General features: G+C 59.4%; 52 protein-coding genes (2 of these 52 running past the window's edge). 37 read left to right on the plus strand and 15 right to left on the minus strand.

Annotation, left to right across the window (positions count from 1 at the left end; all coding sequences use genetic code 11):
- Positions 1-15, minus strand: the start of a protein-coding gene (gene plsB / locus LAB08_RS05345) for a glycerol-3-phosphate 1-O-acyltransferase PlsB (RefSeq protein WP_096513182.1). 2,481 nt of this gene lie to the left of the window's left edge; 15 of the gene's 2,496 nt are visible here — the first part of the coding sequence; the start codon lies at positions 13-15; its stop codon lies off the left edge, out of view.
- A gap of 237 nt (positions 16-252) precedes the next feature.
- Between plsB and LAB08_RS05350 the strand changes: the two genes are divergently transcribed.
- Complete coding sequence (locus LAB08_RS05350; protein WP_096513181.1) at positions 253-462, plus strand: cold-shock protein; 210 nt, start codon at positions 253-255, stop codon at positions 460-462.
- A 135-nt stretch (positions 463-597) separates the two neighbouring features.
- Here the strand turns inward: LAB08_RS05350 and LAB08_RS05355 are convergent, their stop codons facing one another.
- The 4 genes from LAB08_RS05355 to LAB08_RS05370 form a co-directional block, all read right to left on the minus strand.
- Positions 598-975, minus strand: coding sequence for a hypothetical protein (locus LAB08_RS05355; RefSeq protein ID WP_096513180.1), 378 nt, complete (start codon positions 973-975; stop codon positions 598-600).
- An 81-nt stretch (positions 976-1,056) separates the two neighbouring features.
- Positions 1,057-1,866 carry a putative RNA methyltransferase gene (locus LAB08_RS05360; RefSeq protein WP_096513179.1) on the minus strand — a complete coding sequence of 270 codons (810 nt, stop codon included), beginning with the start codon at positions 1,864-1,866 and terminating at the stop codon, positions 1,057-1,059.
- A complete protein-coding gene (gene dapE, locus LAB08_RS05365; protein WP_096513178.1) occupies positions 1,866-3,017 on the minus strand; it encodes a succinyl-diaminopimelate desuccinylase in 1,152 nt (383 codons plus the stop codon). Before dapE ends, LAB08_RS05360 begins: the two co-directional genes overlap by 1 nt.
- 229 nt (positions 3,018-3,246) lie before the next feature.
- A complete protein-coding gene (locus LAB08_RS05370; RefSeq protein ID WP_096513177.1) occupies positions 3,247-5,838 on the minus strand; it encodes a glycosyltransferase in 2,592 nt (863 codons plus the stop codon).
- A 218-nt stretch (positions 5,839-6,056) separates the two neighbouring features.
- Between LAB08_RS05370 and tcdA the strand changes: the two genes are divergently transcribed.
- Entirely contained in the window at positions 6,057-6,869 is an 813-nt protein-coding gene (gene tcdA, locus LAB08_RS05375; RefSeq protein WP_436799343.1) for a tRNA cyclic N6-threonylcarbamoyladenosine(37) synthase TcdA, read from the plus strand.
- A gap of 85 nt (positions 6,870-6,954) precedes the next feature.
- Here the strand turns inward: tcdA and LAB08_RS05380 are convergent, their stop codons facing one another.
- The 4 genes from LAB08_RS05380 to LAB08_RS05395 form a co-directional block, all read right to left on the minus strand.
- A complete protein-coding gene (locus LAB08_RS05380) occupies positions 6,955-7,359 on the minus strand; it encodes a SufE family protein (protein ID WP_096513176.1) in 405 nt (134 codons plus the stop codon).
- Positions 7,356-8,561 carry an aminotransferase class V-fold PLP-dependent enzyme gene (locus LAB08_RS05385; protein ID WP_096513175.1) on the minus strand — a complete coding sequence of 402 codons (1,206 nt, stop codon included), beginning with the start codon at positions 8,559-8,561 and terminating at the stop codon, positions 7,356-7,358. Before LAB08_RS05385 ends, LAB08_RS05380 begins: the two co-directional genes overlap by 4 nt.
- 138 nt (positions 8,562-8,699) lie before the next feature.
- Complete coding sequence (gene dapD / locus LAB08_RS05390; protein ID WP_096513174.1) at positions 8,700-9,734, minus strand: 2,3,4,5-tetrahydropyridine-2,6-dicarboxylate N-succinyltransferase; 1,035 nt, start codon at positions 9,732-9,734, stop codon at positions 8,700-8,702.
- Between the two features lie 32 nt (positions 9,735-9,766).
- Positions 9,767-10,129: an ArsC family reductase gene (locus LAB08_RS05395; protein ID WP_096513173.1), complete on the minus strand. Its 363-nt coding sequence runs from the start codon at positions 10,127-10,129 to the stop codon at positions 9,767-9,769.
- Between the two features lie 281 nt (positions 10,130-10,410).
- On the opposite strand from LAB08_RS05395, the gene LAB08_RS05400 reads away from it, so the two are divergent.
- Positions 10,411-12,042, plus strand: a complete 1,632-nt coding sequence (locus LAB08_RS05400; protein WP_096513172.1) for a Na+/H+ antiporter — start codon at positions 10,411-10,413, stop codon at positions 12,040-12,042.
- Between the two features lie 96 nt (positions 12,043-12,138).
- Here the strand turns inward: LAB08_RS05400 and dapC are convergent, their stop codons facing one another.
- The 3 genes from dapC to map form a co-directional block, all read right to left on the minus strand.
- Positions 12,139-13,338 carry a succinyldiaminopimelate transaminase gene (gene dapC, locus LAB08_RS05405; RefSeq protein ID WP_096513171.1) on the minus strand — a complete coding sequence of 400 codons (1,200 nt, stop codon included), beginning with the start codon at positions 13,336-13,338 and terminating at the stop codon, positions 12,139-12,141.
- Positions 13,339-13,460: 122 nt separating this feature from the next.
- Positions 13,461-16,163: a [protein-PII] uridylyltransferase gene (locus LAB08_RS05410; protein WP_096513170.1), complete on the minus strand. Its 2,703-nt coding sequence runs from the start codon at positions 16,161-16,163 to the stop codon at positions 13,461-13,463.
- Between the two features lie 42 nt (positions 16,164-16,205).
- Positions 16,206-16,988 (minus strand): type I methionyl aminopeptidase, encoded by a 783-nt coding sequence (map, locus tag LAB08_RS05415; protein WP_096513169.1) that lies wholly within the window; start codon positions 16,986-16,988, stop codon positions 16,206-16,208.
- A 371-nt stretch (positions 16,989-17,359) separates the two neighbouring features.
- Here map and rpsB point away from each other — a divergent pair, with 371 nt between their 5' ends.
- From rpsB to ispD, 23 genes are all read left to right on the plus strand, one after another.
- A complete protein-coding gene (gene rpsB / locus LAB08_RS05420) occupies positions 17,360-18,097 on the plus strand; it encodes a 30S ribosomal protein S2 (RefSeq protein WP_003222119.1) in 738 nt (245 codons plus the stop codon).
- Positions 18,098-18,287: 190 nt separating this feature from the next.
- Positions 18,288-19,151 (plus strand): translation elongation factor Ts, encoded by an 864-nt coding sequence (gene tsf / locus LAB08_RS05425; protein WP_008019553.1) that lies wholly within the window; start codon positions 18,288-18,290, stop codon positions 19,149-19,151.
- Between the two features lie 209 nt (positions 19,152-19,360).
- Positions 19,361-20,104, plus strand: a complete 744-nt coding sequence (gene pyrH / locus LAB08_RS05430; RefSeq protein WP_003222124.1) for a UMP kinase — start codon at positions 19,361-19,363, stop codon at positions 20,102-20,104.
- Positions 20,101-20,658, plus strand: a complete 558-nt coding sequence (gene frr / locus LAB08_RS05435) for a ribosome recycling factor (protein WP_096513168.1) — start codon at positions 20,101-20,103, stop codon at positions 20,656-20,658. Before pyrH ends, frr begins: the two co-directional genes overlap by 4 nt.
- 13 nt (positions 20,659-20,671) lie before the next feature.
- A complete protein-coding gene (gene uppS, locus LAB08_RS05440) occupies positions 20,672-21,427 on the plus strand; it encodes a polyprenyl diphosphate synthase (protein ID WP_096513167.1) in 756 nt (251 codons plus the stop codon).
- Entirely contained in the window at positions 21,427-22,233 is an 807-nt protein-coding gene (locus LAB08_RS05445; RefSeq protein WP_096513166.1) for a phosphatidate cytidylyltransferase, read from the plus strand. Before uppS ends, LAB08_RS05445 begins: the two co-directional genes overlap by 1 nt.
- On the plus strand, positions 22,230-23,420 hold the full coding sequence (gene ispC / locus LAB08_RS05450) for a 1-deoxy-D-xylulose-5-phosphate reductoisomerase (protein ID WP_096513165.1): 1,191 nt from the start codon (positions 22,230-22,232) through the stop codon (positions 23,418-23,420). Before LAB08_RS05445 ends, ispC begins: the two co-directional genes overlap by 4 nt.
- Before the next feature lie 53 nt (positions 23,421-23,473).
- Positions 23,474-24,826: an RIP metalloprotease RseP gene (gene rseP / locus LAB08_RS05455; RefSeq protein WP_096513164.1), complete on the plus strand. Its 1,353-nt coding sequence runs from the start codon at positions 23,474-23,476 to the stop codon at positions 24,824-24,826.
- A 72-nt stretch (positions 24,827-24,898) separates the two neighbouring features.
- On the plus strand, positions 24,899-27,277 hold the full coding sequence (gene bamA, locus LAB08_RS05460) for an outer membrane protein assembly factor BamA (RefSeq protein ID WP_096513163.1): 2,379 nt from the start codon (positions 24,899-24,901) through the stop codon (positions 27,275-27,277).
- Between the two features lie 45 nt (positions 27,278-27,322).
- The gene (locus LAB08_RS05465; protein WP_096513162.1) at positions 27,323-27,826 is read left to right on the plus strand and encodes an OmpH/Skp family outer membrane protein; all 504 of its coding nucleotides are present in this window, start codon (positions 27,323-27,325) and stop codon (positions 27,824-27,826) included.
- 3 nt (positions 27,827-27,829) lie between these two features.
- Positions 27,830-28,885 (plus strand): UDP-3-O-(3-hydroxymyristoyl)glucosamine N-acyltransferase, encoded by a 1,056-nt coding sequence (gene lpxD, locus LAB08_RS05470; protein WP_096513161.1) that lies wholly within the window; start codon positions 27,830-27,832, stop codon positions 28,883-28,885.
- Between the two features lie 108 nt (positions 28,886-28,993).
- A complete protein-coding gene (gene fabZ, locus LAB08_RS05475; RefSeq protein WP_007940511.1) occupies positions 28,994-29,434 on the plus strand; it encodes a 3-hydroxyacyl-ACP dehydratase FabZ in 441 nt (146 codons plus the stop codon).
- Positions 29,431-30,207, plus strand: coding sequence for an acyl-ACP--UDP-N-acetylglucosamine O-acyltransferase (lpxA, locus tag LAB08_RS05480; protein ID WP_096513160.1), 777 nt, complete (start codon positions 29,431-29,433; stop codon positions 30,205-30,207). Before fabZ ends, lpxA begins: the two co-directional genes overlap by 4 nt.
- Before the next feature lie 2 nt (positions 30,208-30,209).
- Positions 30,210-31,340, plus strand: coding sequence for a lipid-A-disaccharide synthase (lpxB, locus tag LAB08_RS05485; RefSeq protein ID WP_096513159.1), 1,131 nt, complete (start codon positions 30,210-30,212; stop codon positions 31,338-31,340).
- Positions 31,341-31,351: 11 nt separating this feature from the next.
- Positions 31,352-31,978, plus strand: a complete 627-nt coding sequence (rnhB, locus tag LAB08_RS05490; RefSeq protein ID WP_096513158.1) for a ribonuclease HII — start codon at positions 31,352-31,354, stop codon at positions 31,976-31,978.
- A gap of 77 nt (positions 31,979-32,055) precedes the next feature.
- A complete protein-coding gene (dnaE, locus tag LAB08_RS05495; RefSeq protein WP_096513157.1) occupies positions 32,056-35,577 on the plus strand; it encodes a DNA polymerase III subunit alpha in 3,522 nt (1,173 codons plus the stop codon).
- Positions 35,578-35,717: 140 nt separating this feature from the next.
- On the plus strand, positions 35,718-36,665 hold the full coding sequence (locus tag LAB08_RS05500; RefSeq protein WP_095197080.1) for an acetyl-CoA carboxylase carboxyltransferase subunit alpha: 948 nt from the start codon (positions 35,718-35,720) through the stop codon (positions 36,663-36,665).
- Between the two features lie 118 nt (positions 36,666-36,783).
- Positions 36,784-38,097 carry a tRNA lysidine(34) synthetase TilS gene (gene tilS / locus LAB08_RS05505; RefSeq protein ID WP_096513156.1) on the plus strand — a complete coding sequence of 438 codons (1,314 nt, stop codon included), beginning with the start codon at positions 36,784-36,786 and terminating at the stop codon, positions 38,095-38,097.
- Between the two features lie 274 nt (positions 38,098-38,371).
- Complete coding sequence (pyrG, locus tag LAB08_RS05510; protein WP_096513155.1) at positions 38,372-40,003, plus strand: CTP synthase; 1,632 nt, start codon at positions 38,372-38,374, stop codon at positions 40,001-40,003.
- Positions 40,004-40,008: 5 nt separating this feature from the next.
- The gene (kdsA, locus tag LAB08_RS05515) at positions 40,009-40,854 is read left to right on the plus strand and encodes a 3-deoxy-8-phosphooctulonate synthase (RefSeq protein WP_008019782.1); all 846 of its coding nucleotides are present in this window, start codon (positions 40,009-40,011) and stop codon (positions 40,852-40,854) included.
- Between the two features lie 157 nt (positions 40,855-41,011).
- Positions 41,012-42,301, plus strand: coding sequence for a phosphopyruvate hydratase (eno, locus tag LAB08_RS05520; RefSeq protein WP_096513154.1), 1,290 nt, complete (start codon positions 41,012-41,014; stop codon positions 42,299-42,301).
- A 171-nt stretch (positions 42,302-42,472) separates the two neighbouring features.
- Complete coding sequence (gene ftsB / locus LAB08_RS05525) at positions 42,473-42,751, plus strand: cell division protein FtsB (protein ID WP_007996937.1); 279 nt, start codon at positions 42,473-42,475, stop codon at positions 42,749-42,751.
- A complete protein-coding gene (ispD, locus tag LAB08_RS05530; protein ID WP_096513153.1) occupies positions 42,748-43,455 on the plus strand; it encodes a 2-C-methyl-D-erythritol 4-phosphate cytidylyltransferase in 708 nt (235 codons plus the stop codon). Before ftsB ends, ispD begins: the two co-directional genes overlap by 4 nt.
- A gap of 136 nt (positions 43,456-43,591) precedes the next feature.
- Here ispD and LAB08_RS05535 read toward each other — a convergent pair whose 3' ends face one another.
- Positions 43,592-44,488 carry a LysR substrate-binding domain-containing protein gene (locus tag LAB08_RS05535; protein WP_096513152.1) on the minus strand — a complete coding sequence of 299 codons (897 nt, stop codon included), beginning with the start codon at positions 44,486-44,488 and terminating at the stop codon, positions 43,592-43,594.
- A gap of 106 nt (positions 44,489-44,594) precedes the next feature.
- On the opposite strand from LAB08_RS05535, the gene LAB08_RS05540 reads away from it, so the two are divergent.
- The 8 genes from LAB08_RS05540 to rpoS all read left to right on the plus strand — a co-directional run bounded on the left by LAB08_RS05540 (position 44,595) and on the right by rpoS (position 51,738).
- The gene (locus tag LAB08_RS05540; RefSeq protein WP_096513151.1) at positions 44,595-45,707 is read left to right on the plus strand and encodes an S-(hydroxymethyl)glutathione dehydrogenase/class III alcohol dehydrogenase; all 1,113 of its coding nucleotides are present in this window, start codon (positions 44,595-44,597) and stop codon (positions 45,705-45,707) included.
- A gap of 8 nt (positions 45,708-45,715) precedes the next feature.
- Positions 45,716-46,561, plus strand: coding sequence for an S-formylglutathione hydrolase (gene fghA / locus LAB08_RS05545; RefSeq protein ID WP_096513150.1), 846 nt, complete (start codon positions 45,716-45,718; stop codon positions 46,559-46,561).
- A gap of 53 nt (positions 46,562-46,614) precedes the next feature.
- Positions 46,615-47,088: a 2-C-methyl-D-erythritol 2,4-cyclodiphosphate synthase gene (ispF, locus tag LAB08_RS05550; RefSeq protein ID WP_096513149.1), complete on the plus strand. Its 474-nt coding sequence runs from the start codon at positions 46,615-46,617 to the stop codon at positions 47,086-47,088.
- Complete coding sequence (gene truD / locus LAB08_RS05555) at positions 47,085-48,143, plus strand: tRNA pseudouridine(13) synthase TruD (protein ID WP_096513148.1); 1,059 nt, start codon at positions 47,085-47,087, stop codon at positions 48,141-48,143. Before ispF ends, truD begins: the two co-directional genes overlap by 4 nt.
- Entirely contained in the window at positions 48,131-48,880 is a 750-nt protein-coding gene (gene surE / locus LAB08_RS05560) for a 5'/3'-nucleotidase SurE (RefSeq protein ID WP_096513147.1), read from the plus strand. Before truD ends, surE begins: the two co-directional genes overlap by 13 nt.
- 41 nt (positions 48,881-48,921) lie before the next feature.
- Positions 48,922-49,557, plus strand: a complete 636-nt coding sequence (locus LAB08_RS05565) for a protein-L-isoaspartate(D-aspartate) O-methyltransferase (protein ID WP_172901687.1) — start codon at positions 48,922-48,924, stop codon at positions 49,555-49,557.
- Between the two features lie 211 nt (positions 49,558-49,768).
- Positions 49,769-50,626 carry a peptidoglycan DD-metalloendopeptidase family protein gene (locus tag LAB08_RS05570; RefSeq protein WP_096513145.1) on the plus strand — a complete coding sequence of 286 codons (858 nt, stop codon included), beginning with the start codon at positions 49,769-49,771 and terminating at the stop codon, positions 50,624-50,626.
- A gap of 104 nt (positions 50,627-50,730) precedes the next feature.
- Positions 50,731-51,738 (plus strand): RNA polymerase sigma factor RpoS, encoded by a 1,008-nt coding sequence (gene rpoS, locus LAB08_RS05575; protein WP_096513144.1) that lies wholly within the window; start codon positions 50,731-50,733, stop codon positions 51,736-51,738.
- Positions 51,739-52,223: 485 nt separating this feature from the next.
- On the opposite strand, the gene fdxA is transcribed toward rpoS, so the two are convergent.
- Positions 52,224-52,547, minus strand: a complete 324-nt coding sequence (fdxA, locus tag LAB08_RS05580) for a ferredoxin FdxA (RefSeq protein ID WP_095197066.1) — start codon at positions 52,545-52,547, stop codon at positions 52,224-52,226.
- A 142-nt stretch (positions 52,548-52,689) separates the two neighbouring features.
- Positions 52,690-55,269, minus strand: coding sequence for a DNA mismatch repair protein MutS (gene mutS / locus LAB08_RS05585; protein ID WP_096513143.1), 2,580 nt, complete (start codon positions 55,267-55,269; stop codon positions 52,690-52,692).
- Positions 55,270-55,479: 210 nt separating this feature from the next.
- Here mutS and LAB08_RS05590 point away from each other — a divergent pair, with 210 nt between their 5' ends.
- From LAB08_RS05590 to LAB08_RS05600, 3 genes are all read left to right on the plus strand, one after another.
- The gene (locus tag LAB08_RS05590) at positions 55,480-56,214 is read left to right on the plus strand and encodes a LexA family transcriptional regulator (RefSeq protein ID WP_096515549.1); all 735 of its coding nucleotides are present in this window, start codon (positions 55,480-55,482) and stop codon (positions 56,212-56,214) included.
- A 473-nt stretch (positions 56,215-56,687) separates the two neighbouring features.
- On the plus strand, positions 56,688-56,873 hold the full coding sequence (locus tag LAB08_RS05595; RefSeq protein WP_096513142.1) for a Com family DNA-binding transcriptional regulator: 186 nt from the start codon (positions 56,688-56,690) through the stop codon (positions 56,871-56,873).
- 9 nt (positions 56,874-56,882) lie between these two features.
- On the plus strand, positions 56,883-57,671 hold the 5' portion of the coding sequence (locus LAB08_RS05600) for a putidacin L1 family lectin-like bacteriocin (protein ID WP_096513141.1). It continues 42 nt past the right edge of the window; the window shows 789 of its 831 coding nt (coding positions 1-789); its start codon is at positions 56,883-56,885; its stop codon lies beyond the right edge, outside the window.

Here is a 57,671-nt window from a genome sequence, read left to right on the forward strand (position 1 = left end):
CGGGGAACGGGTCATACGGCATCTGCATGAGTGAATAAAAAACCGAGCGTTTGCTCGGGAGCTGGATAGTGTGCCGGATTCGCCGAAAATCGGCAAAAAAGCGGCAATCAAAGTGCTATTGAGAGATTAAATGTCTGACATATACTCGGCGCTCTGTCGCCGCAGCCCTTTATGGGACGGCATGTGCAGGCTGACGTTCCCGAGGCTTTCCTGCGAAAAGCCCGATCAATAATAAAAAAGGAGTATGAACAGATGGCAACACGTGAAACCGGCAACGTGAAGTGGTTCAACGACGCCAAGGGCTACGGCTTCATTCAGCGCGAAGACGGGGTGGATGTGTTCGTGCACTACCGCGCGATTCGCGGTGAGGGCCACCGCTCGCTGACCGAAGGCCAACAGGTCGAGTACGGGGTGGTGGAAGGGCAGAAGGGGTTGCAGGCTGAGGATGTTGTAGGGCTTTAAACCAGTCTACAAATCATACAAAACCCTGTGGGAGCAAGGCTTGCCCGCGATGGCAGTGTGTCAGTAAACATTATGTCGATTGACACACCGCCATCGCGGGCAAGCCTTGCTCCCACGGGATTGCGGTGCCGTGGGTTAAGCCGTTTTCCAGGTGATCTCTTCTTCACCGTCGGCGCTGATGCGAATCCAGCGATCCGCCGTCTCCTCACCTTCTTCCTCGACCCAACTGCCCGGCGCGCAACGCACTTCGACGTTCAGCGCGGCAAACGCAGCGCGGGCGCAGGCGATGTCGTCATCCCATGGGGTCTGGTCACTTTCCAGGTACAGGCTGTTCCATTTGCCCACGGCTTTGGGCAACCAGGTGACCGGCACATTGCCGGCCTTGCACTTGTAGGTCTGGCCTTTCTGGACCCAGTCGGTGCATGGGCCCAATGCCGCACTGAGCCAGGCGGAAACCGCCTTATGGTCGACGTCGGCGTCTTTCAGGTAAATCTCGATATCGGGTTGGCGCATGGATGTCCTCACTGCGTGTCTGAAAAATCCATTCGCGGATTTAGCCGGTCCTGGGCCGTTGCCCAGGACCAAAATGAATAACTATTGAAGAATGAAATAATCGTAGCGCATCGAAACGGTGACCTCGAACGGCTCCGCCTGCTCGATGACCGCCGCCCGGCGCTCGGCACTGGCGCGCCAGCCGTGAGGCGTCATGGCCAGCAGATTCGCCCGGTCCTGACCGCTGGCAAGCGTCAGTTTGTATTCCAGGGTTTCACTGTGCGCCAGCGCCATGCCTTCCGGCACCAGGGCCAGGTGTTTGTCGTCGGTGTATTCGCGGACTTCGTCGTACAGCCGCTCGCGCAATTCCATCAGATGGCCGCTGGTCGGTCCGACTTTCATCAGGCCGCCACCGGGGCTGAGCAGACGTTTGGCCTCCTGCCAGTCCAACGGGCTGAAGACGCTGGCCAGGAACTGGCAACTGCCCGATGCCAATGGTACCCGCGCCATGCTGGCGATCAACCAGGTCAGTCGCGGATTGCGTTTGCAAGCGCGTTTGACCGCTTCCCGGGAGATGTCCAGCGCGTAGCCGTCGGCATCCGGTAGGGCGTCGGCGATTTGCGCGGTGTAGTAACCCTCGCCACAGCCGATGTCGACCCAACGCGCCGGCGCATAACCGGCCGCCAGCTCTGCCAGGCGTCTGGCCACCGGCGCATAGTGCCCGGCGTTGAGGAAGTCGCGACGGGCTTCGACCATCGCCTGGTTATCCCCTGGGTCACGGCTGTTCTTGTGCTGCACCGGCAGCAGGTTCAGGTAACCCTGGCGCGCACGGTCGAAGCGGTGCCCGGCGGGGCAGGCCACGCCGTTGTCCACCGCATTGAGCGGTTCGCTGCAGATCGGGCAAGCGAGCATCAGGCGAGCAACTTGATCAGGGTCTGGTAGTAGATCTCGGTCAGTACATCGAGGTCGGCCGCCAATACACGCTCGTTGACCTGGTGGATGGTCGCGTTGACCGGCCCCAGTTCGACCACTTGCGTGCCCATGGTCGCGATGAAACGCCCGTCGGAGGTACCGCCACTGGTGGAGGCCTTGGTTTCGCGACCGGTGATGTCCTTGATGCTCGACGACACCGCGTCGAGCAGAGCGCCCGGTTCGGTGAGGAACGGCAGGCCCGACAATGCCCAATCGATGTGCCAGTCCAGGCCATGCTTGTCGAGGATGTCGGCGACGCGCTTCTGGAGGCCTTCGACGGTGGATTCGGTGGAGAAGCGGAAGTTGAACACTGCCACCAGATCACCGGGGATGACGTTGGTCGCGCCGGTGCCGGAGTTCACATTGGAGATCTGGAAACTGGTCGGCGGGAAGAAGTCGTTGCCGTGGTCCCAGTGCTCGGCGGCCAGTTCGGCCAGGGCCGGGGCGGCGAGGTGGATCGGGTTCTTGGCCAGGTGCGGGTAGGCCACGTGACCCTGCACGCCGCGTACGGTGAGCTTGGCGCCGAGGGAGCCGCGACGCCCGTTCTTGACCACGTCACCCACCAGGGTGGTGCTCGACGGTTCGCCGACGATGCACCAATCCAGGCGCTCCTTGCGTGCCACCAGACGTTCGATCACCGCCTTGGTGCCGTGGTGCGCCGGGCCTTCTTCGTCGCTGGTGATCAGGAAGGCAACCTTGCCCTTGTGATCCGGGTAGTCGGCGACGAAACGCTCGGCCGCCACGGTCATGGACGCGAGGCTACCTTTCATGTCTGCCGCGCCACGGCCGCAGAGCATGCCGTGTTCGTCGATTACCGCGTTGAACGGGTCGATCTGCCAGGCGGTCACTGGACCTGTCGGCACCACGTCGGTGTGACCGGCGAAGCACAGCACCGGGCCGTCGTGGTTGCCGTGGGTGGCCCAGAAGTTATCCACATCTTCGATGCGCATCGGTTCCAGCATGAAACCGGCATCGCCCAGGCGCTGCATCATCTGCTTCTGGCAATCGGCGTCGACCGGCGTCACGGACGGACGGCGGATCAGGTCGATGGCGAGTTGGAGGGTCGGCGAAAGGTCGGCTTGGGCCGTCATGGAAAACTCCGAAAATCATGAATGTGGGCGCGGACTCACTGTGGGAGCGAGCCTGCTCGCGAATGCGGTATATCAGCCAACATAAACGTTGATTGTTACAACGCCTTCGCGAGCAGGCTCGCTCCCACAGGGCTCAGGTCCGGCCATTGGGCCGCAGGCCCTGCAAAATGGCGGTTATCTTAAAGCAAAACGGCGACCATTGGCCGCCGTTTAGTGCATCGGTGAAGATTTAGACCGCTGGTGCCGTTTCGGTCTCGGCGGTCGGTTTCGGCAGGGACGACAGGAACGCCATGATCAGCGCCGCCAGGTACGGCAGCGACTGCACCAGCAACATGGTCACCCAGAAGCGCATGTCATTGCTCGGCATGCCGTTGACCAGGAAGATCCCCAGCGCCGCGCCCCACAGCAACAGCATGATGAACACCTCTTCCCGCGCTTCCGAAATCGCCACCCAGAAGCCGTGGTTATCGGCGTTCTTCGGCGTGCGGAAGAACGGAATGCTGCTGGTGAAGAACCCGTACAGCACCGCTTTGGCGATGGTGTGCGACAACGCCAGCCCGGCCAGTGCCGCGCAGAACGCATCCTTGAGGTTCACGCCCACGGCGCGACGGTAAAGGAAGATGATCTTGCCGACCTTGAACACGAACAACGCCAGTGGCGGGATCGCGAAAATCAGCAGCGGCGGATCAACCCGTTGCGGCACGATGATCATCGCCGCCGACCACAACAGCGCGCCGACGGTGAAGAAGATGTTCATGCCGTCCGCCACCCACGGCAACCAGCCCGCGAGGAAGTGGTAGCGCTGGCCGCGGGTCAGCTCGGTGTCCTTGCCGCGCAGCAGGCTGCGGGTGTGACGCTTGATGATCTGAATCGCGCCATAGGCCCAGCGGAAGCGCTGTTTCTTGAAGTCGATAAAGGTATCGGGCATCAGGCCCTTGCCGTAGCTGTCGTGGTAATACGCCGCCGACAGACCTTTTTCGAACACCCGCAGGCCCAGCTCGGCGTCTTCGCAGATGCACCAGTCGGCCCAGCCCAGTTCCTCGAGCACCGAGCGACGGGTCATGGTCATGGTGCCGTGCTGGATGATCGCGTCGCGGTCGTTGCGGGTGACCATGCCGATATGGAAGAAGCCTTTGTATTCCGCGTAGCAGAGCTTCTTGAAAGTGCTTTCGTTCTGGTCGCGGTAGTCCTGCGGCGACTGCACCACGGCGATTTTCGGATCGGCGAAGTGCGGCACCATGTGCTTGAGCCAGTTGGGGTGCACGCAGTAATCGGAGTCGATCACCGCAATCACTTCGGCATCCTTGGCGGTGTGCGGAATCAGGTAGTTCAGCGCGCCGCCCTTGAAGCCGGCCAATGGCGCGACATGGAAGAACTTGAAGCGCGGGCCGAGGGTTTCGCAGTAGTCGCGCACCGGCTCCCAGACCGCCGGGTCCTTGGTGTTGTTATCGATGATCAGGACTTCGAAGTCCGGATAGTCGAGATTGGCCAGGGCATCGAGGGTCTGTTTGACCATCTCCGGCGGCTCGTTGTAGCAGGGAACGTGGATCGACACTTTCGGGCGGTAGCTGGAGTCACCCTCCACCGGCAGGAATTCCCGGCGCCGCTTGTGAATCCACACCGCTTCGGCCAGTTCGTGGGCCTCGGTCAGCAACACGATAAACACCCCGAGCGCGCCGAGGGCGAGCAGGATACCCACTGTCAGGCTGAACCAGGTGCTGTATTGCAGGCTGTAGTCATAACCGATCCACACCAGCACCGAACCGCAGAGGAACGCGATAAAGGTCAGGAAGGTTCGGCCACGCTGGCGCAGGGCCGAGCCGTCGATCATCAGCAGGGTCAGCGACAACAACGCCAGCACCACCGAGCCAACCGCCAGCACGCGCCATTGCGGGATCGCGACCACCGGGCCTTCGAAGTTGAATTTCTGCTGACGTGCGGCGTTGAACACGCCCCAATAAGCGCCTACGGAGCCTTCGTCACTGGCCTTCCAAGGTTGGTCGAAAGCTTCGATCACAAAGTAGTTGAAGCCCTGGCGGTTGAGCTTGTTGACCAGCGTACGCAGGTAAATCGCCTGGTCCGCCGGCGATGCATCGGCACCACCGCGCATGCGACCGTTGCTCGGCCAGCCGACTTCGGACAGCAGCAGCGGTTTTTTCGGGAACATCTTCTTCAGGTCGCGGGCGCGGTCCAGAACGAACTGCTGGGCCTTGTCCACCGGGATGAATTCCCAGTAGGGCAGGATGTGCGCGGCAATCAGGTCGACGTGCTTGGCCAGCTCAGGGTGCTCTTCCCAAACGTGCCACTGTTCGGACGTGGTCACCGGCACCTTCACGGCGGCCCGGACACGATCGAGCAGTACGCTGAGCTCCTGGGCGGTGATTTCCTTACGGAATAGCGCTTCGTTACCGACAACCACCCGAACCACGCTGCGCGAGGAGTTGGCGATTTCGATGGCGCGTTTGATCTCCCGTTCGTTGCGTTCCTGATCCGGACTGATCCAGATCCCCAGCGTCACCCGCAAGCCGAACTCTTCCGCCAGTTTCGGGATGTTCTCCAGCGTGCCATCAACCGAGTAGATACGGATGTTGTCCGTCAGCTTGCTCATGATCTCGAGGTCGCGACGCATCTCTTCGTCGGTCGGGTACTGTTCTTTTTGTGGGAATTGACCTTGCTGGAACGGCGAATAGGAGAAGCCAGAGATCTGTTCAGGCCAGTTGGGGGCGGTGACCGGGCGATTGATCAGCGCCCAGAAGCCGGTAAACAAGGCGGCGATGGCGAGCACCACCACCAGGTTGAGTCCAAATTTACGCGATGACATGGTTATTTCAGGTTCCAAAGGCTGTGGAACGAAGGAACGGTTGGCAGTCGCCAAGGGGCGCGCATCCTACACCGGGCCTTCCCTGACCGTACAGCAGACAGGGAATTGCCCGACATTGGGCAATCGGCTTTCACATAAGTTCTTACACTTGTAGCTTGAAACTTAAAACTTCTAGCCGGGTAGCCCTATAATGCGCGCCGGTTTTTGAGGTGTTGGTCATGAGTACAGAAGATCCGCGGTTTGCTGGCATCACCCGTTTGTATGGCATCGAAGGGCTCGAGCGTCTGCGTGCGGCCCATGTGGCGATTGTCGGTGTGGGTGGCGTCGGTTCCTGGGCGGCGGAAGCCATGGCCCGTTGCGGTGTGGGCGAGATTTCGCTGTTCGACCTGGACGATGTCTGCGTCAGCAACGCCAACCGTCAGTTGCACGCGCTGGACAGTACCGTCGGCAAGCCCAAGGTCGAGGTGATGGCCGAGCGCCTGCGCGGGATCAACCCTGACTGCACGGTGCACGCGGTGCCGGATTTTGTCACCCGCGAGACCATGGCCGAGTACATCACGCCCAACATCGACTGCGTGATCGACTGCATCGACAGCGTCAACGCCAAGGCGGCGCTGATCGCCTGGTGCAAGCGCCGCAAGATCCAGATCATCACCACCGGCGGCGCGGGCGGGCAGATCGACCCGACGCTGATCCAGGTCTGCGACCTGAACCGCACCTTCAATGACCCGTTGGCCTCCAAAGTGCGTTCCACGCTGCGCCGCGACTACGGCTTCTCTCGTACCGTGACCCGCCACTACAGCGTGCCGTGCGTGTTTTCCACCGAGCAACTGCGCTACCCGAAACCGGACGGCAGCATTTGTTTGCAGAAAAGTTTTGTCGGCGATGGCGTGAAGCTCGACTGTGCCGGCGGGTTTGGCGCGGTGATGATGGTGACGGCGACGTTCGGCATGGTCGCGGCGACCAAGGCGGTGGACAAGATTGTGGCGGGCGTGCGGCGGCCGGCGGATCGCATCAAACCTGAGGCTTGAGTGCTGCTGAGGGCCTCTTCGCGAGCAGGCTCGCTCCCACATTGGAGTGCGTGCCTTGTGGGAGCGAGCCTGCTCGCGAAAGCGATTAGCCAGCCAACTCATTCATCCGCTGAAGCACCGCATTCAAGCCATTACTACGCGACTGCGACAACTGCCGACCCAGCCCCAACTGATTGAACCAGTCCGCCAAATCCACTTGCTGCAAATCCGCCGCCGACAACCCGTTAACCCGCGCTAGCAGCAACGCCACCAGCCCGCGAATCAACCGTGCGTCGCTGTTGGCCTTGAATCGCCAGTGTCCATCCTGCAATTCGCCCACCAGCCACACCTGGCTTTCACAGCCATGTACCCGGTTGGCGTCGCACATATCCACATCGCTCAACGCAGGCAGGCGTTCGCCCCACTGCATCAGCAGACGTGCCCGTTGTTCCCAGCCAGGTGCATTCTGAAAGGCTTCCAGCGCTGTCACGGCCTCGGCAGGCAAGTTCATCGCAGTAACTCCAGCGCCTGGTCCAGCGCTTCAAAGAACCGTTCCAGATCTTCGGAATCGTTGTACAGCGCCAGCGATACCCGAATCGCCCCGGCCAGTTCATAGCTTTTGAGCAGCGGCATGGCGCAGTGATGGCCGGCGCGCACGGCGATCCCTTGTTCGGTCAGCAAATGCGCCAGGTCCGAGTTATGCACACCCTCGACGGTGAAACTGGCGAGCGCCACTTGCGGCTTGCCCAGCAGTCGGATGCCATTACGTGATTCAAGGCCCTTGAGCAGGTAGTCATGCAGCGCCGCCTCATGGGCAGATACGGCGTCCTGATCGAGTCCGGCGAGGTAATCCAGGGTTGCCCCCAGGCCTATCACGCTGGCGATCGGCGGCGTACCCGCCTCGAACCCCAGCGGTGCCGGGCGAAAGCGCGCGTCGTGGTAGTTGGCGTCCAGCACCATCTCGCCGCCGAACTGCCAGGGACGCAGCTGTTGCAGCGCTTCATTGCGCCCGAACAACACGCCCAGGCCATCGGGGCCATAGAGTTTGTGACTGGAGAACACATAGAAGTCGCAACCCAGTGCCTGCACGTCGTGGCGGCCATGGACCACGCCCTGGGCGCCGTCGATGACTGTCAGTGCGTCGTGCGCCTTGGCCATCGCCAGCAGTGCGGGCAGTGGTTGCCAGGCGCCGATCACGTTGGACAACTGGCTGACCGCCAGCAGGCGGGTGCGTGGGCCGATCAATTGGGTGGCGGCTTCAAGGTCGATCACGCCATCGGCATCCAATGGCAGGATCACCAGTTTCAGTTCATGGCGATGCGCCAGTTGCTGCCACGGCAGCAGGTTGGCGTGGTGTTCCAGGGCGCTGATGACAATTTCATCGCCCGGTTGGAATAGGTGCTCCAGGCCGTAGGCCAGGAGATTCAGCGCAGACGTCGCGCCGTGGGTGAAGATGATCTGGCCGCTGTCACCGGCATTGAGCCATTGCGCGGCTTTGCGGCGGCTGTCCTCGAACGCCTGGGTGGCGTGGGCGCCGGGCAGGTGCTGCGCCCGGTGCACGTTGGCCGCGCCGTTGGCGTAGTAATGTGCCAGGGCATCGAGCAAGGCTTGAGGTTTTTGCGTGGTGGCGGCGTTGTCCAGATAGGTCTGGTCTTGCCGTTGCAGGGCGGCGATGGCCGGGAAATCGGCGCGCCAGGGAGAGGGAATCATCATGCTTTAGGGCCCTGGTGAACATGGGCGGGTGTACACAGCACTTCTGTGGGAGCAAAGCTTGCTCGCGATGGGGCCCATGAGGCCGCCAAAAGCATCGCGGGCAAGCCATGCTCCCACAGAATGTCTATGACGCGCTGCTTAGTTGTGAGCGTGCAGCGCTTCGTTCAGTTCGATGGCCGATTTGTGGGTTTTGCACTCCACGGCACCGGTTTCCGAATTGCGGCGGAACAGCAGGTCGGTCTGACCGGCCAGCTCACGAGCCTTCACGACTTTGACCAGTTGGTTTTTCTCGTCCAGCAGCGCCACTTTGGTGCCGGCGGTGACGTACAGGCCCGACTCAACGGTGTTGCGGTCGCCCAACGGGATACCGATACCGGCGTTGGCGCCGATCAGGCAGCCTTCGCCCACCTTGATCACGATGTTGCCCCCACCCGACAGGGTGCCCATGGTCGAGCAACCGCCGCCCAGGTCCGAACCCTTGCCGACGAATACGCCCGCGGAAACACGGCCTTCGATCATGCCCGGGCCTTCGGTACCGGCGTTGAAGTTGATGAAACCTTCGTGCATCACGGTGGTGCCTTCGCCGACGTAAGCACCCAGGCGCAGACGTGCCGCATCAGCGATACGCACGCCGGCCGGTACCACGTAGTCGGTCATTTTCGGGAATTTGTCCACCGAGAACACTTCCAGCAGCTCACCGCGCAGGCGGGCTTCGAGTTGATGCTCGGCCAGTTCGGACAGATCAATGGCGCCCTGGCTGGTCCAGGCCACGTTCGGCAGCAACGGGAAGATACCGGCCAGGTTCAGGCCGTGTGGCTTGACCAGGCGATGGGACAACAGGTGCAGCTTGAGGTAAGCCTCAGGGGTCGACGACAGCTGGGCATCTTCGGCCAGCAGGGTGGCGACCAGCGGCTTGTGGCTTTCGGCCAGGCGGGTCAACAGGGCAGCCTGGGCTGCATCGACGCCCTTGACGGCTTCAGCCAGTTGCGCGGCTTGAGCGGTGGTGAAGGCGATGGCCTGGTTGCCTTCGCTGTAGCCCAGGATCGGTGCGATAGCGGCGACCAGTTCGGCCGACGGGTTGAGCAGTGGCTGTGCGTAGAACACTTCCAGCCAGGCGCCTTGACGGTTTTGAGTGCCGACACCGAAGGCCAGGCTGAACAGGGTAGTGGACATGTTGATACCTCTAAAAAATTGAAACGGGCCGCTTACTTCAGAGCTGCCGCGTAGCTATCTGGCTTGAAGCCAATCAGGGTTCGGTCACCGAGATCGAGCACCGGGCGCTTGATCATCGAAGGTTGGGCGAGCATCAGTTCGATGGCTTTCGACTGGTCGAGATCGGCTTTGCGTTCGTCGTCGAGCTTGCGAAAGGTCGTGCCTGCACGGTTCAACACCACTTCCCAACCATGCTCATTGCACCACTGGGTCAGGTGTTCACGGTCGATACCGACCGCTTTGTAATCATGAAAGTCATAGCTGACAGCGTGTTCATCGAGCCAGGTGCGCGCCTTTTTCATGGTGTCGCAGGCTTTGATGCCGAAAAGGTGCAACGTTTTGCTTGAAACGGTCAAGGAATCGCCCCCTTTACAGGTGCTGGAGAAAAAAGGTGTCGGATTATGCCATGACCGGACGGTTTCGCGGCGGCTGTGGTCGGGTTTGTCATTGTGTCATGACGCTAAACCTGTGGGAGCGAGCCTGCTCGCGAAGAGGTCAGAACATTCAACATCTTAGTTGGCAGTGGTGTCGCCATCGCGGGCAGGGACTGTGTGCGACATAGGTGCAAGGGTCACCAAGCAGTCTAAGCGGCTAATATGGCACTTCAATGCTGTCGATTGTCCGGGAACCCCGCGTTATGCAAACCGCTTACACCGTCCTGATCATGCTGATGTTGGTCGGCGTTTCGCGCCTGATCGGACGGGTGATCCCGCTCCCTTTACCCTTGGTGCAAATCGCCGCGGGTGCCTTGCTCGCCTGGCCGACACTCGGTCTGCATGTGGCCCTCGATCCCGAGTTGTTTCTGTTTCTGTTCCTGCCGCCGCTGTTGTTTTCCGATGGCTGGCGCATGCCAAAACGGGAGTTCTGGCGCTTGCGCGGGCCGATCCTGACGCTGGCGGTGGGGTTGGTGCTGTTCACCGTGGTTGGCGCCGGGTATTTCATTCACTGGTTGTTGCCAGGTATCCCGCTGCCGGTAGCGTTTGCCCTGGCAGCGGTGTTGTCACCCACGGACGCCGTGGCGGTTTCGGCGATCTCCCAGAATCGTCTGCCCACCCCGTTGATGCACATGCTGCAGGGCGAGGCGTTGATGAACGATGCCTCGGGCCTGGTGACGTTCAAATTTGCCCTGGTGGCGGCAGTGACCGGTGTGTTTTCGTTGGCCAACGCCAGTGTCACCTTCGTGTTGGTGGCGGTCGGCGGCCTGGCCACCGGCGTGGCACTGAGCTGGCTGGTCGGTCGGCTTCGGGCGTGGATGATTGCCCGGGGTTGGGATGATCCGGCCACGCACGTGGTGTTCATGCTGTTGCTGCCGTTTGCCGCTTACGTGCTGGCCGAACGGGTGGGGGTGTCGGGCATTCTGTCGGCGGTGGCGGCGGGGATGATGCAAAGCTGGCTTGATCTGCTGCCGCGTCAGACCAACACCCGCCTGCTCAATCGCAGCGTCTGGTCATTGTTGGAGTTCGCGTTCAATGGCCTGATCTTCCTGCTGTTGGGCCTGCAATTGCCCGACATCATCAAGGCCGTGGCCAGTCATGAACCTTCGTTGTGGCCGACCCTGCTTTATCGCTGCCTCGAAGTGGTAGCGATTTTTCTGGTGTTGCTGGTCTTGCGGTTTGTCTGGGTGCAAAGCACCTGGCGCCTGTCCATTGTATTGCGGCGCTGGCGCGGGAGGGATGAGATCACCCAGGTGCCGAACGCGCGTTCCTGTTGGCTGCTGACCGTTGGAGGCGTACGAGGCGCGGTCACCCTGGCGGGTGTGATGTCGGTGCCGATGCTCATGGGGGATAGCGCATTTCCCGAGCGCGACCTGCTGATCTTCATCGCCGCCGGGGTGATTCTGCTGTCGTTGATTGCCGCGTGCGTTGCCTTGCCGTTGCTGCTGCGCGGCATCGAGAAAAGTCCGGACGACAAGCGTCGAAATGAAGTGCGCGATGCCTGGCGCAAGACTGCCAAAGCGGCCATCCATGCGCTGGAAACCGAAGAGGTCAATCCCCAGGACGCCGCTCAGGCGGCGCTGGCGGTCGAACTCAAGGCGCGGATCATGTCCGAGTATCGGCATCAGCTGGAGGTGTTCAATGACTCCGCCGAAGCCCAGGCCCTGGCGTTTCAGATGGATCTGCTGGAGCGGCGGTTGCGCTTGAAGGCACTACGGGCACAGCGCCTGGAGTTGTACGCCCTCAGCCGTCAGCACCAGGTGGGCGATGACGTGTTGCGTGAGGTGTTGGGGGAGCTGGATTTGAGTGAGGCCAATCTCGGTCAGGTGAAATGACTCTCCTAACGCAGGAACCTGTGGGAGCAAGGCTTGCCCGCGATGGCGATCTCGAGGACGTCATCGCGGGCAGGCCTTGCTCCCACAGTTCCGTGTTTATTTACGGCGCTGGATGAAATCGCGAATCCGTTCGGCGGCCTCGACACACTCGGCCAACGGCGCGACCAAGGCCATGCGCACACGCCCGGCACCCGGATTGACGCCATCCACATCCCGCGACAGGTAGGAGCCCGGCACCACCGTCACGTGCTCCTGTTCGAACAGTTCGCGGCAGAAAGTTGCATCATCGCCCGCCACATTCGGCCACAGATAAAAGCTGCCATCGGGGCGTTGCACATCCAGGACCGGGCTGAGGATTTCCAGCACGGCGTCGAATTTCTCGCGATACAGCGCCCGGTTGGCGCGCACGTGCACTTCGTCGTTCCAGGCCGCCACGCTGGCCAGTTGCGTCTGGACCGGCATCGCGCAGCCGTGATAGGTGCGATAAAGCAGGAAGCCTTTGAGGATGTCCGCATCACCGGCAACGAAACCGGAGCGCAGGCCTGGCAGGTTGGAACGCTTGGACAGGCTGTGGAAGACCACGCAGCGCTTGAAGTCCTTGCGGCCCAGTTCCGCGCAGGCGCTGAGCAGGCCGGGTGGCGGGGTTTGTTCGTCGAAGTACAGTTCGCTGTAGCACTCGTCCGCGGCAATCACGAAGTCGTACTCGTCGGCCAGGGCGATCAGCTTTTTCAGGGTCTCGAGCGGGATCAGTGCACCGGTCGGGTTGCCTGGTGAGCACAGGAACAGGATCTGGCAGCGTTTCCAGATGTCCGGCGAAACCGCGTCGAAGTCAGGGTTGAAGCCGTTTTCGTCGAGGCACGGCAGGTAGTGTGGCTGGGCGCCGGCAAGAAACGCCGCGCCTTCGTAGATTTGATAGAACGGGTTCGGGCTGACGATCAGCGCGTCGTCACCACGGTTAACCACGGTCTGGGTGAACGCAAACAGCGCTTCACGGGTGCCGTTGACCGGAAGTACGTTGCGCGCCGGGTCGATCCAGCCGTGCGGAACGTTGAAACGACGTTCACACCAGGCAGCGATGGCTTCACGCAGCTCTGGAATACCGAGGGTGGTCGGGTACACCGCCATTTTTTCGAGATTGCTGGCCAGGGCTTCGGCGACGAAGGTGGGCGAACGGTGTTTCGGCTCGCCGATGGACAGCGCGATAGGGCGCTTGTCCGGATTTGGTGTGACGCTGCCGAGCAGGGCGCGGAGTTTCTCGAACGGGTAGGGCTGGAGCTGGGACAAAGCGTTGTTCATGAGGGCCTCATTCAATGTGGGAGCGAGCCTGCTCGCGAAGGCGGTGTATCAGTCGACGATGATGTTGAATGTCACACCGCTTTCGCGAGCAGGCTCGCTCCCACAGGGGGGAGTTTGTTGATTCAGATACTGATGCGCGACAGTTTGATATCGGGTTCCTGGTTGACGCTCAGCTGTTCGACGATTGCATCCTGCAAGCGGCTGCACAGCAGCGGGTCGGACAGCGGCTGGTTGTGAGCGTCGGTGATGAAGAACACGTCTTCCACGCGTTCGCCGAGGGTCGCGATCTTGGCGTTTTGCAACGACAGGTCGAACTCCAGGAAAATCGTGCCGATCCGCGCCAGCAGGCCAGGGCGGTCGGGAGCTGTCAGTTCCAGTACGGTCACCGGTCGCTGTGCGTCGTTATGGATCGTCACCTGTGGTGCAAAGGCAAAATGCTTGAGCTGGCGCGGCACCCGGCGCTGGATGATCGTCGGGTAGTCGTCCGGGTTGCGCAAGGCTTCGGTCAGGCCGTCGCGAATCTGTTTGACCCGGGCAGGGTTATCGCCGATCGAGTCGCCGTCGGTGTCGAGCACGATATAGGTGTCGAGGGTGAACTGGCTGCTGGAGGTGATGACCCGGGCGTCGTGGATGTTCAGGTTGAGCTGGTCCATCGCGGCCACGGTCACGGCGAAGAAGTCGTGCTGGTCCGGTGCGTAGATGAAGATCTGCGTGCCGCCCTCGAATTCCCGTTGCGTGGTTTCCTTGATCAGCACCAGTGGCCCGCCGTCGGCGGGTTGCTGGAGGATGGCTTCGGTGTGCCAGGCGACGTCGCCGGCAGTGTGACGCAGGAAGTAGTCATCGCCCAACTGTGCCCACAACTGCTCCACATCATCCGGATCGGTACCGCCGCGCACTAGGATGTCCAGGGCGGCGCTCTGGGTCTGGCGAATCTGCTCTTCGCGGTCCACCGGATTTTCCAGGCCACGACGCAATGCGCGTTTAGTCTCGGTGTAGAGCTGGCGCAGCAGGCTGGCACGCCAGGAGTTCCACAGCGTCGGGTTGGTGGCGTTGATATCGGCGACGGTCAGCACGTACAAATAGTCGAGGTGGACTTCGTCACCGACAATCTGCGCAAAATCGTGGATCACCTGCGGGTCGGACAAGTCCTTGCGCTGGGCAGTGGTCGACATCAGCAAATGGTTCTGCACCAGCCAGACAATCAGTCGGCAGTCCCACACGGGGAGCTGGTGGCGTTGGCCAAACGCCTCTGCGTCCACGGCACCGATTTCCGAGTGGTCGCCATGTCGGCCTTTGCCGATGTCATGGTACAGGCCGGCCAGGTAAATAAGCTCGGGTTTGGGCAGCTTGCCCATGAGCTTGCTGGCCAGCGGGAATTTTTCCGATACCTGGGTGTACTGCAATTTGCGCAGGTGCTTGATCAGGTTCAGGGTGTGCGCATCCACCGTATAGATGTGAAACAGGTCGTGTTGCATCTGTCCGACGATAAAGCCGAACTCCGGCAGATAACGTCCGAGGATGCCGTAGCGGTTCATCCGGCGCAGGTTGCGGTGGATGCCGATCTTGCACTTGAACAGCTCGATAAACAGGCTGGTGTTGCGGATGTCGTTACGGAAATCGTCGTCGATCAGGTGGCGGTTTTCGCGTAGCAGGCGAATGGTGTCGGCACGCACGCCTTTGATTTCCGGTTGCTGGGCCATTAGCACGAAGATTTCCAGCATGGCGAACGGTGTACGGCGGAACACGTTGTCGCTGCGTGCCTCGATGTAACCGTCATGCAGCTGGAATCGAGAATTGATCGGCTGCGGTGGCGCCTCGTCTTCCGGAGCCAGGATCACTTCTTCGAAGTGCTGGATGATCAGGTCGCTGAGCTGGGCAATGCTCATCACCACCCGGTAATACTGCTGCATGAAGTTTTCGACGGCCTGCTTGGCGTCGTCGCCTTCGAATCCCAGCAGCTTGGCAATGGTGCGTTGGTGGTCGAACAGCAGGCGATCTTCGGCGCGCCCGGCGAGCATGTGCAGGGCATAACGCACTTTCCACAGGAACTCCTGGGAAGAAGCCAGCAAGGCGTTTTCGCTTTCCACCAGGAAACCTTCGCCTGCCAGTGCCCGCAGGTTCAGGGTGCCGTACTCGCGACGGGCCACCCAGAGAATCGTCTGGATATCCCGCAGGCCGCCCGGCGAGCCTTTGACGTTGGGTTCCAGGTTGTATTCGGTGTCGTTGTACTTGTGGTGACGGGCCTTCTGCTCGGCGCGTTTGGCCAGGAAAAAGTCCTTGCTCGGCCACATGTGTGCGGTGCTGGTGACATCCAGCATGCGCTGGCGCAGATGCTCCGGACCGGTAATGGTGCGGCTTTCCATCAGGTTGGTCACCACCGTCAGGTCGGCGCGGGCCTCGACGGCGCACTCTTCGATCGAACGGACACTCTGACCGACCTCCAGGCCGATGTCCCACAGCAGTGTCAGGAAGCGCTCGATGGAATCGCGGAAAACTTCATGGTCGGCACTGTCCAGCAGGATCAGCAGATCGATGTCGGAGTAGGGGTGCAGCTCGCCTCGACCGTAGCCGCCGACCGCAACCAGCGCGATATCGGCGTCTTCACTCCAGTTGAACTGATCCCAGGCCTTTTGCAGGATGTTATCGACGAACCAGGCGCGATCCTCGATCAGCCGGCGAATGTCCCGGCCGCTGCGAAAGCGCCCGTCGAGCACTTCGCGGGCCTGGCGGATGGCCTTCTTGAAGGCCGCTATCGGGCTTGCCTTCAGGGCCAGTTCAGCCTGGAACTGGCCGCGGTCGAAGAGTTCGGGATCCACCTGCGGCATCGATTGGCTTTCCTATATAAGGCTGGGAGCTGTGCGGTCGGATCAGGCCGAAATGCGCGGGATGGTGTCATCGCTGCGCAAGGTGAAGATCTCGTAACCGGTCTCGGTCACCAGCAGGGTGTGTTCCCACTGCGCCGACAGCTTGCGGTCCTTGGTGATCGCGGTCCAGCCGTCGCCCAGCACCTTGGTGTCGGCGCGGCCCTGGTTGATCATTGGTTCGATGGTAAAGGTCATGCCGGCCTTCAGTTCCATGCCGGTGCCAGCGCGGCCGTAATGCAGAATCTGCGGCTCTTCGTGGAAGACTTTGCCGATACCGTGGCCACAGAACTCGCGGACCACCGAGAAACCATTCTTTTCGGCATGCTTCTGGATGATTTCACCAATGTCGCCGAGGCGGCAGCCGGGTTTGACGATTTCAATCGCCTTGTACATGCATTCCTGGGTCACCTGCGACAGGCGCTCGGCCCAGACCGGCACGGTGCCGACGTGGAACATGCGGCTGGTATCGCCGTGGTAACCGTCCTTGATGACGGTGACGTCGATGTTCAGGGTGTCGCCATCCTTCAGCGGCTTGTCGTTCGGGATGCCGTGGCAGACCACGTGGTTGATCGACGTGCAAATCGACTTCGGGTAGCCCTTGTAATTGAGCGGGGCAGGGATGGCTTTCTGCTCGTTGACGATATAGTCGTGGCAGATCTGGTTCAGTTGATCGGTGGTGACGCCCGGTTTGACATATTCGGCAATCATTTCCAGCACATCGGCGGCCAGTTTGCCGGCGATGCGCATTTTTGCGATGTCCTCGGGGGTTTTGAGGGTGACGGTCATACAGGCTCTCTCTGCGCTCGACGGCGCTTCACAAACGGAAAGGGCATTGCGCGATCGAATTTCGCAGCCCTGAAAAACGCGATTCTAGCAGACGATCAGCGCAAATCCGCGCCTCTGTACATCGCTTCTCTCTATAGAATGGTGCATTCTGGGCGGATTCCAAGGGTTGGAACGCCGCGCCCGCCCGGATTTCAGAATCCGGGTTCCGTTTTTTTCTGCCCTGTGATATAAAATGCGCCGCTTTCCGGGGATGTCCCGAAAAGCTTAAATCCACACACGTGTCGACACGATGACCTGGGTGCCTTCAGCTGATGCTGCTGGTTGGTCATTGGGATACGTGGAGGCCAAACCCGACTTATTAAGGAACTATCATGTCCCAAGTCAATATGCGCGATATGCTGAAGGCCGGTGTGCACTTCGGTCACCAGACCCGTTACTGGAACCCGAAAATGGGCAAGTACATTTTCGGCGCGCGTAACAAGATTCACATCATCAACCTTGAAAAAACCCTGCCAATGTTCAACGAAGCTCTGACTTTCGTAGAGCGTCTGGCCCAGGGCAAAAACAAGATTCTGTTCGTCGGCACCAAGCGTTCCGCTGGCAAGATCGTTGCTGAAGAAGCAGCACGTTGCGGTTCGCCGTACGTCGATCACCGCTGGTTGGGCGGCATGCTGACCAACTTCAAAACCATCCGTGCTTCCATCAAGCGTCTGCGTGACCTTGAAGTACAAGCCGAAGACGGTACTTTCGCCAAGCTGACCAAGAAAGAAGCGCTGATGCGCTCCCGTGACCTGGAAAAGCTGGATCGTTCCCTGGGTGGTATCAAGGACATGGGCGGTCTGCCAGACGCTCTGTTCGTTATCGACGTTGATCACGAGCGCATCGCGATCACCGAAGCCAACAAGCTGGGCATCCCGGTCATCGGCGTAGTCGATACCAACAGCAGCCCGGAAGGCGTTGACTACATCATCCCAGGCAACGATGACGCAATCCGCGCTATCCAGCTGTACATGGGTTCGATGGCTGACGCTGTTATCCGTGGTCGCAACAATGTTGCCGGCGGTACTGTAGAGTTCGCTGCTGAAGAAACTCAGGCTGCAGCTGAGTAATTGACGCCCTGGCGTTGACTCAGTAAGCAAAAAGGGGGCTTGGCCCCCTTTTTGCCACCTCGAAAACCATTTGTCGGCGCCCACTGCCCTATCTGTAACGTGCGGCAGCTAACAAGGGTGGTTCGGGAAGAATTGAACGCCCGTTCGATCGGGTGGAATGGTTGATAACCTATCCAAGAGGAATTTTGAAATGGCAGAGATTACTGCAGCGTTGGTCAAAGAACTGCGCGAGCGTACCGGCGAAGGCATGATGGACTGCAAAAAGGCCTTGACCAAGGCTGGCGGCGACATCGAGAAAGCCATTGATGACATGCGCGCTTCGGGCGCCATCAAGGCTGCCAAGAAAGCCGGTAACGTTGCCGCTGAAGGCGCAATCGCCATCAAGGCCGACGACAAGTCCGCCGTACTGCTGGAAGTGAACTCGCAGACCGACTTCCTGGCCCTGCAAGACGACTTCAAAAACTTCGTTGCTGCCAGCGTAGAAAAAGCCTTCGCCGAAAAACTGACCGACGCAGCTCCGCTGATCGCCGCTCAGGAATCGGCTCGTGAAGCCCTGGTGGCCAAAGTTGGCGAAAACGTCAACATCCGTCGCCTGGTTCGCGTTGAAGGCGACGTGGTGGGTACCTACCTGCACGGTAACAAGATCGGTGTTGCTGTTGTCCTGAAGGGCGGCGACGTCCAGCTGGCCAAAGAGATCGCCATGCACGTGGCGGCAAGCAACCCTGAATTCCTGCTGCCATCGCAGGTTTCCGCCGAAGCCATCGAGCGCGAGAAGGCTGTATTCCTGCAGCTGAACGAAGACAAGATGAAAGGCAAGCCAGCTGAAATCGTCGAGAAGATGATCGCTGGCCGTATCACCAAGTTCCTGGCTGAAGCCAGCCTGGTTGAGCAAGCGTTCGTCATGAACCCGGAGCTCACCGTAGGTGCCCTGGCCAAGAAAGCCGGCGCTGAAATCGTTTCCTTCACCTACTTCAAAGTCGGCGAAGGCATCGAGAAGCCAGTGGACAACTTCGCTGAAGAAGTTGCTGCACAGCTGGCTGCCGCCAAGCAATAAGACGGTTTTTTAACTGTCGCCCTGAAGAGGCTGCCCGCTCACGCGCGCAGCCTCTTTTCAGATGGGTCGCCAATTTTAATTGGTTTCCTTTTGGAACTGGCTTACAAAGCCATGTTCCGATGGCGCTGAAGCAGCGCCAAGCTAGAGTGAACGCCAGCTGTAAACAGCTCGCAAAGAATTTTTAAAATACGCCGCAGGAGAGATTCGCAATGGCTCAGCAGGGCAGTGGTTATCAGGCTCGCTATAAACGCATTCTACTCAAACTTAGCGGCGAGGCCCTGATGGGCTCGGAAGAGTTCGGGATCGATCCGAAGGTTCTGGATCGCATGGCGCTGGAAGTCGGCCAGCTGGTCGGTATCGGTGTCCAGGTCGGTCTGGTGATCGGTGGCGGCAACCTGTTCCGCGGCGAGGCGCTGAGCAAGGCCGGCATGGATCGGGTCACCGGCGACCACATGGGCATGTTGGCCACTGTGATGAACGCCCTGGCCATGCGCGATGCGCTGGAACGTGCCAATATCTCGGCCATCGTGATGTCGGCCATTTCCATGGTTGGCGTGACCGATCACTACGATCGCCGCAAGGCCATGCGCCACCTGAACTCCAAGGATGTGGTAATTTTCGCCGCCGGTACCGGCAACCCGTTCTTCACCACGGACTCGGCTGCCTGCCTGCGTGCGATCGAAATCGACGCCGATGTCGTGCTCAAGGCAACCAAGGTCGATGGTGTCTACACCGCTGACCCGTTCAAAGACCCGCATGCCGAGAAGTTCGATCATCTGACCTACGATGAAGTACTGGATCGCAAGCTGGGTGTGATGGACCTGACGGCCATTTGCCTGTGCCGCGACCACAAGATGCCGTTGCGCGTATTTAACATGAACAAGCCCGGCGCCCTGCTGAACATCGTGCATGGCGGCGCTGAAGGGACACTGATCGAGGAAGGCCAACAATGATCAACGAAATCAAGAAAGACGCTAAAGAGCGCATGCAGAAGTCTGTCGAGTCTCTGTCGCATAACTTCGGTCGCATTCGTACCGGTCAGGCGCACCCAAGCATTCTGGAAGGTGTGATGGTGCCGTATTACGGTTCCGACACCCCGATCAAGCAAGTGGCCAACATCACCGTTAAAGACGCCCGTACCCTGCAAGTCGTAGCCTTTGAGCGCAACATGCTGGGTGCTGTCGACAAAGCCATCGGTAGTGCGGGTCTGAACCTCAACCCGACCAACCTGGGTGAGTTGCTGCTGATCTCCATGCCGGCCCTGACCGAAGAGACCCGCAAGGGTTTCACCAAGCAGGCTCGCGATGTGGCTGAAGACGCTCGCGTTGCCGTGCGTAACATCCGTCGTGATGCCAACAGCTCGCTGAAGGATCTGGTCAAGGAAAAAGAGATCAGTGAAGACGAAGAGCGTCGCGCCACCGGCGAGATCGACGACCTGACCAAGAAGTTCGTGGCTGAAATCGACGCGAAGCTGGCAGAGAAAGAAAAAGACCTGATGGCCGTATAAGGGTCGTTTTTTAATGGACAAGACCAAGCAGACTGCGCCGTCCGCGGTGCCGCGCCATGTCGCGATCATCATGGATGGTAATAATCGCTGGGCGAAAAAACGCTTTATGCCAGGTGTCGCCGGGCATAAGGCGGGGGTGGACGCAGTTCGCGCGGTCATCGAGGTGTGTGCCGAGTCCGGGGTTGAGGTTTTGACCCTGTTCGCATTCTCCAGTGAGAACTGGCAGCGCCCGGCCGACGAGGTCAGCGCGTTGATGGACCTGTTCTTCCGGGCGCTACGCCGCGAGGCCAAGCGTCTGAATGACAACAACATCAGTTTGCGCATCATTGGCGACCGGTCGCGTTTTCATCCGGAACTTCAGGCTGCGATGCGTGAAGCCGAGGCCATGACTGCTGGCGCCAATCGCTTCGTCCTGCAGATCGCTGCCAACTACGGCGGCCAGTGGGATATCGCGCAGGCTGCCCAGCGGCTGGCGCGGGAAGTTCAGGCCGGGCACTTGCGTCCGGAAGACATCACCCCTGACTTGCTGCAAACCTGCCTGGCCACCGGCGATCTGCCGTTGCCGGATTTGTGTATCCGTACCGGGGGCGAGCACCGCATCAGTAACTTCCTGCTGTGGCAACTGGCGTATGCCGAGTTGTACTTTTCCGACCTGTTCTGGCCGGACTTCAAACACGACGCCATGCGTAACGCGCTGGCCGATTTCGCATCCCGCCAGCGTCGCTTCGGTAAAACGAGCGAGCAGGTCGAGGCTGGAGCCCGGGTTTAATGCTTAAACAACGAATCATCACTGCGCTGATCCTGCTGCCGATTGCCTTGTGCGGGTTTTTCCTGCTCGAGGGGTCCGGTTTTGCGCTGTTCATCGGGCTGGTCGTGACCCTGGGTGCGTGGGAGTGGGCGCGCCTGGCGGGTTTCACGGCCCAGTCGATGCGGGCGGCCTATGCCGTTGTCGTCGCGTTGATGCTGTTTGTCATGCATATCCTGCCTGGCCTCGCACCTTGGGTGTTGGGCGCTTCGGTGCTCTGGTGGGGGGTCGCGACCTATCTGGTACTGACGTACCCGCGTTCCAGCGAGCAATGGTCCAGCGCGGCCTGCAAACTGGTGATCGGACTTTTGATCCTGCTGCCGGCCTGGCAAGGCCTGGTTCAGATCAAGCAGCACCCCTTGGGTAACTGGCTGATCATGGCGGTGATGGTGCTTGTCTGGGGTGCTGACATCGGTGCTTACTTTTCTGGCCGGGCCTTCGGCAAGCGCAAGCTGGCGCCTCAGGTCAGCCCTGGCAAGAGCTGGGAAGGTGTTTACGGTGGTCTGATCCTGAGCCTGATCATTACCGTCATCGTCGGGTTTGTTCGTGACTGGACCGTTGCCGTTTTGTTCAAGGGTCTGATCGGCGCGGCCGTGATCGTGTTTATCTCGGTCGTGGGTGATCTCACTGAAAGCATGTTCAAGCGCCAGTCCGGGATCAAGGACAGCAGTAACCTGCTGCCGGGCCACGGCGGTGTGCTGGACCGGATCGATAGCCTGACCGCGGCGATTCCCGTGTTTGCCGTGTTGCTGTGGATGGCTGCGCCATGAGCCGCCCTCAGCAGATTACCGTTCTGGGGGCAACCGGCTCGATCGGCCTGAGCACGCTCGATGTCATCGCTCGCCATCCAGAGCGTTATCAAGTCTTCGCCTTGAGCGGTTTCACGCGCTTGCGTGAGCTGCTGGCACTTTGCGTGCGTCACGCCCCACGGTTCGCTGTTGTGCCTGAGGCCGGCGCTGCCCGTGTGCTGCAGGATGACTTGAGTGCGGCAGGTCTTTCGACCCGAGTGCTGGTGGGCGAGGAAGGTTTGTGTCAGATCGCTGCCGCCCCGGAAGTGGATGCGGTCATGGCGGCCATAGTAGGCGCGGCGGGGCTGCGTCCGACCTTGGCGGCGGTTGAAGCCGGCAAGAAGATTCTGCTGGCCAACAAAGAAGCGCTGGTCATGTCCGGTGCGTTGTTCATGCAGGCCGTGCGCAAGAGTGGTTCGGTATTGTTGCCGATCGACAGCGAGCACAACGCGATTTTCCAGTGCATGCCGCAGGATTTCGCCCGTGGTCTCGGCGCAGTCGGTGTCCGTCGGATTCTTTTGACGGCTTCCGGAGGTCCGTTCCGGCAGACGCCTTTGGCGGAGCTGGCGCATGTTTCGCCCGAGCAAGCCTGTGCTCACCCGAACTGGTCCATGGGGCGCAAGATTTCGGTCGATTCGGCCAGCATGATGAATAAAGGGCTTGAGTTGATCGAAGCCTGCTGGCTGTTCGATGCCAAGCCGTCCCAGGTTGAAGTGGTGATTCATCCGCAAAGCGTGATTCATTCGCTGGTCGACTACATCGACGGCTCGGTATTGGCCCAATTGGGCAATCCGGATATGCGTACGCCAATCGCCAACGCGCTGGCGTGGCCTGAGCGAATCGATTCGGGTGTACCGCCGCTGGATCTGTTCGCTGTCGCCCGCCTCGATTTCCAGGCTCCGGATGAAGAGCGTTTCCCGTGCCTGCGTCTGGCTCGTCAGGCAGCCGAAGCGGGTAACAGCGCGCCAGCGATGCTGAATGCGGCGAATGAGGTCGCTGTGGCGGCGTTTCTCGATGGACGGGTTCGTTACCCGGAAATCGCGAGTATCATCGAAGAAACATTGAATCTCGAGCCTGTGGTGGCAGTCGATGATCTTGATGCAGTGTTCACGGCGGATGCGAAAGCCCGTCTGCTGGCCGAACAATGGTTGAGTCGTCACGGGCGCTAAGTGCTGCAATGCGTCGGCCCATGCAGCACCTGATAGGAATGCGGAGAAAGTAGATGAGCGCGCTCTATATGATTGTCGGCACCCTGGTGGCATTGGGCGTGCTGGTTACCTTCCACGAGTTCGGCCATTTCTGGGTCGCGCGTCGCTGTGGGGTCAAGGTGCTGCGTTTCTCCGTGGGCTTCGGCATGCCGCTGTTGCGCTGGCACGACAAGCAGGGCACAGAGTTCGTGGTGGCCGCCATTCCCCTGGGCGGCTACGTGAAGATGCTCGATGAGCGCGAGGGCGAAGTCCCGGTCGATCAGCTCGGGCATTCCTTCAATCGCAAGTCCGTTCGTCAGCGCATTGCAATCGTCGCGGCAGGTCCTATCGCCAACTTCCTGTTGGCCATGGTGTTCTTCTGGGTGTTGGCCATGCTTGGCAGCGAGCAGGTGCGTCCGGTCATCGGTGCTGTGGAGTCCGGCAGTCTTGCCGCCAGGGCAGGCTTGAGCGCGGGCCAGGAAATCATCTCGATCGATGGTGAGCCGACTTCCGGCTGGGCCGCGGTGAATTTACAGCTGGTCCGTCGTCTTGGGGAAAGTGGTCCCCTGCAGGTATTGGTTCGCGAACAAGGTTCCACGGTCGATTCGCCCCGTGAGCTGACGCTGGATAAATGGCTCAAGGGTGCCGAAGAACCGGACCCGATCCACTCGCTGGGTATTCGTCCTTGGCGTCCGGCACTGCCGCCGATCCTGGCTGAACTCGATCCGAAAGGTCCGGCGCAGGCTGCCGGGTTGAAGCTGGGCGACCGTCTGCTGGCCCTCGATGGCAAGTCGCTGGATGATTGGCAGCAAGTGGTCGATACCGTGCGTATGCGTCCTGATACCAAAATCATGCTGCGGATCGAGCGTGATGGTGCTCAAATCGATGTACCTGTCACACTGGCTGCACGCGGCGAAAAAAAGGCGCCGAGTGGTTATCTGGGGGCTGGGGTGAAAGCGGTCGATTGGCCACCGGAGATGATTCGGGAGGTCAGTTATGGGCCTTTGGCTGCGATTGGAGAGGGGGCTCGACGCACCTGGACCATGAGCCTGCTGACCCTTGATTCACTGAAGAAAATGTTGTTCGGCGAGCTCTCGGTAAAAAACTTGAGTGGACCGATAACCATTGCTAAAGTGGCGGGCGCTTCGGCCCAGTCGGGTATCGCTGATTTCCTGAATTTCCTTGCTTATCTGAGTATTAGCTTGGGGGTTCTGAATTTGCTGCCCATTCCTGTGCTGGATGGGGGGCATTTGTTGTTTTATCTGATTGAGTGGGCGCGTGGTCGCCCCTTGTCGGATCGGGTGCAAGGTTGGGGGATACAGATCGGTATCAGTTTGGTGGTCGGAGTGATGTTGCTCGCTCTGGTCAATGATCTAGGCCGTCTGTAACGTCGCTGAATTGCGAATCTGCCGCATTTTGCGGCAGTTTGTTTATTGCCAGTTGGAATAAGAAAGGACTTCATGAAACGTCTGCTGCTAACTGCGGTTCTCACCGTATTGATGATCGCCGAAGTTCACGCCGAGTCCTTCACTATCTCTGATATTCGCGTCAATGGCCTCCAGCGGGTCTCCGCGGGTAGCGTCTTTGGTGCTTTGCCGTTGAACGTCGGTGAACAGGCGGATGACCGACGCCTGGTGGAATCCACTCGTGCGTTGTTCAAAACCGGTTTCTTTCAAGATATCCAGCTGGGCCGCGATGGCAACGTCCTTGTCATCACTGTAGTCGAGCGTCCGTCGGTTGCCAGTATCGAGATCGAAGGTAACAAGGCGATCTCCACTGAAGACCTGATGAAAGGCCTCAAGCAATCCGGTCTGGCCGAGGGCGAGATCTTCCAGCGTGCCACCCTTGAAGGTGTACGTAACGAGCTGCAGCGCCAGTACGTCGCCCAGGGCCGCTACTCTGCGACCGTCGACACCGAAGTGGTGCCGCAGCCGCGCAACCGCGTCGGCTTGAAGGTCAACATCAACGAAGGCACCGTTGCGGCTATCCAGCACATCAACGTGGTGGGCAACACGGTCTTCCCTGATGAAGACCTGATCGACCTGTTCGAACTCAAAACGACCAACTGGCTCTCGTTCTTCAAGAACGACGACAAGTATGCTCGCGAAAAACTGTCCGGTGACTTGGAACGCCTGCGTTCCTACTACCTGGACCGCGGCTATATCAACATGGACATTGCATCGACCCAGGTGTCCATTACGCCGGACAAGAAGCACGTCTACATCACCGTCAACATCAACGAAGGTGACAAGTACACGGTTCGTGACGTGAAACTGAGCGGTGACCTGAAAGTCCCTGAAGATCAGGTCAAATCCTTGCTGCTGGTACAGAAAGGCCAGGTGTTCTCGCGCAAGCTGATGACCACCACGTCCGAGCTGATCACCCGCCGTCTGGGTAACGAGGGTTATACCTTCGCCAACGTCAATGGCGTGCCACAGCCTCATGATGAAGATCACACCGTAGACATCACCTTCGCTGTCGATCCGGGCAAGCGTGCGTACGTCAACCGCATCAACTTCCGTGGCAACACCAAGTCGGAAGACGAAGTACTGCGTCGTGAAATGCGTCAGATGGAAGGTGGTTGGGCTTCGACCTACCTGATCGACCAATCCAAGACCCGTCTTGAGCGCCTGGGCTTCTTCAAGGAAGTCAACGTTGAGACCCCGGCCGTACCGGGCGTCGATGACCAGGTTGATGTCAACTACAGCGTGGAAGAGCAGGCGTCCGGCTCGATTACCGCCAGCGTCGGTTTCGCCCAGAGTGCGGGCCTGATCCTCGGTGGTTCGATCACCCAGAACAACTTCCTCGGTACCGGTAACAAGGTCAGCATCGGCTTGACCCGCAGCCAATACCAGAGTCGCTATAACTTCGGTTATGTCGACCCCTACTGGACTGCTGATGGCGTGAGCCTGGGCTACAACGCCTTCTACCGCACCACCGACTACAAAGACCTTGATGTCAACGTAGCCAGCTACGCCGTAGACAGCCTGGGTGCGGGCGTCAGCGTCGGTTACCCGATCAGCGAGACTTCGCGTCTCACCTTTGGTTTGACCGCGCAACAAGACAAGATCAAGACCGGCCTTTACACCGTCGACGAAATCTTCGACTTCGTTAACAAGGAAGGTGATCAGTACCTGAACTTCAAGGCATCGGCCGGTTGGTCCGAGTCCACGTTGAACAAAGGTGTACTGGCGACCCGTGGTCATTCTCAAAGCCTGACTGCGGAAGCGACAACTCCGGGTAGCGACTTGTCGTTCTTCAAACTGGATTACCGCGGTCAATTGTTCCAGCCGTTGTCTGAAAACTACACCATGCGCCTCCACACCGAGCTGGGTTATGGCGATGGTTATGGTTCCACTGATGGCTTGCCATTCTATGAAAACTACTATGCTGGTGGTTTCAACTCGGTTCGCGGCTTCAAGGACAGCACTCTGGGGCCACGTAGTACTCCGAGCCGGGGCGTGAACCCGGGGACAGCAGTCGATCCGGACCAGGATCCACTGCCGTTTGGTGGTAACGTCCTGATCCAGGGTGGTGTAGAAGTTCTGTTCCCGTTGCCGTTCGTGAAAGATCAGCGTTCCTTGCGTACCTCGGTATTCTGGGACGTGGGTAACGTGTTCGATTCGACTTGCAAGCAGAGCACTAACGCCGATGGCTCGAAGTCCAACACTCAATGTAACGACATCAGTCTGAGCAATATGGCCAGTTCCGTAGGTGTCGGTGTGACTTGGGTTACCGCCCTTGGTCCGTTGAGCTTCGCGCTGGCGATGCCAGTTAAAAAGCCGGACAGCAATGCCGAGACTCAAGTGTTCCAATTCTCCCTCGGTCAAACGTTCTAAGCGTCTGACCCAAGATAACGACAATGGATTTTGTAGGAGTGCATCGTGCGTAAGTTGACTCAATTGGTTCTCCTGGCTTCCGTGCTGGTAGCGGGTCCGGCGTTTGCCGACATGAAAATTGCCGTTCTGAACTATCAGATGGCCTTGCTGGAATCCGATGCGGCCAAGAAATACGCCGTGGACGCCGAGAAGAAGTTCGGTCCTCAGCTGACCAAGCTCAAGGCTCTGGAAAGCAGCGCCAAGGGTATCCAGGATCGCCTGATGGCCGGTGGCGACAAAATGCAGCAAGGCGAGCGTGAGCGTCTGGAGCTTGAATTCAAGCAAAAGGCCCGTGACTTCCAGTTCCAGTCCAAGGAACTGAACGAAGCCAAAGCCGTTGCCGACCGTGAAATGCTGAAGCAGCTCAAGCCGAAACTGGACAGCGCTGTGGAAGAAGTCATCAAGAAAGGTGCTTTTGACCTGGTCTTCGAGCGTGGTGCAGTGATTGATGTCAAACCTCAGTACGACATCACGCGCCAGGTTATCGAGCGCATGAATCAGCTGAAGTAACCCATGACCGTGACCATTAAGCTCGGCCAATTGGCCGAGTTCCTCGGTGCCACTCTTCGTGGCGACCCGGAGAAAGCAATTACTGGGCTGGCCACCTTGCAGGAGGCTGGCCCAGCTCAGTTGAGCTTTCTTGCAAACCCCCAATACCGCAAGTACCTGGCAGGCAGCCAGGCGGCAGCCTTGTTGCTTAAAGCCGCCGACGCCGAAGGTTTTGCCGGGAATGCATTGGTAGTACCTGATCCGTACGCCGCCTACGCGCGCGTTTCCCATCTGTTCGATCCAAAACCCAAGGCAGTTGCCGGCATTCATCCGACGGCGGTGATTGCGGTGGACGCGGTGGTTGATCCGGCGGCGAGCATCGGTGCCTTTGTGGTCATCGAAAGCGGGGCGCGAATTGACGCAGGCACGACCATCGGCGCGCATTGCTTCATCGGTGCCCGTAGCGTGATCGGCGAAGGTGGCTGGCTCGCACCGCGCGTCACCCTGTATCACGACGTTCGCGTTGGCAAACGGGTCGTGATTCAGTCCGGTGCCGTGCTCGGTGGCGAAGGCTTCGGGTTTGCCAACGAGAAAGGCATCTGGCAGAAAATTGCCCAGATCGGTGGTGTATTGGTTGGCGATGACGTGGAAATCGGTGTGAATACCGCCATCGACCGCGGCGCGCTGGCCGATACCATCATTGGTAATGGTGTGAAGCTCGACAACCAGATTCAGATTGCCCACAACGTCCAGGTGGGTGATCACACCGCCATGGCCGCGTGCGTGGGGATCTCCGGCAGCACCAAGATCGGCAAGCATTGCATGCTCGCCGGTGGCGTAGGGCTGGTGGGGCATATCGACATTTGCGACAACGTTTTCATCACCGGGATGACCATGGTGACTCACTCGATCACCGAGCCGGGCGCGTATTCTTCCGGTACGGCGATGCAGCCGGCAGCCGAGTGGCGCAAAAGCGCGGCACGTATCCGTCAGCTCGATGACATCGCGCGGCGGTTGCGACAGCTGGAAAAGCAAGCAGGGGAAGTGACCCCTGGCGGTAATGCTTCATCAGATGGCTGATACCATTTCCATATCAAGTGTGCACAGCCGCTAGACTGCGTCCTTGATTTGCTAGCGGAGTGCGCGTCAGTCGCGCGCTCCCAATCTTTACATAGGCTTCCCCCCGAAATGATGGACATCAACGAGATTCGCGAATACCTGCCTCACCGTTACCCGTTCCTGCTGGTGGACCGGGTCGTGGATCTGGATGTGGAAGGCAAGCGCATTCGCGCCTACAAGAATGTCAGCATCAACGAACCGTTCTTCAATGGTCACTTTCCCGCGCATCCAATCATGCCGGGCGTGTTGATCATCGAGGCGATGGCTCAGGCTGCCGGGATCCTTGGTTTCAAAATGCTCGACGTGAAACCGGCCGATGGCACCCTTTACTACTTCGTCGGTTCCGACAAGCTGCGCTTCCGCCAGCCGGTGTTGCCAGGCGATCAGTTGATCCTTGAAGCGAAGTTCATCAGCTGCAAGCGTCAGATCTGGAAGTTCGAGTGCCAGGCTTCGGTCGACGGCAAGCCGGTCTGCTCTGCTGAAATCATCTGCGCGGAACGCAAGCTATGAGTTTGATTGACCCTCGCGCAATCATCGATCCGACGGCCGTCCTGGCTGAAGGTGTCGAGGTCGGCCCGTGGTCGATCATCGGCGCAGGTGTGGAAATCGGCGAGGGGACGGTCATCGGGCCGCACGTGATTCTCAAAGGTCCGACCCGAATCGGTAAGCACAACCGTATCTACCAGTTTTCCTCGGTAGGCGAAGACACGCCGGACCTGAAATACAAGGGCGAGGAAACACGCCTGGTGATCGGTGACCACAATGTCATTCGCGAAGGCGTGACGATTCACCGCGGAACCATCCAGGACCGTTCGGAAACGACCTTGGGCGATCACAACCTGATCATGGCCTACGCGCACATCGGTCACGACAGTGTTATCGGTAACCACTGCATCCTGGTCAACAACACGGCGCTGGCCGGCCATGTGCATGTGGAGGACTGGGCCATCCTGTCGGGTTTTACCCTGGTTCACCAGTATTGCCATATCGGTGCCCACAGCTTTTCCGGCATGGGAACCGCCATTGGCAAGGACGTTCCTGCCTACGTCACGGTGTTCGGCAACCCGGCCGAGGCCCGCAGCATGAACTTCGAAGGTATGCGCCGTCGCGGTTTCAGCGAGGATGCCATTCATGCCTTGCGACGTGCCTATAAAACGGTCTACCGCCAGGGCCTGACTGTTGAGCAGGCGCTGGCCGAACTGGCCGAGCCGTCGATCCAGTTCCCGGAAGTCGCGGTGTTCCGTGACTCCATCCAGTCTTCGACCCGCGGCATTACCCGCTGACCATGGCTAATCTGCGTATTGCGCTGGTGGCGGGTGAAGCTTCCGGCGACATTCTTGGCGCGGGTCTCATGCGCGCACTCAAGGCCCGCCATCCGGCAGTCGAGTTCATCGGTGTCGGTGGTCCGTTGATGCAGGCCGAAGGGCTGGCATCCTACTTCCCGATGGAACGCCTGTCGGTCATGGGCCTGGTGGAAGTGCTGGGTCGATTGCGCGAATTGTTGGCCCGCCGCAAGAAGCTGGTGGCGGACCTGATTGCTGCGAAGCCGGATGTGTTCATCGGTATCGATGCCCCGGACTTCAACCTCAATATCGAGCTCAAGCTGCGTCAGGCCGGGATCAAGACTGTGCACTACGTCAGCCCTTCGGTCTGGGCCTGGCGGCAGAAGCGGGTGCTGAAGATTCGCGAAGGTTGCGACCTGATGCTGACACTGTTTCCGTTCGAAGCGAAATTCTACGAAGAGAAGGGTGTTCCGGTGCGTTTTGTCGGGCACTCCCTGGCCGATGCGATTCCCCTCGAAGCCGATCGCGCCGCCGCCCGCGCCGAACTGGGCTTGCCCGACGGGCCGCTGGTTGCGCTGATGCCGGGCAGTCGTGGCGGCGAAGTCGGTCGTCTCGGTGCACTGTTTCTCGATACCGCACAGCGCCTGCGGGCCATGCGCCCTGGCGTGCGGTTCGTCATGCCTTGCGCCAGTCCCGAGCGGCGCACGCAGCTTGAAGAACTGCTGGCCGGTCGTGACCTGCCGCTGACTTTGCTCGATGGCAAGTCCCATCTGGCCCTGGCTGCATGCGACGCCGTGCTGATCGCGTCCGGAACAGCAACGCTGGAAGCCTTGTTGTACAAGCGGCCAATGGTCGTCGCCTATCGCCTGGCACCGCTGACGTTCTGGATTCTGAAGCGCATGGTGAAAAGCCCCTACGTTTCCCTGCCAAATCTGTTGGCCCAGCGCTTGCTGGTGCCCGAGTTGCTGCAGGACGACGCGACAGTCGAGGCGTTGGCCCAGACCTTGTCGCCGTTGATCGAGGATGGCCAGGAACAGACCCGAGGTTTTGACGAAATCCACCGTACCTTGCGTCTGGATGCCTCCAATCAGGCGGCGGATGCGGTACTGAATCTGGTGGGCCAAGTACAATGAGTAAAACAAGCATGCAGATGGGGCTGGATTTCACCTTGGTCGCTGAAGTTGAGGATTTGGTTGCCGGTGTCGACGAAGTCGGTCGCGGTCCGCTCTGTGGCGCAGTGGTGACCGCAGCAGTGATTCTTGATCCAAACCGCCCGATCCTTGGCCTGAACGACTCGAAGAAGCTCACCGAAGCCCGTCGCGAAAAGCTCTATGACGAAATCTGCGAAAAGGCCCTGAGCTGGTGCATCGCCCGCGCGGAAGTCGAAGAGATCGACGAGCTGAATATCCTGCACGCCACCATGCTCGCCATGCAGCGCGCTGTCGCCGGGCTGCACATCCAGCCGAAACTGGCGATGATCGATGGCAACCGTTGCCCGAAATTGCCCATGCGTGCCGAAGCGGTCGTGCAAGGTGATGGCAAGGTTCCCGCCATCGCGGCGGCATCGATTCTGGCCAAGGTCAGTCGCGACCGGGAAATGGCAGCATTCGAATTGATTTATCCGGGTTACGGCATCGGCGGCCACAAGGGATACCCGACGCCCGTTCATCTGGAAGCGTTGGCCAGGCTTGGTCCAACCCCAATTCACCGGCGCTCGTTTGCCCCGGTCCGCCTTGCCTACGAGGCACGTGAAAGCCTGATCGAGAGTTAGTCGCAAGGCTGATTTTTTTTACCAGGGCCCGGTACAATCCGGGCCTTGTTGTCTCCATGTTATTAGACAGGATCACTATGCCGGCTTCATTCGTTCATCTACGCCTGCACACTGAATATTCCCTGGTCGACGGTCTGGTGCGGATCAAACCGCTGGTCAAGACCCTGGTCGGCATGAACATGCCTGCCGTAGCGGTCACCGACCAGAACAACATGTGTTCCCTGGTCAAATTCTATAAAAACGCCATGGGTGCCGGGATCAAGCCGATCTGCGGCGCCGACCTGTGGCTGTCGAACAAGGATCCGGACAATCCCCTGAGCCGGATCAGCCTGCTGGTGATGAATGCCGAGGGTTATCGCAATCTCACCGAGTTGATCTCCCGCGGTTTCATCGACGGCCAGCGCAATGGCTCGATCATCATCGAGCGTGAATGGGTGGCCGAAGCCAACGCTGGCTTGATCATGCTGTCGGCGGCCAAGGAAGGCGAGATTGGCCAGGCCATGCTCAGTGGCAACCCGGACGAAGCCGAAAACCTGGCGCGTGAGTGGATGGCGGTGTTCCCGGATCGCTTCTATCTGGAAATCCAGCGCACCAACCGCCCCAACGATGAAGAGCAGTTGCACGGCGCCGTGGCCCTGGCGGCCAAGATTGGTGCACCGCTGGTCGCGACCAATGATGTACGGTTCATCAAGCAGGAAGACTTCGCCGCCCACGAAACCCGAGTGTGCATCGGCGAGGGCCGTGCCCTCGACGATCCGCGGCGTTCGAAGAATTACAGCGATCAGCAATACCTCAAAAGCGCCGAGGAAATGGCGGAGCTGTTCAGCGACATTCCTGAAGCGCTGGAAAACACCGTCGAGATCGCCAAGCGCTGCAACATCGAGGTGAAGCTGGGCACGCACTTCCTGCCCAACTTCCCGATCCCCGATGGCATGACCATCGATGAGTATTTCCGCAAGGTGTCGTTCGAGGGTCTGGAAGAGCGGCTGGCCGTTCTGCTGCCCAAAGACACCACCGAAGATTACGAAGCCAAGCGTCAGGTCTATGTCGACCGGTTGAATTTCGAGCTGGATATCATTATCCAGATGGGCTTCCCCGGTTACTTCCTGATCGTGATGGACTTTATCCAGTGGGCCAAGAACAACGGCGTGCCGGTGGGTCCTGGCCGGGGGTCGGGCGCCGGTTCGCTGGTGGCTTACGTACAGAAGATCACCGACCTAGACCCGCTGGAATACGACCTGCTGTTCGAACGTTTCCTTAACCCGGAACGGGTCTCTATGCCCGACTTCGACGTCGACTTCTGCATGGACGGTCGTGACCGGGTGATCGACTACGTGGCCGAGAAGTACGGCCGCAACGCGGTCAGCCAGATCATCACCTTCGGTTCCATGGCCGCCAAGGCTGTGGTCCGTGACGTGGCGCGGGTGCAGGGCAAGTCCTACGGCCTGGCGGATCGTCTGTCGAAGATGATTCCGTTCGAAGTCGGTATGACCCTGGAAAAAGCCTACGAACAGGAAGAGATCCTGCGTGACTTCATCAAGGTCGATGAAGAGGCCGCGGAAATCTGGGAGATGGCCCGCAAACTCGAAGGCGTGGTGCGTAACGTCGGCAAGCACGCCGGTGGTGTGGTGATCGCGCCGACCAAGCTGACCGATTTCTCGCCGATCTATTGCGACGAAGCCGGTGACGGCCTGGTGACCCAGTTCGACAAGGACGATGTTGAAGCAGCCGGCCTGGTGAAGTTCGACTTCCTCGGCCTGCGAACCCTGACGATCATCGACTGGGCGCTGAAAACCATCAACCGCGACCGCGCCAAGGTCAACGAACCGCCGCTGGACATCGCGTTCATCCCGCTGGATGACAAACCGACTTATTCCCTGCTGCAAAAAGCCGAAACCACGGCGGTGTTCCAGCTTGAATCCCGCGGGATGAAGGAGCTGATCAAAAAGCTCAAGCCCGACTGCCTGGAAGACTTGATCGCACTGGTGGCACTGTTCCGTCCAGGTCCGCTGCAATCGGGCATGGTGGACGACTTTATCAACCGCAAGCACGGTCGCGCCGAACTGGCGTACCCGCACTCGGATTACCAGTACGAAGGCCTCAAGCCAGTATTGGCGCCGACCTACGGCATCATCCTGTATCAGGAACAGGTGATGCAGATTGCCCAGGTCATGGCCGGTTACACCCTTGGCGGCGCGGACATGCTGCGTCGAGCCATGGGTAAGAAAAAGCCCGAGGAAATGGCCAAGCAGCGCGGCGGTTTCATTGAAGGTTGCGCCACCAACAACATCGATGCCGACCTGGCCGGTAACATCTTCGACCTGGTAGAAAAGTTCGCCGGCTATGGCTTCAACAAATCCCACTCCGCTGCCTATGGCCTGGTGTCCTACCAGACCGCGTGGCTGAAGGCGCACTACCCGGCGCCGTTCATGGCGGCGGTACTCTCGGCGGATATGCACAACACCGACAAGGTCGTGACCTTGATCGAAGAAGTGCGCACCATGAAGCTGCGCCTCGATGCGCCGGACGTGAACACCTCGGAGTTCAAGTTCACGGTGAACGACGAGGGCCGGATCATCTACGGTCTGGGCGCGATCAAGGGGGTTGGCGAGGGGCCGGTGGAAGCGATCACCGAAGCGCGGCTGGACGGTCCGTTCAAGGATCTGTTCGACTTCTGCGCCCGGGTCGACCTCAAGCGTATCAACAAGCGTACGCTCGATGGTTTGATCCGTAGCGGCGCGCTGGATCGTCTGGGCCCGTACTTCCACGACGAGCCGAAAGCCTACCAGGCCAATATCGACCGCAACCGGGCGGTCCTGCTGACCGCGATGGAAGAGGCGATCAAGGCGGCCGAACAAACCGCCCGTACCCATGACAGCGGCCATGCCGACCTGTTTGGCGGCCTGTTCGTCGAAGAAGATGCCGACGTCTACGCCAATCACCGCAAGGCCAAGGAGCTGACCCTCAAGGAACGGCTCAAAGGCGAGAAAGATACCCTGGGCCTGTACCTGACTGGACACCCGATCGACGAATACGAAGGTGAAATCCGTCGTTTCGCCCGGCAGCGCATCATCGATTTGAAGCCGGCGCGTGATACCCAGACCGTTGCCGGCATGATCATCGCCCTGCGGGTGATGAAAAACAAAAAGGGCGACAAGATGGGTTTCATCACCCTCGACGACCGTTCGGGCCGGATCGAAGCGTCGCTGTTTGCCGATGCGTTCCATTCCGCACAGTCACTGTTGCAGACCGATGCGATGGTGGTGGTCGAAGGCGAAGTCAGCAATGACGACTTCTCCGGTGGCCTGCGGTTGCGGGTCAAGCGGGTGATGAGCATGGAAGATGCGCGCACCAACCTGGCCGAGAGTCTGCGCCTGAAGGTCCAGACCCAGGACCTCAAGGGCGATCAGCTACGCTGGCTGGGCGACCTGTTCAAGCGTCATCGTGGTGCATGCCCGATCACCATGGAGTACACCAGTCCCGATGCGAAGGCCTTGCTGCAGTTCGGCGAAGGCTGGCGAATCGACCCGGCGGATGCGTTGATTCAAGCCCTGCGTGACCAGTTCGGGCGAGACAACGTCTTCCTCCAATACCGTTGACGGTGAGGTGGCCTCGTGCCTCCTTTATCGCGACCGAATTTTTTAATCTCGACCTGAACGCGCCTCTCCCTTAAGGTAGGGCGCGAATAGACAACCGGCCGGCCCAAGCTCTCTTGGACGTCGACCCAAGACGGACGCCTATGAACCCGAATTTTCTTGATTTCGAACAGCCGATCGCCGACCTGCAAGCCAAGATCGAAGAGTTGCGCTTGGTCGGTAATGACAATTCGCTGAATATCGGCGATGAGATCTCCCGCCTGCAGGACAAAAGCAGCACGTTGACCGAAGACATCTTCGGCAAGCTGACCAGCTGGCAGATCGCGCGTCTGGCGCGTCACCCGAAGCGTCCATACACCCTGGACTACATCGAACACATCTTCACCGAGTTCGATGAGTTGCACGGCGACCGTCACTTCTCCGACGATGCCGCCATCGTGGGCGGTATTGCGCGTCTGGACGACCAGCCAGTCATGGTCATCGGTCACCAGAAGGGCCGTGAAGTGCGCGAAAAGGTTCGCCGCAACTTCGGCATGCCGCGTCCGGAAGGCTACCGCAAGGCCTGCCGCCTGATGGAAATGGCCGAACGTTTCAAAATGCCGATCCTGACCTTCATCGATACCCCGGGTGCATACCCTGGCATCGACGCTGAAGAGCGTAACCAGAGCGAAGCCATTGCCTGGAACCTGCGTGTCATGGCTCGCCTGAAAACCCCGATCATCGCCACCGTGATCGGTGAAGGTGGTTCCGGCGGTGCGCTGGCGATCGGCGTTTGCGATCAGCTGAACATGCTGCAGTACTCGACCTACGCGGTGATCTCGCCGGAAGGTTGCGCATCGATCCTGTGGAAAACCGCCGAGAAAGCACCGGACGCCGCTGAAGCCATGGGCATCACTGCAGAGCGTCTCAAGGGCCTGGGCATCGTGGACAAAGTGATCAGCGAGCCGTTGGGTGGCGCACACCGCGATCCGGCCGCAGCGGCTGCCTCGATCCGTGCCGAGCTGAGCTCGCAACTGGCGATGCTCAAGAAGCTCGACCACAAGGCGCTGCTGGATCGTCGTTACGAGCGCCTGATGAGCTACGGCCTCTGATCTATGTGGGAGCGAGCCTGCTCGCGAAAGCGGTATAACAGCCAACGAATTCGTTGAATGTTAAGCAGCCTTCGCGAGCAGGCTCGCTCCCACATTTGATTTGCGTGAAGTGATCGATATGAATCTGCCGGCCAAGCTTTTATTGAGCCTGAAACCCTGGCGCAACGCCACGACCTGGCACATCGCTTTCTCCGGCGGTCTCGACTCCACCGTCCTGCTACACCTGCTCGCACACCTCGCTAAAGCCCAATCCCTGCCGGCACTGCGTGCCATCCATGTCCACCACGGCCTTCAGGCTGTAGCTGATGCGTGGCCGGAGCATTGTCGGGCAATGTGCGAGGCACTTGGCGTGCCATTGCAGGTGGTTCGCGTGCAAGTGCAGCCCGGCGCCAGTCTCGAACGTGCGGCCCGGGATGCGCGTTATGCGGCGCTCAGCGAAGTCACCCGAGCCAATGAAGTGCTGCTGACCGCTCAACACCTTGACGATCAAGCGGAAACCCTGCTGTTTCGCTTGTTGCGCGGGGCCGGGGTAAGAGGTTTGTCGGGAATGCCACGGCAGCGTCCGCTGGGTGAAGGGTATCTGCTGCGGCCTTTGCTCGATGCGACTCGCGCCGAGCTTGAGGCCTATGCCGCGGAACACCAGCTGAGCTGGATCGAAGATCCTTCCAACCAGGATCGACAATTCTCGCGTAATTACCTGCGTCATCAGGTGTTCCCGGTGTTGACCTCTCGCTGGCCGCAGGCAATGGCGACCATGGCTCGCAGTGCCGCGCATTTGAGCGAGGCGCAGGGGCTGCTGGATGAACTGGCACAGATTGACCTGTGCCACGCACGCACCTGCAGTGAGTTTGATTGGCTGGGTTTGCCGTCGCTTGAATTGGCATCCCTGGTAAAGCTTTCAGTCGCACGCCAGCGCAATGCACTCAGCCACTGGCTTGAACCACTCACAAGCCTGCCCGACAGTGACCATTGGTCGGGTTGGGCGGATTTGTGCAATGCCTCTGGCGATGCACGGCCGATCTGGCGACTGGCGGATGGCGAATTGCATCGGGCGGGAGGGCGGATCTGGTGGCTGTCCGGCGGCTGGTTGCGCCGTTCACCTCCTGTTGGCACTTGGGGCGAGCCCTCGCTGCCGCTGGCATTGCCCGACAACGGTGTGCTCTCGCTCAGCGGGCAAATCCCCGATGGTCCTTTGCAGATCCGCTATCGTGAAGGGGGCGAGGTGATGGAGTTGCCGGGTCGTGGGCATCGCGATTTGAAGCGGTTGCTCAACGAAAGTGGTGTGCCGCTGTTCGTGCGCGGCAGATTGCCGCTGCTGTTCAAGGGCGGGCAATTGCTGGCGGTGGCGAACCTTCCGGGGCTGGATGGCAGCGCGGCGGGTGGCTGGAATTTGCATTGGCAGCCAATGGGCGAAGATCAAGGTTTGAGCTGAAAGGGGCTTTCCGGTAGACTACGCTCCCTTCTTGATACAACTTCTGTGGATTCGCCTGAATTGCAGGAGTTGCCGATTACCAAGCAGTCTTTGCTGGGCGATTCCAAAAAATGTGTAGCGAGCAACGTACCGGTGTTTCATCTTCCGGTCTGTCCCAACGCGGCGGTTTTTTTGAAAGGTGCACTGTGATTAATGCAGGTGATCGGGGGCTTCGGCCTTCCTTCGCTTTCCCCGGCGGCTCGGACCGCTTTAACGCAGACTTCTAGGGTTTTTCATGACGCGCTACATATTCGTCACGGGCGGTGTTGTTTCTTCATTGGGGAAAGGCATTGCATCGGCATCATTGGCGGCCATCCTGGAGGCGCGGGGACTTAAGGTCACCATGCTGAAGCTGGACCCGTACATCAACGTCGACCCGGGCACCATGAGTCCGTTCCAGCACGGTGAAGTGTTCGTCACCCACGACGGCGCCGAGACCGACCTGGACCTGGGCCACTACGAGCGGTTCATCCGCACGACCATGACCCAGAACAACAACTTCACCACCGGCCGTGTCTACGAGCACGTGCTGCGCAAAGAGCGTCGTGGTGATTACCTGGGCGCAACCATCCAGGTGATCCCGCATATCACCGACGAGATCAAGCGCCGCATCATCAAGGGCGCCGGCGATGCCGACGTGGCAATGGTCGAGATTGGTGGCACCGTGGGTGACATCGAATCCCAACCGTTCCTCGAAGCCATCCGTCAATTGCGTTTCGAAGTCGGCGCCAAGCGCGCGATGCTGATGCACCTGACACTGGTGCCGTACATCGCCACTGCCGGCGAAACCAAAACCAAGCCAACCCAGCACTCGGTCAAGGAGCTGCGCTCCATCGGCCTGCAACCAGACGTGCTGGTGTGCCGCTCCGATCACCCGATCGACATTTCCTCCCGTCGCAAGATCGCGCAATTCACCAACGTTGAAGAGCGTGCGGTCATCGGCCTGGAAGACGCCGACACCATCTACAAGATCCCGGGCATCCTGCACGCCCAGGGCCTGGACGATTTCGTCGTCGAGCGTTTCGGCCTGCAATGTGGCGGCGCCGATCTGTCCGAGTGGGAAGCCGTGGTAGACGCCAAGCTCAATCCTGAGCATGAAGTCACCATCGCCATGGTTGGCAAGTACATGGAACTGCTGGACGCGTACAAGTCGCTGATCGAAGCGATGAGTCATGCCGGCATCAGCAACCGCACCAAGGTCAATCTGCGCTACATCGACTCCGAAGACATCGAAAACCAGGGCACTGCGCTGCTGGAAGGCGTCGACGCGATCCTGGTTCCGGGCGGCTTCGGCCTGCGTGGCGTGGAAGGCAAGGTCACGGCCGTTCAATACGCTCGCGAAAACAAGGTTCCTTACCTGGGCATCTGCCTGGGCATGCAGGTGGCGGTGATCGAGTTCGCTCGTAACGTCATGGGCTGGAAAGACGCCAACTCCACCGAGTTCGATCGTGCAAGCGGTCACCCTGTCGTGGGCCTGATCACCGAGTGGGAAGATGCCACCGGCGCCGTCGAAATCCGTACCGAAGCGTCCGACCTGGGCGGCACGATGCGTCTTGGCGCTCAGGAATGCCTGCTCGAAGCCGGCTCCAAGGTGCATGATTGCTACGGCAAGGACGTGATTGTCGAGCGTCACCGCCATCGCTACGAAGTGAACAACAACCTGTTGCCGCAAATCATGGAAGCCGGCCTGAAAATCTCCGGCCGTTCCGGTGATGGCGCGCTGGTCGAAGTGGTTGAAGCACCGGATCACCCGTGGTTCGTCGCCTGCCAGTTCCACCCGGAGTTCACTTCGACGCCACGCGACGGTCACCCGTTGTTCAGCGGTTTCGTTAAAGCTGCTTTGACTCAACACCAGAAGAAGGCATGAACCTGATGGCGCAGAAGATCATCCGCGTAGGCGATATCGAGATTGCCAACGACAAGCCTATGGTGCTGTTCGGTGGCATGAACGTGCTGGAAAGCCGCGACATGGCGATGCAGGTCTGCGAAGAGTACGTAAAGGTTACCCAGAAACTGGGTATTCCTTACGTGTTCAAGGCCAGTTTCGACAAGGCCAACCGTTCCTCCGTGACCTCTTACCGTGGTCCCGGCCTGGAAGAGGGCATGCGGATTTTCCAGGACATCAAGCAAGCTTTTGGCGTGCCGATCATCACTGACGTCCATGAGCCCGATCAGGCTGCGGTCGTCGCTGAAGTCTGCGACATCATTCAGTTGCCGGCCTTCCTGTCGCGCCAGACCGACCTGGTGGTCGCGATGGCCAAGACCGGTGCGGTGATCAACATCAAGAAAGCCCAGTTCCTCGCGCCTCAGGAAATGAAACACATCCTGAACAAGTGCGTGGAAGCGGGTAATGATCAGTTGATCCTCTGCGAGCGTGGTTCGAGCTTCGGCTACAACAACCTGGTCGTCGACATGCTGGGCTTCGGCATCATGAAGCAGTTCGAATACCCGGTGTTCTTCGACGTGACCCACGCCCTGCAAATGCCGGGCGGTCGCGCTGATTCCGCCGGTGGTCGTCGCGCTCAGGTCCTCGATCTGGCGAAAGCCGGCATGAGCCAGTCCCTGGCCGGCCTGTTCCTCGAAGCCCACCCGGACCCGGACAACGCCAAATGCGACGGCCCTTGCGCCTTGCGTCTGGACAAACTGGAGCCATTCCTGGCCCAGCTCAAAGCATTGGACGAACTGGTGAAGAGTTTTCCGACGGTAGAAACCGCGTAATCCTCTTTTCTCCGGTAAAGTACCGCACGAATTAACGCTCAGGCCCTCGGGCCTGAGCCTTATCGTCCGCAAGTCTGCCCCGCTGCACATCGCTTGCCGACGGTAAAAGATTTCCTCTAGCTGCGTCGTTTTCGTCAACTTTGGAGTGTTTACAACAATGGCTAAAATCGTCGACATCAAAGGTCGTGAAGTTCTCGACTCCCGTGGCAATCCCACCGTGGAAGCGGATGTGCTTCTCGATAACGGCATCATCGGCAGCGCCTGCGCGCCGTCCGGTGCTTCCACTGGCTCGCGTGAAGCGCTCGAGCTGCGTGATGGCGACAAGAGCCGTTACCTGGGCAAGGGCGTACTCAAGGCCGTAGCCAACATCAACGGTCCGATCCGCGACCTGTTGAAAGGTACAGATCCAAGCGACCAGAAAGCGCTCGATCTGGCGATGATCAAGCTGGACGGTACTGAAAACAAGGCAACCCTGGGCGCCAACGCGATCCTCGCCGTTTCCCTGGCCGCGGCCAAGGCAGCAGCACAGGACCAGGACCTGCCGCTCTACGCTCACATCGCCAACCTGAACGGTACCCCGGGTGTCTACTCGATGCCGGTTCCGATGATGAACATCATCAACGGTGGCGAGCACGCCGATAACAACGTCGACATCCAGGAATTCATGGTTCAGCCGGTTGGCGCCAAGTCTTTCTCGGAAGGTCTGCGCATGGGCACCGAGATTTTCCACCACCTCAAAGCCGTGCTGAAGGCCCGTGGCCTGAGCACTGCCGTCGGTGACGAAGGTGGTTTCGCGCCTAACCTGGCGTCCAACGAAGATGCACTGAAAGTGATCTCCGAAGCCGTGGCCAATGCCGGTTACAAGCTGGGCACCGACGTGACCCTGGCACTGGACTGCGCAGCCAGCGAATTCTACGAAGACGGCAAGTACAACCTGTCCGGTGAAGGCCAGGTGTTCACCGCTGAAGGTTTCGCCGATTACCTGAAAGGCCTGACCGAGCGTTACCCGATCATCTCCATCGAAGATGGCCTGGACGAATCCGACTGGGCTGGCTGGAAAATCCTCACCGACAAGATCGGCGAGAAAACCCAGCTGGTAGGCGACGACCTGTTCGTGACCAACACCAAGATCCTGAAAGAAGGCATCGACAAAAAGATCGCCAACTCGATCCTGATCAAGTTCAACCAGATCGGCACCCTGACTGAAACCCTGGAAGCCATCCAGATGGCCAAGGCCGCCGGTTACACTGCCGTGATCTCGCACCGTTCGGGCGAAACCGAAGATTCCACCATTGCCGACCTGGCCGTGGGTACCTCGGCTGGCCAGATCAAGACCGGCTCCCTGTGCCGTTCCGACCGCGTGTCCAAGTACAACCAACTGCTGCGTATCGAAGAGCAGTTGAACGGCAAAGCCAAGTACAACGGCCGTAGCGAATTCCGCGGTTGATCGTCAGCTGATAAAAAAGACACCGGATTGTGTCGGAAAAATCGCTACAGCGACGTTTTTGCCACTAATCTGATGCCTTATAAGCACAAGCCTGGTTCTTCCAGGCTTCGTGCTGTCAGTAGCTTCATGTTTTGGTATGGCTGTCTTTTTTCACTGGATACCTGATATTCGATGCGCAGTCCCAATTGGTTGTTCCTCGTCTTGCTCCTGCTGCTGGCTGGCCTGCAATACCGCCTGTGGGTGGGTAATGGCAGTCTGGCGCAAGTGGCCGAGCTGACTCAGCAGATTGCGGATCAGCAAGCTGAGAACCAGGCGTTGCTGGAGCGCAATCGGGTGATGGACGCTGAAGTCAGCGAGTTGAAAAAGGGCATGGAGACCGTTGAAGAGCGGGCCCGCCATGAGTTGGGTATGGTCAAGGACGGTGAAACCCTTTACCAGTTGGCGCAATGAACCTGTCTCTGCCGGCCTTCTGGGCCGTGATTCCTGCCGCGGGCGTCGGTGCCCGTATGGCCGCGGACCGTCCCAAGCAATATTTGCAACTGGGCGGGCGCACTATTCTCGAACACAGCCTCGGCTGTTTCCTTGATCATCCTTGCCTGAAGGGTGTGGTGGTCAGTCTTGCTGTTGATGATCCTTACTGGCCGAACCTGGCCTGTGCCAGTGATCCGCGGATTGCCCGGGTCGAGGGCGGTAGCGAGCGTTCCGGGTCGGTGCTGAATGCGTTGCTGCATTTGCACGCGCAAGGCGCTGGCGATGAAGACTGGGTATTGGTTCATGATGCCGCACGACCGAATCTCGGTCGTGACGATCTGGATAACCTGCTGGCTGAACTGGCGGATGATCCTGTGGGTGGGCTGCTGGCGGTCCCGGCACGGGATACGCTCAAGCGAATCGACAAACACGGCCGTGTCGTCGAAACCGTGGACCGCAGTGTGATCTGGCAAGCCTATACGCCGCAGATGTTTCGCCTCGGCGCCTTGCATCGAGCGTTGGCGGACAGTCTGGTGGCTGACGCCGTGATCACCGATGAGGCTTCGGCCATGGAGTGGGCAGGGCTGGCGCCTCGCTTGATCGAGGGTCGAGCGGATAACCTCAAGGTCACTCGCCCTGAAGACCTTGAATGGTTGAGGCAGCGCTGGGCTAACCGTCGCTAGCTTTTGCGGTGCTCGTCAGATTGCTTTCGCGAGCAGGCTCGCTCCCACAGTTGATCGCGGTCCAATGTGGGAGCGAGCCTGCTCGCGAAAGCGGCGGTCCAAGCGGCTGACATCGTGCTGACATACCAACATGCTTCTAGCATTGGTATTCAGGCCTCTGAGCCAATCCTTCCTTCAAATAATCCACCAATTTGCGCACCTTCGGCGACAGATGCCGTTGCTGCGGGTACAGCGCCCAAACGGCCGTGTTCGGTGGTTGATGCGCCTCCAGCAGCGAAATCAATGCGCCGCTTTTCAAATGCTCCAGCACGTAATAGTCCGGCAACTGACACAGCCCTACGCCCTGTAGCGCGGCATCCAGTACTGCTTGCCCACTGTTGCAGCGCCAGTTTCCCTGGACTCGTTGCGAAAATTCCCGCCCGTTCTGTTCCAGTTGCCAGAGATCCGAGCTGCCGATGAGGCAGTTGTGACGGCTCAGTTCCGACAGACTGTGTGGGCGCCCATAACGTTCCAGGTAGGAAGGCGACGCGCATAGAAACATGCGTCGTGGCGCCAAACGCGTGGCGACCAGTCGCGAATCCTGCAAGCGCCCCAGACGGATTGCCAGGTCCAGGCCTTCATGCACCAGGTCCAATTGGCGGTTGCTCAGTTCAATGTCAATCCGCAGTTGCGGATACAGCCCCATGAACCGCGTCACCAGCGGCACGATGAAGCGTTCGCCGTAAGCCACGGCGCACGTCATGCGTAGCATGCCTTTGGGTTCGCTGGTCAAGTCGCCGACCGCGCGCAGTGCCTCTTCACGCCCATCCTGCAAACGTTGGCAATGTTGCAGGAAGGTTTGCCCGGCTTCAGTCAGCGTGACCCGGCGGGTGCTGCGATAGAGCAAACGGGTTTGCAAGCGTTCTTCGAGGCGTGCGATTTGTCGACTGATGTGGGAGGAAGAAACCCCCAGGCGTTCAGCGGCCGCCGTGAACTGGCTGCATTCGGCAACGGCCACGAACTCGTCGATACCTTCCCAGCGACTTTCGGACATTGAAGATTATCCCTGTGTAGCAATAATGTTTTGCTTTTGCCCGGATTATTCACCGTAAGACGCTGTATTACACTGTTTGTCTCGTTTTATTCACTGGAGAATCACCATGATCAAGTCGCGCGCCGCCGTTGCCTTCGAGGCCAAAAAACCTCTGGAGATCGTAGAAGTCGATGTCGCCATGCCCAAGGCCGGTGAGGTGTTGCTGCGCGTTGTGGCCTCCGGTGTTTGCCATACCGATGCCTACACCCTGTCCGGTGCTGATCCGGAAGGTATCTTCCCGTCGATCCTCGGCCACGAAGGTGGGGCAATCGTCGAGGCAATCGGCGAGGGTGTGACTTCTGTCGCGGTGGGCGACCATGTGATCCCGCTGTACACCCCGGAATGCCGTCAGTGCAAATTCTGCCTGTCTGGCAAAACCAACCTGTGCCAGGCCATTCGCGCGACCCAGGGCAAAGGCTTGATGCCCGATGGCACGACGCGTTTTGCCTACAAGGGCCAACCCATTTTCCACTACATGGGTACTTCGACGTTCTCCGAGTACACCGTGCTACCGGAAATTTCCGTGGCAAAAATTGCCAAGGAAGCGCCACTGGAAAAAGTCTGTCTGCTGGGCTGCGGTGTCACCACCGGTATCGGCGCAGTGCTCAACACCGCCAAAGTGAAACCCGGTGACACCGTGGCCATTTTCGGTCTCGGCGGCATTGGTCTGTCGGCGGTCATTGGCGCAGTCAAAGCCAAGGCGGCCCGGATCATTGCCATCGACATCAACCCGGCCAAATTCGAGATCGCCAAACAGCTGGGTGCAACCGACTGTGTAAATCCGAAGGATTTCGATCGTCCGATCCAGGAAGTCATCGTCGACATGACCGATGGTGGTGTCGACTTTTCCTTTGAGTGCATCGGCAACGTGCAGTTGATGCGTGCCGCACTTGAGTGCTGCCACAAGGGTTGGGGCGAGTCAGTCATCATCGGCGTGGCCGGTGCCGGCCAGGAAATCTCCACCCGTCCTTTCCAATTGGTCACCGGTCGCGTCTGGCGCGGTTCGGCGTTCGGTGGCGTGCGCGGCCGCACCGAGCTGCCAAGCTACGTGGAAATGGCCGAAACCGGCGAAATCCCGCTGGACACGTTCATCACCCACACCATGGGCCTGGAAGACATCAACAAGGCGTTCGACCTGATGCATGAAGGCAAGAGCATCCGTTCCGTCATTCATTTCTGAGGTCTGCCATGAGCCTGGAAAATATCTCCTGTCAGAAAAGTTTCGGCGGTTGGCACAAGCGTTATCGGCATCGCTCTGACGTGCTGGGCTGCGACATGGTGTTCGCCGTCTATTTGCCGCCACAGGCGGAGCAGGGCGGTAAGCTGCCGGTGTTGTACTGGTTGTCCGGCCTGACCTGCACCGACGAGAACTTCATGCAGAAGGCCGGCGCCATGCGCATGGCCGCCGAACTGGGGCTGATCATTGTCGCACCGGACACCAGTCCTCGCGGCGCCGATGTGCCGGGAGATCCGGACGGTGCCTGGGACTTCGGGCTCGGTGCAGGGTTTTATTTGAATGCCACGCAGGAACCCTGGTCGCGCCACTATCGGATGCATGACTATGTCGTGCAGGAATTGCCGGCATTGGTCGAAGCGCATTTCCCGGCGTCGGACAAGCGCGGCATCAGCGGTCACTCCATGGGTGGCCACGGCGCGCTGGTCTGTGCCCTGCGCAATCCGGGGCGTTATCTGTCGGTGTCGGCGTTCTCGCCGATCAACAATCCGATGGACTGTCCCTGGGGGCAGAAAGCCTTTTCCCGGTATCTGGGTGAGGACCGCGCGAAGTGGCGGGAGTGGGATGCTTGCGCGTTGCTTGCCGAGGCCGACGAAAAGCTGCCACTGCTGGTCGATCAAGGCGATCGAGACGATTTCCTCGCCACCCAGCTCAAGCCGGAAGCCTTGCAGCAGGCGGCTAAACTGGCCGATCACCCGCTGACGTTGCGCCTGCAACCGGGCTACGACCACAGCTATTTCTTCATCGCCAGCTTCATTGACGACCACTTGCAACATCATGCGCGCGCTCTAGGCGCCTAATGTCCGACAAAGCAGGTAGAATCACGCCCTGACAAAAATCGGGGCGTTTTTTTATGCGTATTGGCCACGGCTATGATGTGCACCGTTTCGCTGAAGGCGATTTCATTACTCTGGGCGGCGTGCGAATTGCACACGGCTTCGGGCTGCTCGCTCACTCCGACGGTGACGTCCTGCTGCACGCCTTGAGCGATGCCTTGCTCGGCGCCGCCGCGCTGGGTGATATCGGCAAGCATTTCCCGGACACCGACCCGCAATTCAAGGGCGCTGACAGCCGTGTGCTGTTGCGTCACGTCGTCGCACTGGTCCACGCCAAAGGCTGGAAGGTCGGCAACGTCGATAACACCATTGTTGCCCAGGCGCCGAAAATGGCCCCGCATATCGAATCGATGCGCGCGCTGATCGCCGCGGATCTTCAAGTTGAGTTGGATCAAGTGAACGTAAAAGCTACCACCACCGAAAAGCTCGGCTTTGTCGGTCGCGAAGAAGGCATTGCCGTGCATTCCGTTGCCTTGTTGCTGCGCGCATGAACGAAGCGCAATTGCTCGGCCCGCGGGCCTATGGTGATGCCCTCGGCACTGCGGTGCTGAAAGCCATCGCGGAAGATTTCCAGGTCGACGAAGTCCTTGATATTCCCCTGAGTGGCGACGGCGAACACTTGTGGATCTGGGTGGAAAAGCGCGGTCTGAATACGGAAGAAGCGGCGCGGCGGATCGCCAAGGCAGCTGGCGTACCCTTGCGCACCGTCAGTTACGCCGGGCTCAAGGATCGTCAGGCGCTGACCCGTCAGTGGTTCAGCGTACAACTGCCGGGAAAGGCTGATCCGGACCTGTCGGCAGCCGAAAACGACACGCTGAAAATCCTCAAGACCAGCCGGCACAAGCGCAAGCTGCAACGCGGTGCCCATTCGGCCAACGGTTTCACCTTGCGCCTGACGCAGTTCACCGGCGACAAGGCGGCCATCGAAGAGCGCTTGCAACTGATCGCCAAACAAGGCATCCCCAACTATTTCGGCAGCCAGCGCTTCGGGCATGACGGCGGCAACGTGGTCGACGCCCGTGCCTGGGCCGCGCGCAAGGCCTTGCCGGAGCAGCGTAACGTCCGTTCGCGCCTGCTCTCCACCGCGCGTAGTTTTCTGTTCAATCAGGTGTTGGCCGCGCGTGTCGCCGATGGCACCTGGCAACGTGCCCAGGTCGGTGATCTGCTGGCGTTTACCGATAGCCGCAGCTTCTTCCCGGCCGGTGAGGCCGAGTGCAGCGACCCGCGCCTGGCCATTCTCGATCTGCATCCGACGGGTCCGCAGTGGGGCGAAGGTGACTCGCCGGCCACGGGCGCTGTCCATGAATTGGAGCAGGCCATCGCCGCGCGCGAAGCGGACCTTCGCGATTGGTTGATCAACGCCGGTATGAGCCACGAACGTCGCATCCTGCGGCTGCCCATTGCCGGGTTGACGTGGCATTATCCCGAGCCTGACATTCTGCAACTGGAATTCGTCCTGCCGGCCGGATGCTTCGCCACCGTCTTGGTGCGCGAACTTGTTGATCTGGTGCCGGTGGGGCAGACGGACAGCTCATGCGTATTCTGATTTCTAACGACGATGGGGTAACCGCACCCGGTCTCGCCGCGCTTTATGCTGCGCTGGCGGATTACACCGAATGCGTGGTTATCGCCCCGGACCAGGACAAAAGCGGCGCCAGCAGTTCGTTGACGCTCGACCGTCCGTTGCACCCGCAGACGCTGGCCAACGGCTTTATCAGCGTCAACGGTACGCCGACCGATTGCGTGCACCTGGGCCTCAACGGCTTGCTGGAGCGTGAAGCGGACATGGTGGTTTCCGGGATCAACCTGGGCGCCAACCTGGGGGACGATGTCCTGTATTCCGGAACCGTGGCGGCAGCGCTCGAAGGGCGTTTCCTGACGCGTCCAGCGTTTGCCTTTTCGCTGGTCTCGCGACAAGTCGACAACCTTCCCACAGCCGCTTACTTTGCGCGCAAACTGGTCGAGGCCCATGGGGATCTCGAACTGCCACCGCGTACGGTACTCAACGTGAACATACCTAACTTGCCCCTGGAACATATCCGCGGTGTCCAGTTGACTCGCCTGGGGCATCGCGCCCGCGCGGCGGCACCGATGAAAGTGGTCGACCCGCGCGGCAAGTCCGGATACTGGATTGCCGCAGCGGGGGACGCTGAAGACGGTGGCCCGGGTACTGACTTTCATGCGGTGATGCAGGGCTATGTTTCCATCACTCCACTGCAACTGGATCGCACCTTCAATGATGCCTTCAGAAGTCTCGATGGCTGGCTGGAGGGGTTGCGCTAATGACTCGTGAGCAAGACGACATGCTGCGTCGCGGCATCGGCATGACCTCGCAACGGACCCGCGAACGCCTCATTCAACGTTTGTACGAGGAAGGGGTGTCCAACGCCAGGGTGCTGGAAGTCATCCGCCAAACACCGCGTCACCTGTTTGTCGATGAGGCGCTGGCACACCGTGCCTACGAGGACACCGCGCTGCCGATCGGGCATAACCAGACCATCTCGCAGCCTTATATGGTGGCTCGCATGAGCGAGCTGCTGCTGGAGGCCGGGCCTCTGGACAAGGTGATGGAGATCGGTACCGGTTCGGGCTACCAGACGGCGGTGTTGTCGCAACTGGTCGAGCGGGTGTTCTCCGTCGAACGCATCAAGGTGCTGCAGGACCGGGCCAAGGAACGCCTGGTCGAATTGAACCTGCGCAACGTGGTGTTTCGCTGGGGTGATGGCTGGGAAGGGTGGCCGGCACTGGCGCCGTACAACGGCATTATCGTGACGGCGGTGGCAACCGACGTGCCTCAGGCGTTGCTTGATCAATTAGCCCCCGGGGGGCGTCTGGTGATACCGGTCGGGTCCGGAGAGGTACAACAATTGATGCTGATCATTCGCGAGGAGCAGGGATTTTCCAGGCGTGTTCTGGGGGCGGTTCGTTTCGTCCCGCTGCTCAATGGGCCACTGGCCTGAGCTTTTGTTTCAACGCGCTGAATTCTCTTCGATAGCCTTTGTCTTACAGCGGCGTCGATTGGTTAAACGGGTTGTTTTGTCAGGCAGCAAACGTGTGCGCGAAGCCATTTCGCTTCATTAAGGGTAAAGCCTGCACGGCCCGTTATACTTGCGACATTTCGTGCCGGAACACGGCAAATCACATTTTCAGCCACCACAAAGGGAGCGGCGGGTGAGTCTCACAGTCATTGCGCAGCGTATGGGTAAAACGAGCTTTCAGCGCCTGGTGACTGGCCTTGTCATGAGCACCTTGCTGGTCGGTTGTTCCAGCAACAAATCCAGCGACGTACGCGTCGTTGATCGCAACAATGCCGTTGCCCAGCGCCCGGCAGTGACGACGGGACAGTACGTCGTCCGCCCGAAAGACACCTTGTTCTCGATCGCCTTTCGCTACGGTTGGGACTACAAGGCGCTCGCGGCACGCAACAACATTGATGCGCCCTACACGATCCATCCGGGTCAGACGATTCGCTTCGATGGTCGCACCGGTTCAACGTCGACTGCGGTGGTCAGTTCGTCCAATTCCTCGCCGTCGTCCTCGAGTAAAACCACCGTGATCCGTCGTCCTGTCGACGGTGCCACTACGACCACACCGGCGGTTGTACCGTCCGTCGCCAACAAGCCGGCACCCGCTCCACTGCCTCCTCCGGGCCCGGCCCCGACCGGCTGGGGATGGCCATCTAATGGCATTTTGATTGGTAAATTCTCTTCAAACGGTAGTTTGAATAAAGGAATTGATATCGCCGGAGATTTGGGACAGCCTGTTTTAGCTGCGTCTGATGGGACGGTGGTATACGCCGGGAGTGGCTTAAGGGGCTACGGCGAATTAGTTATCATCAAACACAGCGAAACCTACGTCAGTGCCTACGGACATAACCGCAGGCTGTTGGTTCGGGAGGGGCAGCAGGTCAAGGTCGGACAGACAATTGCCGAAATGGGGTCAACGGGTACAGACCGGGTGAAACTGCATTTTGAGATTCGCCGCCAAGGTAAACCTGTAGATCCGCTGCAATTCCTGCCACGTCGTTGATCGCTACCAGCCTGTTCCGTCACGTAGAGGGGACAGGCTCCAGCGTTGCCAAGGATAAAGGCGCCGCTTGAGCTTGAGGTCGAACTCACCAAAGGACTATAACAATGGCTCTCAGTAAAGAAGTGCCGGAGTTTGACATCGACGATGAGGTTCTCCTGATGGAGACCAGCATCGATACGGATTCGATGTCGAATGATGAAGGGGCGGCTCCACCTTCCGTTCGTGCCAAATCCAAACACTCCGCATCGTTGAAGCAACACAAATACATTGACTACACGCGGGCACTCGACGCCACGCAGCTGTACCTCAATGAAATCGGCTTTTCCCCCCTGTTATCCCCCGAAGAAGAAGTTCATTTTGCGCGCCTGTCGCAAAGTGGCGATCCGGCCGGGCGCAAACGCATGATTGAAAGTAACCTGCGGCTGGTGGTGAAAATCGCCCGGCGTTACGTCAATCGTGGCTTGTCGCTGCTTGACCTGATCGAAGAGGGCAACCTCGGCTTGATTCGGGCGGTGGAGAAGTTCGACCCTGAGCGGGGTTTCCGCTTTTCGACCTACGCAACCTGGTGGATTCGTCAGACCATCGAGCGCGCGATCATGAATCAGACCCGGACCATCCGGTTGCCGATCCATGTGGTCAAGGAGCTGAACGTGTACCTGCGGGCCGCACGAGAGCTGACGCAAAAACTCGATCATGAACCCTCACCCGAAGAGATCGCCAACCTGCTGGAAAAACCGGTAGGAGAGGTCAAGCGCATGCTCGGCCTGAACGAGCGGGTTTCTTCGGTCGACGTCTCGCTGGGTCCGGATTCGGATAAAACCCTGCTGGACACCCTTACCGACGATCGCCCAACCGATCCATGCGAATTGTTGCAGGATGACGACCTGTCCCAGAGCATCGATCAATGGCTCTCGGAACTGACCGACAAACAACGCGAGGTGGTTGTGCGCCGCTTCGGGCTGCGCGGTCACGAGAGCAGTACCCTGGAAGACGTAGGCCTGGAAATTGGCCTGACCCGGGAACGGGTCCGGCAGATTCAGGTTGAAGGCCTCAAGCGCCTTCGTGAGATCCTGGAGAAAAACGGCCTGTCGAGCGAGTCGCTGTTTCAGTAACAGGCTCGTGTAGCGGTCAACAAAAGCCCCGACTGGTTCGGGGTTTTTTGTTGCGCGGAAGAACGTCCCCGCAGACCTGCGTAGCCACCTCGGGTTTGTAGTCTTGGGTTGTAAGTCTTGGCTTACTCTTTCGTAAGTGTTCGTTATTTTTACAGCGTGGCAGACCGCCATACTTTCACTGACGTTGATTTATCTAGTTGATTTAGATGCTTATTTTAGCAAGTTAACAGCATATGACAGGCGATTTCAGCGTTCGAGGCCGATTGCTCCCGGCTCCGAACACTCTAGTATTCGGGTTGTGTCGAGGGACAGACACGCCCTTCAAGGATGAGGGGAATGGACATCGCAGGAAGCGATTCATCAGGACGATGAAATGGAACACAGGGAATAGGGAAAAAAGTGGGCGGGTCAAACCGCCCCTTTTTTTTCGCCTGCAGAAAAGCAAAAAGGCCCTTGTGGGGCCTTTTTCGGGAACGCGGGGATAATCAGCGTTCGAGATGTTCGATCTTGCCTGGCTTGCCATCCCACTCAGCGGAGTCGGGCAAAGGGTCTTTGCGCTCGGTGATGTTCGGCCAGACCTCGGCCAATTCCAGGTTCAATGCGATGAAGTTTTCCATGCCCGCAGGGACTTCATCTTCGGAGAAGATGGCCACGGCAGGGCATTCTGGTTCGCACAGTGCGCAGTCGATGCACTCATCCGGGTGAATCACCAGGAAGTTCGGGCCTTCGTAAAAGCAGTCCACCGGACAGACTTCTACGCAGTCGGTGTACTTGCACTTGATGCAGTTGTCGGTGACGACGAAGGTCATTTCTAATTTTCTCCTCAGGCGCGGCTTGCTGCGCCCCTTCACATAGGGGTCGCAAGGTTCGGGAGCGATAGTCTGCAGGCCAGGCTAAAAGCCAGCAGCATCCCAAACCGCGCGAGATTCTAACAGCTTGCAAGCCTATGCGTTAGATCCGTGTCTTTAGTGTATAGAGCATTTCGAGCGCACGACGTGGCGTCATATCGTCCAGGTCGAGCTTGGCCAGTTCATCCAGCACCGGATGCGGCAGGCTGGCGAACATATCGCTTTGCTGTGGCGCGGCAGGCTTGCCTTTGGCTGGCTTGGGCGCTTCATGGGGCAGGGCGGTGTCTTCCAGGCGGCTCAAATGCTCACGGGCGCGCACGATCACTTCAGTGGGCACACCGGCCAGCTGCGCCACTGCCAGGCCGTAGCTCTGGCTGGCGGGCCCCGGTAGCACGTGGTGCAGGAACACGATGCGTTCGTTGTGCTCAGTGGCGTTGAGATGCACGTTGGCCACCAGCGGTTGGGCTTCCGGCAGGACTGTCAGCTCGAAGTAGTGGGTGGCGAACAGCGTGTAGGCGCGCAAGTGCGCCAGTCGCTCCGCCGCCGCCCAGGCCAGGGATAAACCGTCGAACGTACTGGTGCCGCGCCCGACTTCATCCATCAATACCAGGCTGCGCTCGGTGGCGTTGTGCAGGATGTTGGCGGTTTCGCTCATTTCGACCATGAAGGTCGAACGCCCGCCTGCCAGGTCATCGCTGGAGCCGATCCGGGTGAAGATGCGATCCACCAGCGACAATTCACAACTGGCCGCCGGTACGAAGCTGCCGATATGGGCCAGCAGTACGATCAGCGCGGTCTGGCGCATGTAGGTGGATTTACCGCCCATGTTCGGACCGGTGATCACCAGCATGCGCGTATTGTCATCGAGGCTCAGGTCATTGGCCACGAACGGCGTGGTCAGCACTTGCTCGACCACCGGGTGACGACCCTGGCTGATACGCATGCACGGTTCGCTGACGAACCGCGGGCAGTTCAAGTCAAGGTTCAATGCACGCTCGGCCAGGTTGCTGAGTACGTCCAGTTCGGCCAGCGCCGAAGCGGTGTCCTGCAGCGGTGGCAACTGCGCGATCAGGTCCTCGAGCAGCGCCTCGTAAAGCATCTTCTCCCGGGCCAGGGCGCGGCTCTTGGCCGACAGCGCCTTGTCTTCGAAGGCCTTGAGTTCCGGTGTGATAAATCGTTCGGCGCCCTTGAGGGTCTGACGGCGGATGTAATCGGCAGGCGCCGACTCGGCTTGCTTGCTCGGCAATTCGATGAAGTAGCCGTGGATGCGGTTGTACCCAACCTTCAGGTGGGACAGGCCGGTACGGGCCTTTTCCCGGGCTTCGAGGTCGATCAGGAATTGTCCGGCGTTCTCGCTCAGCGATTGCAGTTCGTCGAGTTCGCTGTCGTAACCGGTCTTCAATACACCGCCGTCGCGGATGACCGCCGGCGGGTTGTCGACGATGGCTTTTTCCAGCAGCGCGGCCAGTTCCGGGTAGGTGCTGGTAGTGGTTGCCAGCTGTTGCAGGTGCGGGGCTTCAAGCTCGGTCATCGCCACTTGTAGCTCAGGCAGGGCGCCGAGGGCATCGCGCAGGCGTGCCAGATCCCGCGGGCGGGCGTTACGCAGGCCGATCCGCGCGAGAATCCGCTCGATGTCGCCGATTTCCTTGAGCTGCGGTTGCAGCTTTTCGAAACGGTAGGCGTCGAGCAGGCACGTGATCGACGTCTGGCGGGCCAGCAAAATCTTCAGGTCACGCAGAGGTCGATTCAGCCAACGGGTCAGCAAGCGGCTGCCCATGGCGGTCTGGCAGCGGTCGACCACCGATTGCAGTGTGTTATCGCGACCCCCGGCCAGGTTGGTGTCCAGCTCCAGGTTGCGACGGCTGGCGCCGTCCAGCACCACGGTATCGTCCAGTCGCTCATGACGCAGGCTGCGGAGGTGGGGCAGGGCGGTGCGCTGGGTTTCTTTCGCATAGGCCAGCAGGCAACCGGCGGCGCCGATGGCCAGGGTCAGGTTCTCGCACCCGAAACCTTTCAGGTCCTGGGTAGAAAACTGCTGGCAAAGACTTTTCAGCGCCGAGTCACGTTCGAAATCCCACGGCGCACGGCGACGAACCCCACGACGTTTTTCCGCCGGCAGATCCTTCGGCCAGTCATCCGGAATCAGCAGCTCTACCGGATTGACCCGTTCCAGCTCCGCCAACAGGTTTTCCCAACCCTTGATTTCCAGCACGCTGAAGTTGCCGCTGGTGATGTCCAGCACCGCCAGGCCGAACAGACGCTCATCACCCAGCACAGCCGCGATCAGGTTGTCCCGACGCTCATCCAGCAGCGCCTCGTCACTCACCGTCCCCGGCGTGATGATCCGCACCACCTGGCGCTCCACCGGCCCCTTGCTGGTGGCCGGATCGCCGATTTGTTCACAGATCACCACCGACTCACCGAGCTTTACCAGTTTCGCCAGGTAACCTTCGGCGGCGTGGTAAGGAATTCCGCACATGGGAATTGCCTGGCCGGCCGACTGCCCACGGGCAGTCAGAGTGATGTCGAGCAACTTGGCGGCCTTCTTCGCGTCCTCATAGAAGATCTCGTAGAAGTCGCCCATGCGGTAGAACATCAACTGGTCTGGGTGCTGGTTCTTCAGGCGCCAGTACTGCTGCATCATCGGCGTGTGGGAGGACAGGTCGGAGAGGGCTTTATTCATTGGGAATCGGAAAACTCGTTCAAAGGTGTGGGGCAAAAGTGGGGCGTCGGCCCGGCTTTTCCGCAATGGGCGCAAGATTAACATGGGCGGTCTGCCGGACGCAGGCAGGAACGCCGCCTGGTCCGTTTCTGATGCGTTATGCATTGCTTATGCACTTTTTATGCAATTTGGCATTTGTCTTCCGCAAAAAGAACAAGCACTATGCGCGCTATGCACAAACGCAATGTTTCTACCGTCCTAAGAGCGCTGCTCGATCAGCACGGGATCTCCCCCACGGAGCTTCACCGTCGCACCGGCGTGCCTCAATCCACTCTCTCGCGGATCCTCAGCGGGAAGATCGTCGATCCTTCGGATAAACACATATCGAAGATCGCCGAGTACTTCGCCGTGAGCACCGACCAGTTGCGCGGCCGTGCAGAAGTCGCGCCGGCGATCACTGGCGGGCGCGATCAATTGCATGCTGAACTCAAGGACATAAGTCTGTGGGACGACGATACACCCGTCGACGACGACGAAGTGTCGGTCCCCTTTCTTCGCGAGGTTGAATTGGCTGCGGGATCAGGAAGATTTGTCATCGAAGAGAGCGAGCGCTCTAGCCTGCGCTTCGGTAAGCGCAGTTTGCGCCATAACGGGGTGCAGTTCGACCAGGCCAAATGCGTGACCGTGCGTGGCAACAGCATGTTGCCGGTACTGCGTGACGGTGCCACGGTCGGGGTCAATGCCGGCAAGTGCGGGATTGGCGACATTATTGATGGCGACCTTTATGCAATCAATCACAACGGCCAGTTACGGGTGAAACAGCTTTATCGTCTGCCTACCGGCATTCGGTTGCGCAGCTTCAACCGCGATGAACACCCGGACGAGGACTACAGTTTCCAGGAAATGCAGGAAGAGCAAATCGTCATCCTCGGCCACGTCTTCTGGTGGGGCATGTACGCTCGCTAACCTCAACGCTGTCAGATAAAGCCCGCCATCAGGCGGGTTTTTTTTCGCCTGGCAAAAGCCACCAACACCTTTGTTTATAGGCTTTTCATGCGTTAGTGCATTTGTAGTGCATAAATAAATGCATTTGTGCATTGACTGTATATGCATCCATGCATATTCTTTGTCTCAAGCCGCTCAACAAAGCGGTTCGCAAAGAAGCTCATTAGTTCCACCAAAAAAGGCAGCGATGAACCGGCCTCAACGGTTCAGAGGGTTGGCAACTGACCCGGGTGTGCAGCGTAAAGCACCAGAAGCAGTTATCCGGCGGGCAGGGACCGCGGTCGGAAGAACAATTTGAATGGACCCGTACCGCGCCAGTAGCGCCGACAGGTCGATGCGAAGGACCGCACAGGGCTTTTTGGAATAACTACCTCGTCCGAGGCCTATCAACTTCATCTACAGAAAGGATTCGGCAGAAGCCAGGAGGCATCGTGATGTTGAAAGATTACAGATGTGGGCAGTGCAAAAGGCTTCTCGCCCGAGTGGGTGAGTACACCGAGCTCCAAGTCAAATGCTCCCGATGCGGAACATTGAATCACGTGAAGGCCGCGAGCCTTGAGCGATCGCCATTGAGCGACATGAAAGCGCAATCCCGCGCACAAAACCATTCGACTCAATAGGTGATAAACATGGCAGGACGTACACGTATTCCGTTTCAAGGCAGCGGCACTTCGATTCTCCCCGCTTATCAAACCATGACCCCGGGTCAGTTCCTTCTTTCGCCAAATGGCCGATTCAAGCTGTTGCTTCAGGCCGATGGCAATCTGGTGCTGTTGGACAATGGCACAGTGGCATGGGTCGCTAACGAGGCTCAGCCTTACAGTTCAACCATTCCACTGCGTAACAATGAACCGACACAGTTCTTCATCCAGTACGGCGCATTCCTATACGACCCGGCCCGGGCGCGTACCTGGCTGTCGAACAACAGTACGTTTACCAGTGAGGATCAATGGAATCGAACCCACCTGGTTCTGCAGGACGATGGGAACATCGTACTGGTTGACTCCCAGGCGATCTGGAGCGGTACGCCGTCAATTGCGCCGATTGCCGGCTCTACCGCTTCCGTGGTTATCAGTGGCCCTGCCGAGCTTGCCATGGGCATGCCCTATTTTTCCGGTGATAGCGCCCTGATTTTCCAGGGTGACGGCAACGTTGTGGTCTACGGTCCGAACTGGAGTGTTCGTTGGGCGAGCTACACGCAGAACAAAGGAGCGGTCAAGGCGGTCATGCAGGCTGATGGCAACTTTGTTGTTTATGCTGCCAACGATGTGCCTTTGTGGAACTCCGGCACCGCAGGTCATTCAGGCGTCGTGCTGCGGCTGCAACCGAACGGCGGCTTTTCTGTCGTGAAAGAGACGCCTGTCTGGGCACGATTCGGGTACAAGCCGACCTACCGTCCAATCCGGTTGATCGACGGG

It is taken from the genome of Pseudomonas izuensis, from assembly GCF_002356535.2.
GTDB classification, from domain to species: Bacteria; Pseudomonadota; Gammaproteobacteria; order Pseudomonadales; family Pseudomonadaceae; genus Aquipseudomonas; species Aquipseudomonas izuensis.

Coding starts and splice junctions, on each gene's coding strand:
- LAB08_RS05595 (WP_096513142.1), top strand. CDS start 56,688: ATGTTGAAAGATTACAGATGTGGGCAGTGCAAAAGGCTTCTCGCCCGA.
- bamA (WP_096513163.1), top strand. CDS start 24,899: ATGAAACGTCTGCTGCTAACTGCGGTTCTCACCGTATTGATGATCGCC.
- uppS (WP_096513167.1), top strand. CDS start 20,672: ATGGACAAGACCAAGCAGACTGCGCCGTCCGCGGTGCCGCGCCATGTC.
- rpoS (WP_096513144.1), top strand. CDS start 50,731: ATGGCTCTCAGTAAAGAAGTGCCGGAGTTTGACATCGACGATGAGGTT.
- pyrH (WP_003222124.1), top strand. CDS start 19,361: ATGGCTCAGCAGGGCAGTGGTTATCAGGCTCGCTATAAACGCATTCTA.
- eno (WP_096513154.1), top strand. CDS start 41,012: ATGGCTAAAATCGTCGACATCAAAGGTCGTGAAGTTCTCGACTCCCGT.
- fabZ (WP_007940511.1), top strand. CDS start 28,994: ATGATGGACATCAACGAGATTCGCGAATACCTGCCTCACCGTTACCCG.
- LAB08_RS05380 (WP_096513176.1), bottom strand. CDS start 7,359: ATGAACTTGCCTGCCGAGGCCGTGACAGCGCTGGAAGCCTTTCAGAAT.
- dapC (WP_096513171.1), bottom strand. CDS start 13,338: ATGAACAACGCTTTGTCCCAGCTCCAGCCCTACCCGTTCGAGAAACTC.
- tcdA (WP_436799343.1), top strand. CDS start 6,057: ATGAGTACAGAAGATCCGCGGTTTGCTGGCATCACCCGTTTGTATGGC.
- LAB08_RS05500 (WP_095197080.1), top strand. CDS start 35,718: ATGAACCCGAATTTTCTTGATTTCGAACAGCCGATCGCCGACCTGCAA.
- LAB08_RS05385 (WP_096513175.1), bottom strand. CDS start 8,561: ATGATGATTCCCTCTCCCTGGCGCGCCGATTTCCCGGCCATCGCCGCC.
- rnhB (WP_096513158.1), top strand. CDS start 31,352: ATGCAGATGGGGCTGGATTTCACCTTGGTCGCTGAAGTTGAGGATTTG.
- LAB08_RS05565 (WP_172901687.1), top strand. CDS start 48,922: ATGACCTCGCAACGGACCCGCGAACGCCTCATTCAACGTTTGTACGAG.
- lpxB (WP_096513159.1), top strand. CDS start 30,210: ATGGCTAATCTGCGTATTGCGCTGGTGGCGGGTGAAGCTTCCGGCGAC.
- LAB08_RS05410 (WP_096513170.1), bottom strand. CDS start 16,163: ATGCCGCAGGTGGATCCCGAACTCTTCGACCGCGGCCAGTTCCAGGCT.
- rpsB (WP_003222119.1), top strand. CDS start 17,360: ATGTCCCAAGTCAATATGCGCGATATGCTGAAGGCCGGTGTGCACTTC.
- tsf (WP_008019553.1), top strand. CDS start 18,288: ATGGCAGAGATTACTGCAGCGTTGGTCAAAGAACTGCGCGAGCGTACC.
- LAB08_RS05360 (WP_096513179.1), bottom strand. CDS start 1,866: ATGCTCGCTTGCCCGATCTGCAGCGAACCGCTCAATGCGGTGGACAAC.
- LAB08_RS05350 (WP_096513181.1), top strand. CDS start 253: ATGGCAACACGTGAAACCGGCAACGTGAAGTGGTTCAACGACGCCAAG.
- fghA (WP_096513150.1), top strand. CDS start 45,716: ATGAGCCTGGAAAATATCTCCTGTCAGAAAAGTTTCGGCGGTTGGCAC.
- rseP (WP_096513164.1), top strand. CDS start 23,474: ATGAGCGCGCTCTATATGATTGTCGGCACCCTGGTGGCATTGGGCGTG.
- lpxD (WP_096513161.1), top strand. CDS start 27,830: ATGACCGTGACCATTAAGCTCGGCCAATTGGCCGAGTTCCTCGGTGCC.
- LAB08_RS05445 (WP_096513166.1), top strand. CDS start 21,427: ATGCTTAAACAACGAATCATCACTGCGCTGATCCTGCTGCCGATTGCC.
- dapD (WP_096513174.1), bottom strand. CDS start 9,734: ATGTCCACTACCCTGTTCAGCCTGGCCTTCGGTGTCGGCACTCAAAAC.
- LAB08_RS05540 (WP_096513151.1), top strand. CDS start 44,595: ATGATCAAGTCGCGCGCCGCCGTTGCCTTCGAGGCCAAAAAACCTCTG.
- map (WP_096513169.1), bottom strand. CDS start 16,988: ATGACCGTCACCCTCAAAACCCCCGAGGACATCGCAAAAATGCGCATC.
- tilS (WP_096513156.1), top strand. CDS start 36,784: ATGAATCTGCCGGCCAAGCTTTTATTGAGCCTGAAACCCTGGCGCAAC.
- truD (WP_096513148.1), top strand. CDS start 47,085: ATGAACGAAGCGCAATTGCTCGGCCCGCGGGCCTATGGTGATGCCCTC.
- LAB08_RS05590 (WP_096515549.1), top strand. CDS start 55,480: ATGCACAAACGCAATGTTTCTACCGTCCTAAGAGCGCTGCTCGATCAG.
- surE (WP_096513147.1), top strand. CDS start 48,131: ATGCGTATTCTGATTTCTAACGACGATGGGGTAACCGCACCCGGTCTC.
- LAB08_RS05400 (WP_096513172.1), top strand. CDS start 10,411: ATGCAAACCGCTTACACCGTCCTGATCATGCTGATGTTGGTCGGCGTT.
- ispC (WP_096513165.1), top strand. CDS start 22,230: ATGAGCCGCCCTCAGCAGATTACCGTTCTGGGGGCAACCGGCTCGATC.
- frr (WP_096513168.1), top strand. CDS start 20,101: ATGATCAACGAAATCAAGAAAGACGCTAAAGAGCGCATGCAGAAGTCT.
- ispF (WP_096513149.1), top strand. CDS start 46,615: ATGCGTATTGGCCACGGCTATGATGTGCACCGTTTCGCTGAAGGCGAT.
- lpxA (WP_096513160.1), top strand. CDS start 29,431: ATGAGTTTGATTGACCCTCGCGCAATCATCGATCCGACGGCCGTCCTG.
- LAB08_RS05355 (WP_096513180.1), bottom strand. CDS start 975: ATGCGCCAACCCGATATCGAGATTTACCTGAAAGACGCCGACGTCGAC.
- mutS (WP_096513143.1), bottom strand. CDS start 55,269: ATGAATAAAGCCCTCTCCGACCTGTCCTCCCACACGCCGATGATGCAG.
- LAB08_RS05370 (WP_096513177.1), bottom strand. CDS start 5,838: ATGTCATCGCGTAAATTTGGACTCAACCTGGTGGTGGTGCTCGCCATC.
- ftsB (WP_007996937.1), top strand. CDS start 42,473: ATGCGCAGTCCCAATTGGTTGTTCCTCGTCTTGCTCCTGCTGCTGGCT.
- dapE (WP_096513178.1), bottom strand. CDS start 3,017: ATGACGGCCCAAGCCGACCTTTCGCCGACCCTCCAACTCGCCATCGAC.
- kdsA (WP_008019782.1), top strand. CDS start 40,009: ATGGCGCAGAAGATCATCCGCGTAGGCGATATCGAGATTGCCAACGAC.
- fdxA (WP_095197066.1), bottom strand. CDS start 52,547: ATGACCTTCGTCGTCACCGACAACTGCATCAAGTGCAAGTACACCGAC.
- dnaE (WP_096513157.1), top strand. CDS start 32,056: ATGCCGGCTTCATTCGTTCATCTACGCCTGCACACTGAATATTCCCTG.
- ispD (WP_096513153.1), top strand. CDS start 42,748: ATGAACCTGTCTCTGCCGGCCTTCTGGGCCGTGATTCCTGCCGCGGGC.
- pyrG (WP_096513155.1), top strand. CDS start 38,372: ATGACGCGCTACATATTCGTCACGGGCGGTGTTGTTTCTTCATTGGGG.
- LAB08_RS05535 (WP_096513152.1), bottom strand. CDS start 44,488: ATGTCCGAAAGTCGCTGGGAAGGTATCGACGAGTTCGTGGCCGTTGCC.